The organism is Vibrio sp. 1180_3, from assembly GCF_029478545.1.
Taxonomy (GTDB): domain Bacteria; phylum Pseudomonadota; class Gammaproteobacteria; order Enterobacterales; family Vibrionaceae; genus Vibrio; species Vibrio aestuarianus.
Genome location: NZ_SJFM01000007.1, coordinates 57,672 through 115,342 on the forward strand (window position 1 = coordinate 57,672; position 57,671 = coordinate 115,342).

At 43.6% G+C, this 57,671-nt stretch carries 53 protein-coding genes, 1 other RNA gene and 1 pseudogene (2 of these 55 cut by a window edge); 28 read left to right on the forward strand and 27 right to left on the reverse strand.

The genetic code is table 11. From position 1 onward, the window contains the following. The 4 genes from EYW48_RS06240 to EYW48_RS06255 all read left to right on the forward strand — a co-directional run. Positions 1-507 carry the 3' portion of a LysR substrate-binding domain-containing protein gene (locus tag EYW48_RS06240; RefSeq protein ID WP_277432012.1) on the forward strand. It extends 402 nt beyond the left edge of the window, so the window shows 507 of its 909 coding nt (coding positions 403-909); its start codon lies off the left edge, out of view; the stop codon is at positions 505-507. A gap of 80 nt (positions 508-587) precedes the next feature. Continuing rightward, the gene (locus EYW48_RS06245) at positions 588-908 is read left to right on the forward strand and encodes a DOPA 4,5-dioxygenase family protein (protein WP_053310384.1); all 321 of its coding nucleotides are present in this window, start codon (positions 588-590) and stop codon (positions 906-908) included. A gap of 397 nt (positions 909-1,305) precedes the next feature. Beyond that, positions 1,306-3,480: a catalase/peroxidase HPI gene (gene katG, locus EYW48_RS06250; RefSeq protein WP_277432013.1), complete on the forward strand. Its 2,175-nt coding sequence runs from the start codon at positions 1,306-1,308 to the stop codon at positions 3,478-3,480. Between the two features lie 368 nt (positions 3,481-3,848). Beyond that, positions 3,849-4,868: an AbrB family transcriptional regulator gene (locus EYW48_RS06255; protein ID WP_277432014.1), complete on the forward strand. Its 1,020-nt coding sequence runs from the start codon at positions 3,849-3,851 to the stop codon at positions 4,866-4,868. 384 nt (positions 4,869-5,252) lie between these two features. Here EYW48_RS06255 and EYW48_RS06260 read toward each other — a convergent pair. The 3 genes and pseudogenes from EYW48_RS06260 to EYW48_RS06270 form a co-directional block, all read right to left on the reverse strand. Beyond that, positions 5,253-5,882, reverse strand: a pseudogene (locus tag EYW48_RS06260) (nuclease-related domain-containing protein); the annotation flags it as partial. Positions 5,883-5,980: 98 nt separating this feature from the next. Beyond that, entirely contained in the window at positions 5,981-8,905 is a 2,925-nt protein-coding gene (locus EYW48_RS06265) for a DEAD/DEAH box helicase family protein (RefSeq protein ID WP_277432015.1), read from the reverse strand. Between the two features lie 2 nt (positions 8,906-8,907). Continuing rightward, positions 8,908-9,489, reverse strand: a complete 582-nt coding sequence (locus EYW48_RS06270; protein WP_176313799.1) for a class I SAM-dependent methyltransferase — start codon at positions 9,487-9,489, stop codon at positions 8,908-8,910. A 459-nt stretch (positions 9,490-9,948) separates the two neighbouring features. Between EYW48_RS06270 and EYW48_RS06275 the strand changes: the two genes are divergently transcribed. The 5 genes from EYW48_RS06275 (at position 9,949) to EYW48_RS06295 (ending at position 15,043) form a co-directional block, all read left to right on the forward strand. Further along, a complete protein-coding gene (locus EYW48_RS06275) occupies positions 9,949-10,887 on the forward strand; it encodes a LysR family transcriptional regulator (protein WP_277432016.1) in 939 nt (312 codons plus the stop codon). Positions 10,888-11,032: 145 nt separating this feature from the next. Next, positions 11,033-12,952 (forward strand): TonB-dependent receptor, encoded by a 1,920-nt coding sequence (locus tag EYW48_RS06280; protein WP_277432017.1) that lies wholly within the window; start codon positions 11,033-11,035, stop codon positions 12,950-12,952. A 17-nt stretch (positions 12,953-12,969) separates the two neighbouring features. Then, positions 12,970-13,863, forward strand: a complete 894-nt coding sequence (locus tag EYW48_RS06285; RefSeq protein WP_277432018.1) for an alpha/beta hydrolase — start codon at positions 12,970-12,972, stop codon at positions 13,861-13,863. A 108-nt stretch (positions 13,864-13,971) separates the two neighbouring features. Then, complete coding sequence (locus tag EYW48_RS06290; protein WP_274676317.1) at positions 13,972-14,874, forward strand: alpha/beta hydrolase; 903 nt, start codon at positions 13,972-13,974, stop codon at positions 14,872-14,874. A gap of 43 nt (positions 14,875-14,917) precedes the next feature. Then, positions 14,918-15,043 (forward strand): hypothetical protein, encoded by a 126-nt coding sequence (locus EYW48_RS06295; RefSeq protein WP_274678482.1) that lies wholly within the window; start codon positions 14,918-14,920, stop codon positions 15,041-15,043. A 159-nt stretch (positions 15,044-15,202) separates the two neighbouring features. On the opposite strand, the gene EYW48_RS06300 is transcribed toward EYW48_RS06295, so the two are convergent. The 6 genes from EYW48_RS06300 to smpB form a co-directional block, all read right to left on the reverse strand. Further along, entirely contained in the window at positions 15,203-15,802 is a 600-nt protein-coding gene (locus EYW48_RS06300) for a cytochrome b/b6 domain-containing protein (RefSeq protein WP_217902099.1), read from the reverse strand. After that, positions 15,802-17,379 (reverse strand): tetrathionate reductase family octaheme c-type cytochrome, encoded by a 1,578-nt coding sequence (locus tag EYW48_RS06305; RefSeq protein ID WP_277432019.1) that lies wholly within the window; start codon positions 17,377-17,379, stop codon positions 15,802-15,804. Before EYW48_RS06305 ends, EYW48_RS06300 begins: the two co-directional genes overlap by 1 nt. A 440-nt stretch (positions 17,380-17,819) precedes the next feature. Beyond that, complete coding sequence (locus EYW48_RS06310; protein WP_171981437.1) at positions 17,820-18,287, reverse strand: helix-turn-helix transcriptional regulator; 468 nt, start codon at positions 18,285-18,287, stop codon at positions 17,820-17,822. Beyond that, positions 18,284-19,645 carry a type II toxin-antitoxin system HipA family toxin gene (locus tag EYW48_RS06315; protein WP_277432020.1) on the reverse strand — a complete coding sequence of 454 codons (1,362 nt, stop codon included), beginning with the start codon at positions 19,643-19,645 and terminating at the stop codon, positions 18,284-18,286. The genes EYW48_RS06310 and EYW48_RS06315 overlap by 4 nt, the downstream gene beginning before the upstream one ends. A gap of 695 nt (positions 19,646-20,340) precedes the next feature. Continuing rightward, positions 20,341-20,708: a transfer-messenger RNA gene (gene ssrA / locus EYW48_RS06320) on the reverse strand. 67 nt (positions 20,709-20,775) lie between these two features. Continuing rightward, on the reverse strand, positions 20,776-21,261 hold the full coding sequence (gene smpB / locus EYW48_RS06325; RefSeq protein WP_053310366.1) for an SsrA-binding protein SmpB: 486 nt from the start codon (positions 21,259-21,261) through the stop codon (positions 20,776-20,778). Between the two features lie 116 nt (positions 21,262-21,377). On the opposite strand from smpB, the gene EYW48_RS06330 reads away from it, so the two are divergent. Beyond that, complete coding sequence (locus EYW48_RS06330; RefSeq protein ID WP_053310365.1) at positions 21,378-21,812, forward strand: SRPBCC family protein; 435 nt, start codon at positions 21,378-21,380, stop codon at positions 21,810-21,812. Beyond that, positions 21,809-22,099 (forward strand): RnfH family protein, encoded by a 291-nt coding sequence (locus EYW48_RS06335; RefSeq protein WP_274699864.1) that lies wholly within the window; start codon positions 21,809-21,811, stop codon positions 22,097-22,099. Before EYW48_RS06330 ends, EYW48_RS06335 begins: the two co-directional genes overlap by 4 nt. A gap of 94 nt (positions 22,100-22,193) precedes the next feature. On the opposite strand, the gene bamE is transcribed toward EYW48_RS06335, so the two are convergent. From bamE to nadK, 3 genes are all read right to left on the reverse strand, one after another. Then, on the reverse strand, positions 22,194-22,553 hold the full coding sequence (bamE, locus tag EYW48_RS06340; RefSeq protein WP_053310363.1) for an outer membrane protein assembly factor BamE: 360 nt from the start codon (positions 22,551-22,553) through the stop codon (positions 22,194-22,196). Positions 22,554-22,694: 141 nt separating this feature from the next. After that, positions 22,695-24,359 carry a DNA repair protein RecN gene (gene recN, locus EYW48_RS06345; RefSeq protein ID WP_277432021.1) on the reverse strand — a complete coding sequence of 555 codons (1,665 nt, stop codon included), beginning with the start codon at positions 24,357-24,359 and terminating at the stop codon, positions 22,695-22,697. A 123-nt stretch (positions 24,360-24,482) separates the two neighbouring features. Further along, positions 24,483-25,367: an NAD(+) kinase gene (gene nadK / locus EYW48_RS06350; RefSeq protein ID WP_053310361.1), complete on the reverse strand. Its 885-nt coding sequence runs from the start codon at positions 25,365-25,367 to the stop codon at positions 24,483-24,485. Between the two features lie 143 nt (positions 25,368-25,510). Between nadK and grpE the strand changes: the two genes are divergently transcribed. The 3 genes from grpE (at position 25,511) to dnaJ (ending at position 29,855) form a co-directional block, all read left to right on the forward strand. Then, positions 25,511-26,110, forward strand: coding sequence for a nucleotide exchange factor GrpE (grpE, locus tag EYW48_RS06355; protein WP_053310360.1), 600 nt, complete (start codon positions 25,511-25,513; stop codon positions 26,108-26,110). Positions 26,111-26,505: 395 nt separating this feature from the next. Further along, on the forward strand, positions 26,506-28,413 hold the full coding sequence (dnaK, locus tag EYW48_RS06360) for a molecular chaperone DnaK (protein WP_176313178.1): 1,908 nt from the start codon (positions 26,506-26,508) through the stop codon (positions 28,411-28,413). A gap of 296 nt (positions 28,414-28,709) precedes the next feature. Next, positions 28,710-29,855: a molecular chaperone DnaJ gene (gene dnaJ, locus EYW48_RS06365; RefSeq protein WP_171980232.1), complete on the forward strand. Its 1,146-nt coding sequence runs from the start codon at positions 28,710-28,712 to the stop codon at positions 29,853-29,855. A 76-nt stretch (positions 29,856-29,931) separates the two neighbouring features. On the opposite strand, the gene EYW48_RS06370 is transcribed toward dnaJ, so the two are convergent. After that, a complete protein-coding gene (locus EYW48_RS06370; RefSeq protein ID WP_176313198.1) occupies positions 29,932-30,363 on the reverse strand; it encodes a type IV pilin protein in 432 nt (143 codons plus the stop codon). 102 nt (positions 30,364-30,465) lie between these two features. Between EYW48_RS06370 and EYW48_RS06375 the strand changes: the two genes are divergently transcribed. The 5 genes from EYW48_RS06375 to EYW48_RS06395 all read left to right on the forward strand — a co-directional run bounded on the left by EYW48_RS06375 (position 30,466) and on the right by EYW48_RS06395 (position 35,122). Further along, entirely contained in the window at positions 30,466-30,966 is a 501-nt protein-coding gene (locus EYW48_RS06375) for a GspH/FimT family pseudopilin (protein ID WP_171980233.1), read from the forward strand. Positions 30,967-31,003: 37 nt separating this feature from the next. Further along, a complete protein-coding gene (locus EYW48_RS06380; RefSeq protein ID WP_176313197.1) occupies positions 31,004-31,564 on the forward strand; it encodes a pilus assembly protein PilW in 561 nt (186 codons plus the stop codon). Further along, positions 31,561-32,814 (forward strand): hypothetical protein, encoded by a 1,254-nt coding sequence (locus tag EYW48_RS06385; RefSeq protein ID WP_277432022.1) that lies wholly within the window; start codon positions 31,561-31,563, stop codon positions 32,812-32,814. Before EYW48_RS06380 ends, EYW48_RS06385 begins: the two co-directional genes overlap by 4 nt. Then, positions 32,804-33,217 carry a prepilin-type N-terminal cleavage/methylation domain-containing protein gene (locus EYW48_RS06390; RefSeq protein WP_261926535.1) on the forward strand — a complete coding sequence of 138 codons (414 nt, stop codon included), beginning with the start codon at positions 32,804-32,806 and terminating at the stop codon, positions 33,215-33,217. Before EYW48_RS06385 ends, EYW48_RS06390 begins: the two co-directional genes overlap by 11 nt. A 345-nt stretch (positions 33,218-33,562) precedes the next feature. Further along, on the forward strand, positions 33,563-35,122 hold the full coding sequence (locus EYW48_RS06395) for an AbgT family transporter (protein WP_261926536.1): 1,560 nt from the start codon (positions 33,563-33,565) through the stop codon (positions 35,120-35,122). 70 nt (positions 35,123-35,192) lie between these two features. On the opposite strand, the gene fghA is transcribed toward EYW48_RS06395, so the two are convergent. Then, entirely contained in the window at positions 35,193-36,035 is an 843-nt protein-coding gene (gene fghA / locus EYW48_RS06400) for an S-formylglutathione hydrolase (RefSeq protein ID WP_176245669.1), read from the reverse strand. A 63-nt stretch (positions 36,036-36,098) separates the two neighbouring features. Next, positions 36,099-37,232: an S-(hydroxymethyl)glutathione dehydrogenase/class III alcohol dehydrogenase gene (locus EYW48_RS06405; protein WP_176245670.1), complete on the reverse strand. Its 1,134-nt coding sequence runs from the start codon at positions 37,230-37,232 to the stop codon at positions 36,099-36,101. Between the two features lie 200 nt (positions 37,233-37,432). On the opposite strand from EYW48_RS06405, the gene EYW48_RS06410 reads away from it, so the two are divergent. Together EYW48_RS06410 and tadA are read left to right on the forward strand one after the other, a co-directional pair. Continuing rightward, positions 37,433-38,299 carry a LysR family transcriptional regulator gene (locus EYW48_RS06410; RefSeq protein WP_176245671.1) on the forward strand — a complete coding sequence of 289 codons (867 nt, stop codon included), beginning with the start codon at positions 37,433-37,435 and terminating at the stop codon, positions 38,297-38,299. A 33-nt stretch (positions 38,300-38,332) separates the two neighbouring features. After that, positions 38,333-38,845 (forward strand): tRNA adenosine(34) deaminase TadA, encoded by a 513-nt coding sequence (tadA, locus tag EYW48_RS06415; protein WP_053310347.1) that lies wholly within the window; start codon positions 38,333-38,335, stop codon positions 38,843-38,845. 43 nt (positions 38,846-38,888) lie between these two features. On the opposite strand, the gene EYW48_RS06420 is transcribed toward tadA, so the two are convergent. Beyond that, positions 38,889-39,023, reverse strand: coding sequence for a hypothetical protein (locus EYW48_RS06420; protein WP_255091331.1), 135 nt, complete (start codon positions 39,021-39,023; stop codon positions 38,889-38,891). Positions 39,024-39,226: 203 nt separating this feature from the next. Next, positions 39,227-40,759 (reverse strand): membrane-bound lytic murein transglycosylase MltF, encoded by a 1,533-nt coding sequence (mltF, locus tag EYW48_RS06425; RefSeq protein WP_171980239.1) that lies wholly within the window; start codon positions 40,757-40,759, stop codon positions 39,227-39,229. Between the two features lie 313 nt (positions 40,760-41,072). Between mltF and purL the strand changes: the two genes are divergently transcribed. Both purL and EYW48_RS06435 read left to right on the forward strand, forming a co-directional pair. Beyond that, positions 41,073-44,969 (forward strand): phosphoribosylformylglycinamidine synthase, encoded by a 3,897-nt coding sequence (purL, locus tag EYW48_RS06430; protein WP_277432023.1) that lies wholly within the window; start codon positions 41,073-41,075, stop codon positions 44,967-44,969. Positions 44,970-45,235: 266 nt separating this feature from the next. Further along, positions 45,236-45,469: a DUF3622 domain-containing protein gene (locus EYW48_RS06435; protein WP_053310344.1), complete on the forward strand. Its 234-nt coding sequence runs from the start codon at positions 45,236-45,238 to the stop codon at positions 45,467-45,469. A 101-nt stretch (positions 45,470-45,570) separates the two neighbouring features. On the opposite strand, the gene EYW48_RS06440 is transcribed toward EYW48_RS06435, so the two are convergent. The 5 genes from EYW48_RS06440 to tsaA form a co-directional block, all read right to left on the reverse strand. Further along, positions 45,571-45,762: a DUF4250 domain-containing protein gene (locus EYW48_RS06440; RefSeq protein WP_171980241.1), complete on the reverse strand. Its 192-nt coding sequence runs from the start codon at positions 45,760-45,762 to the stop codon at positions 45,571-45,573. Further along, entirely contained in the window at positions 45,762-45,968 is a 207-nt protein-coding gene (locus EYW48_RS06445) for a YaeP family protein (RefSeq protein ID WP_053310342.1), read from the reverse strand. Before EYW48_RS06445 ends, EYW48_RS06440 begins: the two co-directional genes overlap by 1 nt. A 108-nt stretch (positions 45,969-46,076) precedes the next feature. Next, positions 46,077-46,718, reverse strand: coding sequence for a tellurite resistance TerB family protein (locus tag EYW48_RS06450; RefSeq protein ID WP_277432024.1), 642 nt, complete (start codon positions 46,716-46,718; stop codon positions 46,077-46,079). Between the two features lie 248 nt (positions 46,719-46,966). Next, entirely contained in the window at positions 46,967-48,682 is a 1,716-nt protein-coding gene (locus tag EYW48_RS06455) for a proline--tRNA ligase (RefSeq protein ID WP_277432025.1), read from the reverse strand. Positions 48,683-48,805: 123 nt separating this feature from the next. Further along, a complete protein-coding gene (tsaA, locus tag EYW48_RS06460) occupies positions 48,806-49,501 on the reverse strand; it encodes a tRNA (N6-threonylcarbamoyladenosine(37)-N6)-methyltransferase TrmO (RefSeq protein ID WP_176313171.1) in 696 nt (231 codons plus the stop codon). 208 nt (positions 49,502-49,709) lie between these two features. Between tsaA and ykgO the strand changes: the two genes are divergently transcribed. Together ykgO and EYW48_RS06470 are read left to right on the forward strand one after the other, a co-directional pair. Next, entirely contained in the window at positions 49,710-49,835 is a 126-nt protein-coding gene (ykgO, locus tag EYW48_RS06465; RefSeq protein ID WP_053310338.1) for a type B 50S ribosomal protein L36, read from the forward strand. 240 nt (positions 49,836-50,075) lie between these two features. Further along, positions 50,076-51,662 (forward strand): AbgT family transporter, encoded by a 1,587-nt coding sequence (locus EYW48_RS06470; RefSeq protein ID WP_176313170.1) that lies wholly within the window; start codon positions 50,076-50,078, stop codon positions 51,660-51,662. 59 nt (positions 51,663-51,721) lie between these two features. On the opposite strand, the gene EYW48_RS06475 is transcribed toward EYW48_RS06470, so the two are convergent. Next, the gene (locus tag EYW48_RS06475; RefSeq protein WP_053310461.1) at positions 51,722-52,165 is read right to left on the reverse strand and encodes a YaiI/YqxD family protein; all 444 of its coding nucleotides are present in this window, start codon (positions 52,163-52,165) and stop codon (positions 51,722-51,724) included. A 6-nt stretch (positions 52,166-52,171) separates the two neighbouring features. Then, entirely contained in the window at positions 52,172-52,462 is a 291-nt protein-coding gene (locus EYW48_RS06480; RefSeq protein ID WP_053310336.1) for a hypothetical protein, read from the reverse strand. An 814-nt stretch (positions 52,463-53,276) separates the two neighbouring features. Between EYW48_RS06480 and EYW48_RS06485 the strand changes: the two genes are divergently transcribed. After that, positions 53,277-53,789 carry a GNAT family N-acetyltransferase gene (locus EYW48_RS06485; protein ID WP_053310335.1) on the forward strand — a complete coding sequence of 171 codons (513 nt, stop codon included), beginning with the start codon at positions 53,277-53,279 and terminating at the stop codon, positions 53,787-53,789. On the opposite strand, the gene EYW48_RS06490 is transcribed toward EYW48_RS06485, so the two are convergent. Together EYW48_RS06490 and EYW48_RS06495 are read right to left on the reverse strand one after the other, a co-directional pair. Then, on the reverse strand, positions 53,749-54,048 hold the full coding sequence (locus tag EYW48_RS06490; protein ID WP_053310334.1) for a DUF3301 domain-containing protein: 300 nt from the start codon (positions 54,046-54,048) through the stop codon (positions 53,749-53,751). The two genes, EYW48_RS06485 and EYW48_RS06490, sit on opposite strands and share 41 nt — an antisense overlap. 11 nt (positions 54,049-54,059) lie before the next feature. Next, complete coding sequence (locus EYW48_RS06495; protein ID WP_277432026.1) at positions 54,060-55,100, reverse strand: DUF3549 family protein; 1,041 nt, start codon at positions 55,098-55,100, stop codon at positions 54,060-54,062. A 118-nt stretch (positions 55,101-55,218) separates the two neighbouring features. Between EYW48_RS06495 and EYW48_RS06500 the strand changes: the two genes are divergently transcribed. Continuing rightward, complete coding sequence (locus EYW48_RS06500) at positions 55,219-55,539, forward strand: YqcC family protein (protein WP_277432027.1); 321 nt, start codon at positions 55,219-55,221, stop codon at positions 55,537-55,539. Further along, positions 55,533-56,249, forward strand: coding sequence for a tRNA pseudouridine(65) synthase TruC (truC, locus tag EYW48_RS06505; protein WP_277432028.1), 717 nt, complete (start codon positions 55,533-55,535; stop codon positions 56,247-56,249). The genes EYW48_RS06500 and truC overlap by 7 nt, the downstream gene beginning before the upstream one ends. A gap of 115 nt (positions 56,250-56,364) precedes the next feature. On the opposite strand, the gene dxs is transcribed toward truC, so the two are convergent. Further along, on the reverse strand, positions 56,365-57,671 hold the 3' portion of the coding sequence (gene dxs, locus EYW48_RS06510) for a 1-deoxy-D-xylulose-5-phosphate synthase (protein ID WP_277432029.1). The gene runs 577 nt beyond the window's last position; the window shows 1,307 of its 1,884 coding nt (coding positions 578-1,884); the start codon falls outside the window, past its right edge — the gene reads right to left on this strand; it ends in the stop codon at positions 56,365-56,367.

Below are 57,671 nucleotides of genomic sequence, written 5' to 3' on the forward strand. Positions count from 1 at the left end.
GACCGACGAGACTACGACTTAGCGATTGATTACGGGCCATTGCCCTACAAAAAAATGAACGCGGAACTGCTATTTGAAGAGTACCTGCTACCAGTGATGAGCGCAGCCTACCTGCAAGCTCATCCACAATTACAGCATCGCCATTATCAGCAAGAAAGCTGGGATAGTGTCGTGCTACTGCATGATGCGATGCCGTGGGCAAATGCGTCGCGAGATTACGAATGGCTTTATTGGGCGTCAGAAATGGGGGTAGACATAGCAACTCAACAAGGTCATTTTTTCAATCGTACAGATATGGCGATGTCGGCCGCAGAAGCCGGAGTTGGAGTTGCGATGGCTAGAATGGCATTGATTGATCAAGAACTGACACAACGACGTCTTGTAACACCCTTTGAGCCTATTGCTGCGAATGCAGGGTACTTTTTGCTTTCTCACACTCAAAACCATAGTGTCCATATTTTTGTTGAGTGGCTTAAGGAGCGTATTTCACTTCGATGTTCAAATTAACTGAAAGTCTTCAGCAAATTTATTGAGATCTCTCATCGCTTATTTAGCGGTAAACTGCAAAAAAATGAGAGGAATTCAATATGTTTCATGCCCATGTTTATTTCGATTTAGCACAAAAAGATAAAGCTCAACAATTGCAGCGAAAAATTGCCCAACAACGTCAGGATATTCGCGCGATGTTTCCATTAGTGCCAATGTTGGTCGGCCCTCATCTAAAACCTATGTTTGAGCTGCATTTTTCAGACAATAGTGATGGCTTTATTGAATGGTTAGATGAACACCGAGAAGGGTTAAGTGTACTGATTCATCCGGTATCTGGAGATGATATTTATGACCATTCAGATCATCAAGTTCAATGGCTTGGTGACGTGCTTGGCGTTAATTCCAGCGTATTACGCTAGCTATTTTTGAGTAATATCTTTGATATGAAAATATTTTTGATTGTTAAAACACTTAAAAAGTGAGGCTTTCAGTGCAGATCTTCTCTTGTTTTAGAATAAAAAGGATTTGCCTATCAAATTAATAGCTACATTGAGTTAGTGCTTTATTCCTATCTTGTCTAGTCTATACCCAACGCAGTAAACAACTAAACATGCCTTTGGTGAAAGCAAGATGGTACCCCTGTCGATTCCAATTAATGAATGACAGTATTCGCCTCGCTGAGCGATCGCATTGATATAAGGTTGTTCCACGCTTATTACATTAAGCATAACGCAATGATAAATAATAATTTTTTCGCGTGTTTATTGTTTAATTCATACAGTGTCAACCGCAGTAATGCGAAGCAAGGAGAAAAGAATGGAGAATAAAGGTATGGGATCCGGTGGTAAATGCCCAGTCATGCACGGGGGCGTTACCTCTGCTGATTTATCTAATATGGACTGGTGGCCGAAAGCGCTTAATCTCGACATCCTGCATCAACACGACCATAAAACTAACCCTATGGGTGCAGATTTCAACTACCGTGAAGCGCTGAAAAAGCTTGATGTTGATGCATTGAAAAATGACCTAAAAGCACTGATGACCAACAGCCAAGAGTGGTGGCCCGCAGACTGGGGACACTATGGTGGCTTGATGATCCGCATGGCGTGGCACTCTGCGGGGACATATCGTATTGCCGATGGCCGCGGAGGCGGCGGTACTGGCAGCCAGCGTTTTGCTCCACTTAATTCGTGGCCTGATAATGCAAACCTAGACAAAGCTCGTCGTTTGCTATGGCCGATCAAACAAAAATACGGCAACAAAATTAGTTGGGCTGATTTAATTCTTTTGGCAGGAACGATAGCGTATGAGTCAATGGGGCTTAACACGTTTGGTTTTGCGTTTGGCCGCGAAGATATTTGGCACCCAGAAAAAGACACCTATTGGGGATCTGAAAAAGAGTGGCTTGCACCAAGTGGCTCAAAAGACAGCCGTTATTCGGGCCAACGTGATTTAGAAAACCCACTTGCCGCAGTGATGATGGGCCTTATCTACGTCAACCCTGAAGGGGTTGATGGTAATCCAGACCCACTCAAAACCGCTCAGGACATGCGTGTAACGTTTGCTCGGATGGCCATGAACGATGAAGAAACAGTGGCATTAACAGCCGGTGGGCACACAGTGGGTAAAGCGCATGGTAATGGCGATGCTGCAAACCTCGGCGCTGAACCAGAAGGGGCTGAGCTTGAAGAACAAGGTTTAGGTTGGAACAACCATGTGAAGCGTGGCATTGGCCGTAATACGGTAACCAGTGGCATCGAAGGCGCGTGGACAACCAATCCAACGCAATGGGATAACGGCTATTTCTACTTATTGTTTACTTACGATTGGCAACTGACAAAAAGCCCTGCAGGTGCGTGGCAATGGGAGCCTATCGACATTAAAGAAGAAGATAAACCAGTTGATGTTGAAGACCCAACTATTCGTTATAACCCGATCATGACCGATGCGGATATGGCGCTGAAGATGGACCCAGAATACCGCAAGATCGCTGAACGTTTTTACAAAGACCCAGCGTATTTTGATGATATGTTTGCTCGTGCTTGGTTCAAACTGACTCACCGTGATATGGGGCCAAAAACGCGTTACCTTGGCCCAGATGTGCCGCAAGAAGCTCTCATCTGGCAAGATCCAGTGCCAGTAGGCAACAGTCACTACGATATCGATGTAGTTAAAGCCAGCATTGCTGCTAGTGGTTTGAGCGTCAGTGAGTTAGTAAGCACCGCTTGGGACAGCGCCCGAACTTTCCGCGGCTCAGATAAACGTGGTGGAGCTAATGGTGCGCGTATCCGCTTGGCTCCACAAAAAGATTGGCAAGGGAACGAGCCAGAAAGGCTCAGCAAAGTGCTGACTGTGCTGCAAGGCATAGCTACAGAAGCCGGTATTAGTGTCGCTGATACTATTGTGCTGGCTGGTAATGTTGGCATTGAAATGGCAGCCAAGGCTGCGGGTGTCGATGTTAACGTACCTTTTGCACCGGGGCGTGGTGATGCCACACTTGAGCAAACCGATGTTGAATCATTTGATGTGCTTGAACCGCTTGCCGATGGTTTTCGAAATTGGTTGAAGCAAGATTACGCTGTAAACCCAGAAGAGATGTTACTCGACCGAGCTCAATTAATGCGCCTTACCGCGCCAGAAATGACGGTACTGCTTGGTGGTATGCGTATGCTCGGCACCAACTACGGTGGCAGCGCACATGGTGTATTTACTGATAAGCTTGGTGTTTTGAGCAATGACTTCTTCGTTAACCTCACCGACATGCGTTACACCTGGAAACCAAAGGGCCGTAACCTGTACGAGATTTGCGAGCGTAGTACTGGCGAGGTGAAATGGACCGCGACCCGTGTTGACTTAGTCTTTGGCTCTAATTCCATCTTGCGTTCATACGCTGAAATATACGCGCAAAATGATAACAAAGAGAAGTTGGTCAAAGACTTTGTCGCTGCGTGGAGCAAAGTGATGAACGCTGACCGCTTCGACTTATTATAAGCGGCTAGGTTAATATCTATATTAAGGCCCTCTTCGTGAGGGCCTACTTATACCCAATTCGCTCTAATAATTGCTCATCCAAGCTTGTAATACCCAAACAACTTGAAGCTGCAGGTAGACGGCAAGTGAGTGAATCCCCATGAGCATAGATAACCTATGTGATTGGGGTGAGCGAACGTAGCCAACACCGCTGCGACTTCAAGTAGGAAGGGTATAAAATACTCTTTATTTATGAGTACTTACTGGCGGTTGTTGGCACTATTTTACTGTCTACATATCACACATAATCAATACGATTCGCTATGCAAATTTCCCCAATCAGATACAGTGTTCTTCACCCATTCAGTTCCATTTAAAAAGGCAGTGAAATGATAAAAACCCTCGCACTATCGTTGTGTGCTTCGGTGTTATTTTCTTGGTTGAAAATTCCATTGGGGGCTATGTTTGGCCCAGTTATCATTTTGCTAATAGCTAACCAATGTAAGCTGCCACTCACTTTGCCACCTCACACGCTGACCTTTATACAGTTAGTATTAGGAATTAGTGTTGGGCTGCTTGTGCCCAGTGATATTACGGCTATCAACTTGCCGCCTTTGATGCTCGTTGGCTTGGTAACGTGTATGTTTGCTCAAGTCAGTGTCTCTTACTTATGGCTGCATAAAAAAGAGCAATGGTCGAAAATGGACAGCCTGCTAGGCTCAGTCCCCGGAGCTATGGCCGCGGTATTAGCGCTCAATGAAGCGCAGCAAATTCCATCAAGCAAAGTTATTTTTACCCATACTGTTCGTTTAGTCGCTTTAGTTATTCTAGCGGGCATTATCGCCTCTAACGCAGAGCCCAAAGCCCTGCAACTGACTTTTGAGGCCGTCTCTTATTGGTTACTAGCGGTAGCGCTGTTGGCGTGGGTATGTGGAGGCATGTTGGAGAAAATCGGCATTCCAGCCCCTTATATGGTGACTGGAATGGTTACGGTGATCATCGCCAATAGCGTGTTGAGCGAGGCACACTTAGCAATACCACAAGTGCTCGTTTTTGTCGCCACATCTGCTCTTGGGGCATTATTGGGTATTCGTCTAAAAGATATAACCGGTAGAGAATTTTTAATTCACACTCGTTCTGGGATCATCGTGACCGCATTAAGCTTAGGCGTAACCCTGTTATTTGCCTTCGGTTTTAGTTTGCTATTGGAACAAAGTTTTGTTGTGTTATTAATGTCTTGGGTGCCCGGCAGCATTGAAGCGATCACCATCGCCGCTATTTACTTAGGGCTTGAGCCGATGCTGATTGTACTCAACCACGTTACACGCATGGTGATCCTACATTTGCTTCCTTTAGCGGCTAAGTGGCTTTACCCGACAAAATTTAAACCAAGTAGAAAAAGAGTGTAGCGCTCTCTGGTATTGATCATGTCAATCTATAGGTTGCAATTAGTTTATTGGTGTTATTCCTTTGAAGGTAAAAAGAGTTCGCATACCGCAATCACATGAAACTGTATAGAGCATTTTATTTTTTGACACTCTGGTCTTTTTATTTCCGCAGCTAGGACAAGCTTGGTTCATTGATGTGTTTTTTTTGCATGAATTACATTGCACATAATACCCAAATTTCCCATATTTTGGTTCTGTATCTAGACTTAAACACTCTTTGCACGGGAACCATTTTTCATTGTTTAAAGGGGCTGTTGTATTTTGTGTGTTTTGTGTATCAGGTCTGTAATAATGTTCAGGTTCCTCTTTAACGATTTTCTCGTTTTGGAGTTTGTCACAGGATTTGAGAGGTTTATGCGCCGCGAGCAAAAAGCATTTGATATTTTTTAGTTCGTTATCAGAGAAAGAAGGATTAGGTTTTAATATATTGTTTCTACTAGCTATTATCTCTTCAGCTCGTTTAGCAACGTGTTCAGCTTTTACTATTTGAGGGGACAATTTAGCGGGCATATGTTGGCGATCAATAATAGCATCATTCGATGCTGCACAAATTTTATCCCAGCATCGCCCGCCAAAATAACCTTGTAGCATCAGCATTTTAGTCAATAAATATGGCGCATTATCATTTAATAATTGTTTAAGAAGTTTTGCCTGTAATTCGGCTTGAGTTATTGGTGAAGGCATGCCAACCCATCGTTCTCTGACGGTTCGTTGCCACTCTAGAGCTTCATTAACTTGGACTTTTCCTTTTATAGATTTAGATTCGATAATGATGAATCCTTTTCTGTAAACAATTAAGTGATCGATTTGAGCTGCTTCACTTTTGAATTCAATCCTGAGATCGTGGTAAATGAAAACATTCTTGTCTTCAGCAAAATGTCTTCTTAGGTAAAAAGCGACATCATTCTCAACTTTATCACCCCACTGTTGCTTATAGTTTGATGCTTTTTTTGGGTCTTTTTCCTTAACAATCATACTGCACTAACCTTTTTCTTTATATGCTACCACGCACATTGAATAAAGAGCATGGTGAACAGTATGATGTTTGATAGTTTGTGATCAAACCCATACCATTAACTAGCATTTATAATGCTTTTTAAGCGAGCAAAAGTGCGCATTGTGTTAGTTGCTGGCATTGTCGCGTAGTCGGGATTTTGTGCTTCGAGTTCGTAATGATTCGGGCCCATTTTACGTACTACGCGTAGCAAGTAGTGGTTATCGCCAGTTTCATCTTGAGTTTCGATGGCCATCACGAGGTTGGAAATTGACCCCGCGCTCTTTGGAGTTACCCACTCGAGTAGTAACAAATCGCCATCTTCAATTGGATTTTTACCGCCATTCATTGAGTTACCTGAGGCTGGTGCAATGAAGTGCCTTTCTGGGTCTAGTTTGCCGTAGCCATGTGGTACTAAATACTGCTCTTGAATATCATGAGTGCCTTGTTTGAAATGACCACAAGCAATTTTTAGATTTGGATAGAAAGGTAATTGAGTACCGTTTTCGCTCGGTATAGGAATTATTTCAGCCGTAGTCTGAATGGACTTCGAGTGTGTGTGATCTTTCTGTTTAGCTACTCGTTGTATATATTCAGCAAAACGTAAATCGACTAGTTCTTGTATGAGGTCATGCAGCAGCGGTAAATCGGCGCTGTCTATTTCAAAAGTTGGAATAAAATGATCATCCTCAATCTTAAACCACGCATTGCCAGTTGAATCTGAGTTTGTAAACGCTTTAACTGGGTTCCGATTCCAATAACTAAGCCATCCTTGATCTGTCGCTTTAAATTTTTTTGCCTGATCTGTGAGATCTCGCTGCATAAGATCAGGTCTGCGTAACAGTACTTTATGACTTTGAATAGCTAATTCACCCAATGTAGGTGGAATACGTAAGCCGTCTAATTCTAATAGTGCTTCAAGCAGCACGGCTTTAAAGCATTTGGTCATTGAGGTGACTTCTATTGCTTTGAGTAAAAAATCACCGTACTTCATCAGGCGTTGGGCCAGCGATATATCTGCTTCTTGGTCGGCGACGAATGCAAACCAACTTTTCATCTGTCGGCGAATTTTACTAAGGTCATAGCCATGATGGAAAAACTCGGCAGCAGTGGGGCGATGCGCTAATTGATGTTTTAGATCTTGATAATCTTCAGCCGCAGTTGAACGGATTTTCTTCGCCAACGTTTGCCAAAAATCAATCAGGTGCGGATCAAAATTTACGTAACAACCAGCCGCTAGATTCAACTGATGATTGAGGGCTTCAGCGATTTCTTTTAGTGAACCGACATTTAGTAGGGTGGCTGGTCTATTTAAAAACGAAGTGTGGTTCCCAATGAAATCCAAGACCACTAATTGCTCTTTACCAGTGCTAGGAGATTGGCGTAAGCCGCGCCCTAATTGTTGTAAAAACAGGATTTTTGATTCAGTAGGGCGGATCATCAAGATGGTATCAATTGCAGGGAGATCGGTTCCTTCATTGAATAGATCGACAGAAAACAGAATATCGATGCTTCCTTCATCTAACTGCTTTAAGGCGTCATTTCGGCGTATTTTCGAGTCACTGTATACAGCTAAGGCGCGCACGCCTTGTTTGCAAAAATGTTCAGCCATGTAATCGGCATGACGTTTAGAAACGCAAAATGCTAAGGTTCTCTGCTGTTTTCTGTCTAGCCAATGCTGATATATATGTCCGGCACGCTGTTTGGTTGCAAATGCACTATCCAAAGTTGTGGGATCAAACTTACCATTTCTCCAAGGAATTTCTTGATAATCTACGAACTGGTCGTAAATCCCGAAGTAATTGAATGGCACTAGGATGTTCTCATCAATACCATGAACCAAGTTACGCTCAAACACTAAATTGTTATCGCAAAGCGACAAAATGTCGGCTTGATCAGAACGTTCTGGTGTTGCGGTTAATCCTAAAAGAAAGTTTGGTTGAAAATAAGCCAATAAATCTCGGTAGCTGCGAGCACTGGCGTGATGAAATTCATCAACAACAATGTAATCAAAATGGTTTACTTCAAAGCGTGTTAAATGTGTTTTTTTGCCAAGAGTGGCTACCGATGCAAAAAGATAATCAGCTTCTACGGTTTTTTGATCACCGTTATATAAACCTGTTTTTACATTTGGGAGCAATTTGCTAAACGTACTTTCAGCTTGAGTGAGGATCTCTTCTCTATGAGCAACAAATAGTACTCGTTTGGCTTGTACTTGCTTTGCATCAAAAGCGGCTAACCATGTTTTTCCCATCCCTGTCGCTAAGACAACGAGCCCTCGTTTGTACCCTTGCTGACGGCTTTTGCTCAGTGCTGATAAAGCCAAAACTTGAACCGAGTTAGGTGTGGGTGTCTCTACATAACTATCTGAGTCATCAAATAGTGACAATGAACGTTGTGCTTTAAGTTGCTGGTGGCGTAATACGTAATCATCGATCCAGTGATGAGAGAGAAGAATACTTTGCTTGTGCTTAAAAATAGCCGAAAATTGCTCGCGAATATGTGTAAATTCTTGTGCAGCAGGAGAGGTAATCGGCTTCTCAAAATCATGGCGTAATGCCCACTCATAGCTCTGCAATAGTGCGGTTTTACTGATGTTATTTGAGCCAATCCAAGCACACCCCTCACTAATGGTTCCCTGTTCTGTTTTGACAAATATATAGGATTTCATATGAAAACTATGCTGGTTTTCACAGGTAAAAATTCGGCATTGTGCACCACGCTCGGCCAGTATCATGAGCCTTCTTAGTGCCACTGGGTGGGTTATTGCTAAATAGTCTGAAGTGAGCAGTTTTAATGATGCCCCACTTTTGAGCGCATCAATAATAGGGTCAAACAGCAAATCTAACCCTGAAGGTTGTATAAAAGAGACCGAAATTTCTATTTCACTTGCGTGGTTAATCGCTTGGATTAGCTTAGGGAGTAAAGGATCTTGTTCTCCTCCTGCACTCAGTTTTGGGCCGCTACATAAGGTTGCCTGATCATTCGTTCTATGGGCGCTCATCACTATTCACTTTTAATCAGAATGGCATTCAACCACTGCTCATGTTGGCGCTCTGCCCTCAAGTCATGAGTTCGCCAGATTTTTTCAATTTTCAACGGTGTGTGAGTTATCCATTCAGATAACCGCTGCTCATTACCGTTGGTAAACCTACGACCATCACGTTCAACTTCGTCGGTTCCATATTTAAACGAGCAATACAGTGGTGCAGATGGTTTTAATTGAGAGGCTAAATGAGAGAATGTACTAGGAAGATCCAGTTCACGGACATGCAGTAACGATGCGCAAGCCCAAATACCATCAAAGGGCTTATCACTATAAAAATTAGTAAAGGTTGATACTGTGACAGGAATTTGAAGTAATTGAGAGGCTAGGCTTGCCAATGCTTCACTAGCATCAAATGCCGTAACTTGATAACCCAAGTCGATGAAGTTTTTTGCATCTCGTCCAGAACCACACCCAGCATCAAGGATAGAACCCCCTAGAGGTAAATAGGGAGTAAAGTGCTCAATCAGAGAACTGGTGTCTACTTCTTTGGTCGTTGTAAAAAACAGCTGTGCGTTTTGGTTGTAGAACTCGATAGACATAACCACTCCTTTAAGTGAGCGTCATTCTAACTATCTAATACCAAAGGCTCAATTGATTGCAGTACAAGTGTGATCAATTGAGTTATTTGAGTTTAACGATATGCTTACCACTTCAGTTGCTGCGTTGTTATCTACGCTCACAGTGCATTCAAGCTAAGAGTCGATCGGCTTATTCATAATAGTTCCTATTTAGCTTGTCATTTTCTCATGATTACCTTTCATTAGGGGTAGCGTTACTTTCCAAATAACTAAAGTCAGCAGGAAACAAGGTAACTTTCAGTTTAATCAAGGCAATTAGGATGGTTATTGTTGGAACACTCGATTTATGTGACACTCACATTAGCGACTCAAGATACAGAGTAGACAGAAACGATGGTAATATTTGTAAGGTTGATCAGCATCACTGACCTACTTACCTTCATATCCTCCTTAATTTCAGATTAAAGTGTAAAACGATTTATGAAAATTCCTCAGGTCGATGTAACGTCACTTTACATTCTTAAATGCCTTCTAGAAGAAAAGCATGTATCGAACACCGCTTTGTTGCTCAATACGAGTCAGTCTTCGGTGAGTCGAGCGTTGCAAAAAATGCGACTGTTTTTTGATGATGAGTTGCTGGTGCGCACGAGTTTTGGCTATGAACTTACCCCTAAGGCAGAAGCGATTAAGTCAGATATCTCAGCCTTGATTATCAGCCTTGAAAAGCTATCGCATAAGAACTCATTTGAACCAGAGAAGGTGGAAGGCACGGTTCGATTTTATGGTTTGCAGCCTCAGATCAATGCCATGATTCCAAAACTTGTTGCTGCAATTCGCGAGCGAGCGCCGAATCTTGTTGTCAGCATCGACACAACGCCGAAACGCCATTTTGAGGAGCTGGTGTCTGGTGACGTGCATTTCTTGCTTTCTTCCCATGAGCCACCGACATCAGAACAAAATATCTATCGTAAGGTTGTGGCTAAACGAGATTTTCGTTTGTTGATGGGTCGAAACCATCCTCTTGCCAATGAAGTGTTAACGGCAGAGAAGTTGCGTGATTACCATTTTGGCCAAATCTCTCTACAGGGAGAAAAAACACTGTCGTTCGAACACAAATTCATTGAGTTAGGTTTGGCGGATAAGAAGCAGCGTTTGTCTGCTCCGGTGCAACTCAGCAACTTCACATCAGCGCCGAGTATTGCCGCTGAAACAGACATTATCTTTCATTTACCGACGCCATTCGCCGAAGCGGCTTGTCTGGATGAACGCTTAATTACACGCGAAGTTCCAGAGCTACTGCGTTTGGATTTCTCACAAGTTTATCTGTATTGGCACAAGCGTTTTCATGATGACCCAATGTGTATTTGGATCCGTGAACTATTCAGCGAATTGTTTGAAGACAACGGAATGTACGCATAAGTGCATGATTGAGTACTCCAAATCAACATTGCAGATCCTGCATAATTGGATTCGATATTGTGCATACTGTATTGATTGAAAGTATGGGGTAATGAAGGTTTAATTGATAACAATTATCAGTTGCAAATGAAATTAGTTGTCAAAAATGCTTAAGAATATCCCATTTGTTTGTCGCACTGCGGTAAATGCTACCGCAGGTATTTCAGCGATACTCCCTTTTGCTTCTTTTGCTGAATCTCAAACGCAGGAAGACCACACTATTATGGAAACCATAGTGGTAACGGCTTCTGGTTATGAACAATCGACATTAGAAGCGCCAGCATCGATCAGTGTGATCGACCGTACGCAAATCGAAAACCGTTCTTATAAAGATCTAACCGATGCTTTGAAAGACATTCCAGGTGTTGTCATTACTGGAGGTGGTTCTCGTCAAGAGATCTCTTTGCGTGGTATGCCGTCAGATTACACGGCAATTCTCGTTGATGGACGTAAGCAATCTGGTCGCGAAACACAGGTCAGTGGCGGGGGAGGTTTTGAGCAGGATTGGTTACCTCCGCTTAATGCGATTGAGCGTATTGAAGTGGTGCGTGGCCCTATGTCGACCTTGTATGGTTCCGATGCCATCGGTGGTGTGATCAACATTATTACGCGCAAAGATTTCCCTGAGTGGACGGGTAGTGTACGCGCGGAAGCAACGCTGCAAGAAAACAGCAAGTCGGGCAATTTCTATCAAGGTGAAATCTACCTCGCAGGTCCATTGGTTGATGGCTTGGTGAGCACTGCGATCTCAGGTATGTATCAAGAGCGCATTGAAGATGAAATTCTTTATGCAAATGGCGGTAAAACACTTGAGAACTATCGTGCGTCTGTGTATTTCACACCAACAGAAGAAGACACATTCACCCTTGATTACACTCACCACGATCAAGAGCGAGTGAACACGGAAGGGAAGTCTAGGACTAAGAGCTCTGCGACCAACAATAACCGTCAATCGATTGGTATTGCACATGATGCTAACTATGAATCTGTAACTGGTTCTTCATACATCAGCACTGAAACGGTTGAAAATGTAGGGCGCGGTTTAGAAGTACAAAATATCAATGCCAATACTCAATGGTCCAAAGCATTTGGTATGCATTACATTTCAATCGGTGCTGCATTTGAAAGTGAAGAACTAGATAACGGTGATTTTGTTTTCAAGAACTCGCAATGGTCGGTATTTGCTGAAGATGAATGGTACCTGACGAATGACTTTGCTTTAACTCTGGGTTTGCGATACGACGATAACGAACAGTTTAACTCGCATCTTAGTCCGCGAGTGTACGGTGTTTGGACACTAAATCCAGAATGGACGATGAAGGGCGGAGTTTCAACGGGTTATCGTGCTCCAAGCTTGACTGAAATGGAAGATGATTGGACGCAAGAAAGCTGTAACGGTAGGTGTGAGGTTTACGGAAATGCAGATTTGAAACCAGAGTCCTCAGTTAACACTGAACTAGGTGTGTATTTCTCAGGTGTAAACGATCTGAATTCCAGTCTAACCGTGTTCTACAATGATTTTAAAGATAAGATCGATAATGTAAACCTAGACCCAAGTTGTACTGGGCGTGCATGTGATTCTACCTATGTGAACATCGAAGATGCGATCACTTATGGTGCGGAGGGCTCGATCAATAAAGGCATAACTGAAACGATCAACGTAGGCGCGACTTACACCTATACCTACAGTGAGAAGAAGTCGGGTGAAGATAAAGGTCAACCGTTGACGCAAGCGCCAGAGCACTTAATTGCGCTGAATGCAGACTGGGCTATTCGTGATAATGTTAACTCGTGGCTTCGTGTGTCTTATCGTAGTGAAGAGTCCGATCCAATCACGGTGGATTCGCTCAATGTCTCAGCGCCTTCAATTACTTATGTGGACTTTGGTGGTAATTGGCAAATCAATCGTCAACTCAAGCTGATGGCTGGCATCTACAACCTATTCGATGCGGAAACGACTTACGATGAATATGGTTACGTTGAAGATGGTCGCCGTTACTGGGTTGCTGCAGAAGCATCGTTCTAATGTTGGATTTAAAATCAATGAAGAAAATCATTACCTTGCTTAGTGTTATTTCGCTGAGCATGCTAACTGCAAATGTGCATGCGAACACCTTAAATAGTGCTGTGGTTACCAAAGATATCGTGTTCAAAACTGTTCAAGGCCGAGAGATTAAACTCGACCTCTACAAACCTAAATTGCAACCTGCTCAACCTTATCCGCTTTTGGTGTGGGTGCATGGTGGTGCTTGGAAACGAGGTAGTAAGGATGCGATTCCCACTAACAATCCATTGTTATTGCAATCTGTTATTGAAAAGGGCTATGCACTTGCGGCTTTGGATTACCGTTTAAGCGGAGAGGCTACCTTTCCTGCGCCTGTGCAAGACATTAACGATGCTCTTAACTTTCTTCATGACCATGCGCAGCAATACCATATCGCAGCAGATAATTTGGTGATGATGGGACGATCTGCTGGCGGACACCTAGCCGGTTTAATAGGAACGACGAATGTACATGGCAACATTGAGTTCTATGAGAAACCCAAATATCAGGTAAAAGCTGTCGTGAGCTTTTTTGGTCCGACAGACCTGTTAGCGCTTGGCAACAAGGGTGGCAAGATCGCGAGTAAGAAGTCATCAGTTTCTCGTTTCTTAGGTGATACGCCGAGCATTATTCCTGAAATCGCGAAACAGGCATCATCTACGACTTATGTTAACCAGAATACGCCGCCGTTTATTTTGCTGCATGGCGATAAGGATAAACAAGTACCGATAGCGCAAAGTATCGAGTTTAAAAAACAGCTAGATCAACACGGAGTTGAGAATCAACTTTTGATTGAACCAGACGTAGGCCATAGCGCGAAAGTCTTTGACACGAAGCAATACGTTCCGGCTGTCATACGTTTCATCCAACGCTATCTGCCAGCTAATGGCTGAAGTGGGTGTGTAAGTCACAAAGTTTAGTGTAAATAAATGCAAAAAGACTGGATAGACTAAGCAATCACTTTAATATTGGTGCGTATATTACTTGAAGAGGTCATTGCAATGAAAAGAGTAACAGTACTGCTAACCATGCTGATTAGTACCGTTAGTTTAGTTGGATGTAGTGTGAAAAGTGGATATGAGACCACACCAGCTCCAGTTCAAAAACAAACTATCGATTATAAGACAGTGAATGGGAAGACTCTTGAGTTGGACCTTTATCTACCTAGCCAGCAACAAGTGTTACCTTTACTGGTGTGGGTTCATGGTGGAGCATGGATGCGTGGATCGAAAGATGAATTTCTCACTAAAAATGGGCGATTAGCGAACACGTTATTAAACCATGGTTACGCTGTTGCGGTGATAAATTACCGCTTAAGTAGCGAAGCAACGTTTCCTGCACCGGTCGCAGATATTAACGATGCGATCAATTATCTGATTGATCGCCATCAGGAGTACTCTTTAAAGAACGATAGCGTTGTGATGATGGGCCGATCTGCGGGGGCGCATTTGGCGATGTTAGTGGCGACGTCTAATACTTATGATAATGGCTTTTACCTAGCAGGGAATGAGCCGCGCTATAAAGTGTCTGCGGTGGTGGATTTTTTTGGACCGAGCGATCTTGTTGAACTGAAAGGAAACAGCGGAGCAATCGACCATGACGCGCCAGACTCATCACAAGCCAAAATGCTGGGTAAATCACCAAGAGAAGATGCTGAACTTGCTGAATGGGCTTCTCCAACAACCTATATTAATAACACAACACCACCTTTTATTATCTTTCATGGCCTTAATGATACCACGGTACCGTATAGCCAAAGTGAGTACTTAAAAAGTGTACTTGACGGCTATGGTGTAGAAAATCATCTTTATTTAGTCGATGGGGCTCATCATGGTGATCCGATTTTTGATACCCAGCCCTATGTCACTAAAGTGCTAGATTTTATTCAGGCGAAGGTTGAATAGATCAATACTTTATTAATCATCCCTATGATTTAAAGCTGCGGTATTGTTGGTAGCATCCGTTCGCCACAATGACATTATTATTGATGTTGATGTTGATGTTGATGTTGATGTTGATGTTGATGTTGATGGCTTTCTGCTAATTGCTGCTTTTAGCTGTTTGAGTCGTTAAGCATATGTTTGGATATAGCTATCCCCGTTTTGCCTGATCGCTGACAAAGTAGAGCCGTTTAATCTGTAAGAGTGAAGTGTTACTTAGAACGATGGCTATCAAGTTAAACTAAGAAAACCCCAGAGCTTAAGCTTTGGGGTTTTATATTGGTGCGCTTGGTTAGTCTTGGGGCTCTTTTATTTCGTAGCCACGCAGCATCGTTTTAATATGAGCGGTCGGCGTTTCACCTGTGGTGGTCATATAAACATGACCAATGAGAAAAGCCAATATCATAAAGGCAGCCACCACATGCAAGGTGGCGACCCAAGTTAAGGAGAAAAATCCGAGCCCAAAGCTGTCCCACTCCGTATAGAACAGTAGCAATAGCCCAGTTACCCAGATAAGGGGCGCCATCATCAGCTTCCAGCCAAGGTAGGCAAGACGCTGAAGTGGGTTGAGTTTTAGCTCTGCCGTTGGGTGAAATGGGTGAGGTTCACCAGCGAAAATTCCGCGGCGGTAAAAATCGATGACAGCACCGAGTTTGTTTGTGGTTGGAATATATTGTCGCCATTCGCCAGTCGTAAAATGCCAAAAAATCGCAAAAGCCCATAAGGTCATCAGCACAAACGCACAATACTCATGCCACAAAACGGCGGTTCCGAACCCCAGTAAGTTGTAAGTGCCATGAATCTCAAAGCCGGTCACTAACATGGCCATCATCAACAAGGCTTGGCTCCAGTGCCAAAAGCGTTCGAATCGCTTATAAATCACCACTTTCATTATGAATCTCCTTGGTTAGATGATTTCTCTTTTGCTCTCATCAGTGCATGGCCAATCACCCCCAGTAGGGTCATTAGTACGATTAACCAGCCGATGGTATCGAGTCGCGACATTGAGGTTTGTGCCGGCATATAAAAGCCGGAGAGTTTGGCGAGGCGACCGTCTTCTGTATGGCACGCCCCACATTTGAGTGCTTGTTCTTTCGGCGCCACCATATGCACGATAGGGAAGTGGTACACACTATCAACAAATGTCATATCACCACTGTATTGGTTGCCCGTGGCGGCCATGCCGGCCGTCGCCGCTTTATCCCAATCCAAATGCTTCCAATAGGCGTTTTCGTCTTTCCCAAATAGATGCGGCGTCACCATGATTTGATTGACGGTGTCATAAGGCTGTTTGCTGCGCATAATTTTAAATGGCCACACGCGGCTGTCGTCGTCTCCACAGCGTCCTTGCGGTTGCGTCAGTTCAACCACGCCTTGTGCATTGGGGGTGATTTTCTCGCCAATCGTGGTGTAACTCATCTCGCCATTAAAGCAGGCATAATCGGGAACCACATTACGTTCCCATACAAAGTCACCTTTTTCCGGGGTATAGGTGGTGTAGCCTTCATCATCTTTGCTGGTTGGGCGTGATTTATCGCCGGCGGTTGACCAATCCCACTGTGTTTTGGTTTTGTTTTCACGTGCATACTCGGGTACGTGGCAGGTAGAGCATGCAATGTTGGCCACGTGTTCGTTGAGCCGGTTAGCTAAACGGTTCCCTTGGTGTGGCTCAAGGCCATGACAGGATTCGCAGGAGGCGCGGGTTTGATCCCCATGACCGGGAAAGTCGACCCCTTCGATATCTTTAGCATTCATCAGGTAGCGAGAGCCGGCGGTTTGGTGGCCTGTGGTGGTATGGCAATCTTGACAAGCAAAGTTGGCTCCGTCAGGCGACATATGAACGTCCAATGCGCGGTTGGGGGTCACTAAGCTAGAATCCATATCACCATGTTTTACGCCATCACCACCGCCACCATAAAAGTGGCAGGCGCCACACGTTTCCCGTGACGGGTCACCAACGCTTTGCGCGGCAGCTTTCAGATCAACAGGTTGGCGAATTTTACCTGAACCTTTTGGCCACTCTTTGCTGGTATAGTTTGGGTGGCCCGCATCGGTTGGGAACTTTTTGTACTCCCCCGTATTGTCGTGGCAAGCCAGGCAATCGACATTTTCTTGCTTGCTATGATCAAAAGTATTGTCTTTCCAACCATAGCCAACGTGACAGCTAGTGCAGCGTGGCTCATTGGATGCCGTTGAAATACAGAAGTTGTTTATCACGTTTTTCTTACCAAGGATCTTATCTTCAAACCCGACATCAAACGCCCATGTCCAGTGAGACGTCTGTTGAATTTGTTCGGCTGCTTGGGTATGGCATTCGAGACACGCTTTGGTCACTTCTGGGCCAGAACTAAATGGCCCCTCAAGTTGCTTAAACGTAGAGTGGTCGGCGGTTGACTGCGCCAGAACTAGGAAAGGAGCAGACACCATCGCCAGTGCAAGACTGAAGGTGATCTTCAAATTCCTTTTCATATCGACACCTTTTATTAGCAATTATTTTATTAGTGTTTGTTAATGTAGTGGGTGCGTATGAAATTTCCATATAAAGTTAATGGTTAATTGAGCTTGGTCAAATACCTACCAAGTTGATCGTAAAAGTGAGATCTCGCGCAAAGAATCCTATCTTACTGTTGCAGTGTAAACCTGCCTCAATCAAATCGGCTTCATTACTTCTAATAGCGCCAGAATCTGCTTTGTGAGCGGGATGCGGTATCGGGAGTTGAAATGGTTTCTCACTTTTCATAAATTCAGTAACTTATAACGATGTTACCAATTTGGTGTTGCATCAAATGTTACATCAATTTCCTGCTTCAAAAGGAACTGAACCCGCGTCCATGTATTCCTAAATTATTTAAAAATGCTAGCTTGTTATAGCAATTTAATCTAAAGCAATAGCGCTGATACTGAGTATTTTACCCAGCCTCACTATCTATTAGTAGCGATTTTAACACATCGGGAGAAGACGGTAGCATTCCGACTTTTAAGCCAAATGGTTTGAATACCTTGTTGAGAATCTCTGTATTGTAGCTGCCCCGATCATTCTCTATATCTGAGAGTGTTTTTCTTGAGACATCGACAAGTCTTGCGAACACATCCTGTTTGAGTCCCAGTATATTAATACGTAAATTTTTCAACGCTTGACCTTGTGTAAGCTCACTAAGTAATAGTTGCTTGATAATTTTGTTCGCTTCGGTTTTGCGTTCCGCTGCACTTACTGCTTTGGCGTTTTTTGAGGCTTTCGATCTCGTTGGAGTATCGAGTTGTGTTTGCTCTTTGATCGAATGAGTTGCATTCTTCCCAACCTTGGGCTGCTGTTGATTTCGGTTTGCTCTTAGACGAGCTACCGTATCTTGTACGGACTCTTTATTGCTTGGCTTCATAGTAGCCCCCATTTAGTGAGCTTTTCTGATATATAATTAAGTCCAACGGCTGGCATCTCCAAGATTTGTTCTGGTACTCCTCGTAAAGCGAGTCTCTGCTTTAGGTCTACGCATTTACTTGCAGTAATCGCTAGCTCTTTTAATAACACTTCCTTTGGCACCAGATCAGATAAGGTGTCTGCAATGCCGACGAAGTCGTAAGTTCCGCCAACCTCTAGTGGGGCTTTCCATTTTGTTGTTCTTGGAATTCCTTCAGGATCAGCTTTCATTGGTGCGAAATCGTAAATGGGAGCAAGCTTTATGACTCCATCACCTTTTAAGAATGAAGTATTTCTGCCATGGTTATCACTATTACCAAACAAGATGTTGAGTAGATCTCTCTTCACCCATTCAATAACGAAAGCTTGGGTATCAAACCTATACCCTTGGTGTTTAATCATATTACTTTCAGTAATTTTTTCTATGAGAGTTCGGATTGTTGTTTCGTGATCAAGAGTGACCCCAGCACCTTTGTTCAAAATGGAATACACAGATTCCATGCCAAATCTCTCTATTTGTTGATCAATAATTTGAACATCAAATCGAGGAAGCCATAAGGAAGGGTAGTTTAATCCTTCCTCCAAGCGCATACCGTCGGTGGCGATCGTTTCAACTCCCATTTCAGTTAGCTCGTGGTAGAAGTAGAACTCAGCTCTTAGAATATTACAGTCGATGGTGCTTCTTGAGCCTCTAGGGTACTTTACTAAGTAATGTAAGTCGTGGTTGCTATTGTCATCTTGGTATGGGTCAATCCATATTTTTTCGCTGCCAGATCCATGATCGAAACCACATCGGAGGATCAGTTTTGGCGCTTCACCTCCAGCCCCTGTTGCACCACCTGCGGCTGCCCCTCTTTGCTGTGCATAGTCGAGGAAATCACCTGCTCGATTTTTAACATCATCAACAGAGAAGTAGAGGTTGTCTGCTACTTCGTAGCGCTCAGGAAGAGAGTCTTTTACTCTTAAGTTACCAATAGGCGACATTGTGCCAAACTTGAGCAAAACATAGTCTTGTTCATCAGAACTAAGGTCTTCAATATCTAGGTGTTTGACCCAGTATCGTCTACTAGCGCCACTAGGCATAATATCGTCTAGAAACGTTAACCATCCAGGTTTACCCATGTCATCAAAAAAGAATGAGACAGGGTGGTTTAGTGAAACCGCGTGAAAGTCATCTTTATCGTGATGTTCTAGCGCATAGTCGCTGAGGTAGTTGAGTTCAGTCACTCGGAAATTATGTTGGCTACTTTTAGGGAATGAGATGATACCAATATCTATCCATTCACCTCTGATAAAAGCTTGTACGGTTAGTTCTTCCATCGACAACACCTCTACTTATCAATGAGTAAAACTTTACTCGTAAAGTCGTTTATTTTCAAGTTATGAGTAAATGATTACTCATTAATGTGTATCGAGACTCTTTGTGAGTAAATTATTACTCATAGATTGTAAGTCAAAATTGTTGATGAGCAGAATGGATTGTTTTAGCTATGAAAGCTGCGATAGGGAGCAGGGCGTTAATTGTTTGTTCAGTTATGCAGGTTGTTCATAATAAATGAACAGTTGCCTTAAATGAACAAAGTGAATGAGGAGATTAAGAATGGCTGCTACATACAAAAATACAGTTTATACACTTTAATGCGCGTAAAAGTGTTTGAACGTTACTTTTTTATGCGCATAAAAGTATTGTTAATCGTGCAGGCTAATGATGAACCTGTACAAAACGAGCTTTTAGGGACATCAATTTTATCCCAATAAGTAAGGTGTTTTCGTAACTCAAAATCATCAACGGCGGACTGAAATTGAACATCGCTCGTTGGTAGGAGAGAGAATTGTGGGGATAGGATAACCCCTTTTTTATTGGTAACTGCTTTATATTCAGATGGTTAGGATAATGTGTGGTGCGAGGTGTTGAATAAGGTAAAGAATAGACTTTATGAGGTGTGGCACCCATACAAAAACAGCGCTATCCCAAAAGGCGCTAACCTATTGAAATAACGCTGTTTCCAAACGTTTGGTGGAGCTGGCGGGATTTGAACCCGCGTCCGAAAATCATTCATCATTGGTACTACATGCTTAGTCGATCTTTAATTTCACCATCAAACTGCGAACCGACACGCTATCTAATGGCTATCCTGAATTAATTTTAATGCTTTGTCTCTCAGGCGGGAGACGCGGCACGAGCTTGTTTGGGTTTGACTCTCTGTTATTCCCCGTCTTACGAGCGGAAGCTAGGGCAGAAAGGCTCTTGGCAGGTTATTAAGCTGCTAGTGCGTAGTTTTCGTCGTTTGCGACTATTTTTTTGCGGTTTGTTAACGAGGCCTACCGCACCTCGGCATGCACCTCAGACTGCAAAATTCCCGTCGAATCCTGAATCAGCCCCAAGGGTGTTGAAGCATAGTACCAGAAAAGCAGTGCCTGTCTAGTTCCATGCGTCTAAGTGGTCAAGATTAACGCAATGAACTCTTCATTACGCGTGCTTTCTCTCTTGCCCAATCTTTTTCTTTTAAATCATCACGTTTATCGTGAAGTTTTTTACCTTTCGATACGCCAATTTTAAGCTTGACCCATGAACGAGACCAATAAAGAGACAACGCCGTTAACGTCATACCTTCGCGGTTAATTCGCCCTGTGATATTGTCCAATTCGCGTCGGCTCAGTAATAATTTTCGAACACGAGTCGGGTTAGCGACAACGTGCGTAGATGCCTGTTGAAGAGGTACGATTGTCATTCCTGAGACAAAAGCTTCTCCGTCTCGCATGAAAACATAGCTTTCTGCAATATTAGCTTTGCCTTGACGAAGAGATTTTACTTCCCAGCCTTGGAGCTCTAGCCCTGCTTCTATTTCATCTTCGATAAAATATTCGTGGCGAGCTTTCTTGTTTAAAGCAATGGTACTGCTACCAGCTTTTGAGTTTGATTTTTTCTTTACCATAATGTCGTCATTATACGGCTTGGTGTGAGCTTATGAAATCCTTTTATTTGCGTAGGATAAGAATAAAAGTAAAATTGTTACACACCTGACTCTTTAGGTGATGATGAGGAGTGAATATGAAGCAAGTCAGTCGTTCTGCTTTAGTGTCTTTTAGCGCAGAACAAATGTTTAATTTAGTGAATGACGTTGCTCGTTATCCTGAATTTTTACCTGGGTGTTCAGGTTCTCGTGTGATTGAGTCTTCTGAGCAGTCAATGGTCGCTTCTGTTGATGTGTCGAAAGCAGGGATTAGCAAAACATTCACAACATCAAATGTTTTGGTCACAGGTGAAGCGATAGTGATGCATTTGGTTGATGGTCCTTTTAAGACATTAAGAGGCGGTTGGTACTTTACGTCACTTGATGAGCAAGCGTGTAAAGTCGAGCTGAAACTAGAGTTTGAGTTTTCGAGCAAAATGATTGAGTTGGCTTTCGGAAAAATCTTTCATGAATTAACGAGCAATATGGTCAATGCGTTTACAAAACGAGCCAAGCAGGTGTATCAAGCATGAGTATTGAGTCTGACATGATCCATGTTGAAGTTGTTTACGCACTACCTCATGAGCAGCGAGTGCTGAATTTAGTGGTGGATAAAAATTTAAATGTTCAGGAAATCATTGAAAAATCTGGAGTACTTGAATTATATCCAGAAATTGATTTAGCGAAAAATAAAGTTGGTGTATTTAGTCGCAATGTAAAGTTAGATGCACTGGTTAGAGATCGCGATCGTATTGAAATTTATCGGCCACTGCTTGCTGACCCTAAAGAGATTCGCCGTAAGAGAGCCGAACAGGGTTGAGCGTCATAGCTACCCTAAATTTAGGTGAGTAAGATAGATATAAAAATAGGGTTCACTGTGAACCCTATTTTTATATCTATCTTATCAATCCGAGTTAGTTTATCCCTTCGAAAAACTGTTCGCTTGGGGAGAAGTCTCCAGCGACGTTAACCAAGGAACCAGAAGGATTAAAGTTCACAATCAGGTTTTTCTGTATAGAAGCTTTGTGGCCTTCGGTATGGTGATAAATGTAATACCACGTATCAGGGTAACCATTTTCAACCAACATTGGAGAGCCCATGACATATCGAACTTGTTCCTTGGTCATTCCGAACTTAAGCTTATCTACCGCTTGTTGCTCTACATAATTACCTTGGTTAATGTCGATACGATATACCAGTTTTTCTGCCAACGAACACCCAGTTAGCATTGTGATAGCGAGTGGTACTGCTATTAACCATTTCTTTAACTGCATACTTAAATTCTTTGCTAATAAGTTTTAAAACTTGGCTGATAATAAACAAGCTCACGGCAGAAGTAAAAAGCTGACTGAACTACGAGCTAATTGAGACCGTGAATTTTGAGTTTAGTTGCAAACCTAGAAGAAAAAACGAACTTAAGCTGCGATCAATAGCTCTTTAGCATTGGCTAGGGTTGACTCCGTAATTTTGCTTCCTCCCAATAATCGTGCGAGTTCTGTAATGCGTTGTTCATTATCTAAACGTTTCATTTGGGTTTCGGTTTTTCCTGCCTTGGCTTGTTTACTCACAAACAATTGTTGATGACCACAACCAGCGACTTGTGGCAGGTGAGTAACGCACAGTACTTGTGTCGATTCACCTAGTGTTCTTAACATTCTTCCGACAACGGCTGCTGTTGGGCCGCTGATACCCACATCGACTTCATCAAAAATGAGACTTGGGGTGTCCACTTTTTGAGCCGTTATCACTTGAATCGCTAATGAGATACGAGAAAGTTCACCACCTGATGCCACTTTGGCAATGGGTTGCAACGGTTGCCCTGGATTGGTTGAAACTAAGAAGGTCACCGTATCAAAACCGAGTGGTGATGGATGTGCTGTTTCATGTTTAACTTCGATACAAAATTTAGCTTTTTCCATGCTTAATTCATGCATGCTTTGGCTGATGAGCTTATCTAACTCTTTAGCGTAACGGCTACGAGATTTATGCAGTTTGTCAGCAACGACAACAAAGCTTTGGTAGTGTTTTTCGACGTCCATTTCTATTGCTTGCAATTTTTCTTCAGAGCAATCGAGTTGTTCGATCTGCTTTAAAAGATCTTGGTGATGCTGATAAAGATTTTCTGCCGCAATATGATGTTTACGAGAGATAGACATGACTTTTGAGTATCGTTCTTCGACATAGGCCATACGTTCAGGGTCGACGTCGATGCTGTCTAAATAATGTCTGAGTTCGCTATTGGCTTCTTCTAATTGGATCATCGCTTCGGCTACCATGTTCGGCAGCTGAGCGAGCTTTGTATCTAAACCTGCAAGTTCATTTAATGAGCTGATTGCTGATTGTAGTATGCCAAGCGCATTCACTTCTTCACCTTCGTAAATGAGTTCGATCGCTTGTTGACACAGGGTGGCTAGATCACCGCTGTTAGATAAGCGTTTATGCTCTTGCTCTAATTCATTGAACTCTTCTTCGCCGATAGCCAATTCGTTTAGCTCTTTAATTTGGTATTCCAAAAGTTGTATTTGAGCTTGATTTTGCTGACTATTTTCTTTGAGTTGGTTAAGTTGATTATCGGCTTGACGCCAAGCTTGATAGGCTAACCTTGTTTCTTTCAACAAGCTAATATGGCCAGCATACTGATCAAGCATGACCATTTGATGTTCACTTTTCATTAATTGGTGATGAGCATGCTGGCCATGGATATTGATCAACAGTTGTCCGAGTGCTTTTAGTTGCGAAAGCGGAACTGGGCTACCGTTAATGAAAGCGCGTGAACGCCCTTCTTTGGTGATAATTCGACGTAAAATACACTCTTTATTATCGAGCAGATCATTGTCTTCTAACCAACGCGTAGCATGTAGATTATTATCCAAAATAAAGGCAGCACTGACTTCGGTTTTTTCTTCATCTTGTCTGACCATGCCGGCTTCTGCGCGGCCACCAAGACAGAGGCTAAGCGCATCAATGGCAATCGACTTCCCTGCGCCGGTTTCGCCAGTAATGGTTGTCATTCCTTTGGAAAGCTCTAACTGCAATGATTTAACGATAGCAAAATTATTCACACTTAAATGAGCCAGCATTTTATTACCTGTATAATTGAACAGTACTGTATAAGAAAACAGTATAACCTGTTTTTTTATACAGTAAAGTTGCTCAGATCATTTTATTTTTGCTAGCAAGAGAATTGTGAAGTACTTCTTAATTTAAAATAGCTTACTCGACCAGCCCAATTTTTCCCGTAATACATGGTAGTAACTGTAATCTTTAGGGTGGATCAGCCTTAAGATATTAGGGCTTTGATAGATATGAATTTCGTCACCTGGCGAGACAGGTAAAGAGACTTGCCCATCACAGCTTACTTCTTGTGTGCCCCTGTTATCTGGTGACACGATAAGCTTAATTTTACGGTTACCATCCACAACCAGTGGGCGGCTAGAAAGTGTATGTGGGAACATTGGCACTAAAGTGATGGCATTAAGGCTTGGCGATAAAATTGGCCCGCCTCCGGAAAGTGAATAAGCCGTTGAGCCTGTTGGGGTTGAGATAATGAGACCATCGGAACGTTGTGAGAAAGCAAAGCTATCATCAATATAGACCTCAAATTCAATCATTCGCGCAACTTGCCCAGGGTGAAGTACCGCTTCATTAAGTGCGGTGTTATGGCTTTTCACTTGCCCGTGGCGATGAATTTCCGCTTCGAGTAAAAAGCGCTGCTCTTCTAGATATTCGCCATTAAGCACCGCTTGCAGCCGTTGCTGAAAATCTTCTGGGTTTAGGTCTGTTAGAAAGCCTAAATTTCCGCGGTTGACACCAATAACCGAAATATCAAACCGTGACAGTACTCGAGCAGCACCAAGCATGTTGCCGTCACCACCAACGACAATGGCTAAATCTGCTTTTTTACCAATATCCAATAAGCTTGCGAAATGCTCGGCAGGGACACCATCTAAAATGTCACTCAGTCTGTCATCGACAAAGACTGGATATCCGATTGAAGTTAACCACTGGTAAAGCTCTTTATGCGTATGTATGGCTTGTTGATCGCGCGGTTTTCCAATGATAGCTATCACTTCAAATGGTTTTTTCATAGGTTTTCCCAACTAATTAGGCTTGAATCAGGATTCATCATCCCCATAATAAAGGCAAGTTATGCCTTTGTGCGAATTTTTGTGTGTTTAACGTGCGGATACTTGTCGTGTTAAGCGCAAAATAGTTGGATTCTGGAGATATCATGAGCAACGAAAAAAACACCATGAAAGAAGAAGAGCTACAGCAAGATGTAGTAGAGCAAGAAGCTGAAGCTGTGGGTACTGAAGCTGATATCGATTGGAACGAAAGCGTTGAATTGGATGAGCAAGAAGCCAAAATTGCTCAATTAGAAGCCGCGTTACTATCGAGCGAAGCAAAAATTCAAGAGCAGCAAGATACGGTTCTAAGAGCAAAAGCTGAAGTTGAAAATATGCGTCGTCGCTCTGAAGCCGAAGTTGATAAAGCGCGTAAGTACGCCTTGAGCCGCTTCGCAGAAGAGTTATTACCAGTACTGGATAACCTAGAGCGCGCTATTCAAGCGGCTGATGCTGACAATGAAGTGATCAAGCCATTGGTTGAAGGTGTCGAGCTTACGCATAAAACGTTTGTTGGCGTAATTGAAAAATTTGGTCTGAAAGAAATTAATCCAGAAGGCGAAGTATTTAATCCTGAATTCCATCAAGCGATGTCGATCCAAGAGAGTCCTGATCACGAGCCGAATACGGTGATGTTTGTGATGCAAAAAGGCTATGAGCTTAATGGGCGCGTTGTTCGTCCGGCAATGGTGATGGTTTCTAAATAATCATTTTTAATTCATTGGTGCGCAATTTAGTTATTGTTTCTCCATGATGTTATTTAAGAGTGATGATTTGCAATCAAGTTTTGGCTTGTTTGCTGTACAAGGGAGGCTAAGGCCTCTCTTTTTAATGAGTAGATGTTTGATAGAAGAAAACTCATGGTTTATGTCGTTATGCCTAGCGCGTATTCCTGTATTCATCGGCACGAAGAAGAGTTTAGATATAAAAATCGTAATTTTTTTCAAATTTGCCCTTGAAATGGTTTTTAGCGCCCCTATTTATTGGGCATACGAGAAACAAACATCCTTGTTTAGTTTGTGAGCCAGGGTTGAAACCCTGTTCTCCAGCCCCATATTGGGGATAGTGAAAAACAAAATAGAATTTATTTGGAGATAGCCAGATGGGTAAGATCATTGGTATTGACTTAGGTACTACTAACTCTTGTGTTGCTGTTTTAGATGGCGACAAACCTCGCGTAATCGAAAACGCAGAAGGTGAGCGTACAACGGCATCGGTAGTTGCATATACAGATGGTGAGACGCTAGTAGGTCAACCTGCAAAACGTCAAGCGGTAACAAACCCAACCAACACGCTATTTGCAATTAAGCGTTTGATCGGCCGTCGTTTTGAAGACGAAGAAGTACAACGTGACATCGAAATCATGCCTTACAAAATTGTAAAAGCTGATAACGGTGATGCTTGGGTTGAAGCAAAAGGCCAGAAAATGGCGGCTCCTCAAGTTTCAGCTGAAATTCTTAAGAAAATGAAGAAAACAGCTGAAGACTTCCTAGGTGAAGAAGTTACTGGCGCAGTAATTACTGTTCCTGCTTACTTTAACGATGCTCAACGTCAAGCAACAAAAGATGCTGGTCGTATTGCTGGCCTAGAAGTGAAACGTATCATCAACGAACCAACGGCTGCTGCTCTAGCATACGGTCTAGACAAGTCAGGCGGCGATCGCGTTATCGCAGTTTACGACCTTGGTGGTGGTACATTTGATATTTCAATCATCGAGATCGATGAAGTTGAAGGCGAGAAAACATTTGAAGTTCTAGCAACTAACGGTGACACACACCTTGGTGGTGAAGACTTCGATAACCGCCTGATCAACTATCTCGTTGATGAGTTCAAAAAAGAACAAGGTATCAACCTGAAAAATGATCCGTTAGCAATGCAACGTGTTAAAGAAGCAGCAGAAAAAGCGAAAATTGAGCTTTCTTCAGCTTCTCAAACTGACGTGAACCTACCTTACGTAACGGCAGATGCAACGGGTCCTAAGCACATGAACGTTAAAGTAACGCGTGCGAAACTAGAATCTCTAGTTGAAGACCTAGTACAACGTTCACTTGAGCCTCTAAAAGTTGCTCTAGCGGATGCTGACCTATCTGTAGGTGACATTACTGATGTTATCCTCGTTGGTGGTCAGACTCGTATGCCAATGGTTCAAGCGAAAGTGGCTGAGTTCTTCGGTAAAGAAGCTCGTCGTGACGTGAACCCTGATGAAGCAGTAGCGGTTGGTGCGGCAATTCAAGGTGGTGTACTAGCGGGTGATGTTAAAGACGTACTATTGCTAGACGTTACTCCTCTATCTTTCGGTATCGAAACGATGGGTGGTGTAATGACTAAACTGATTGAGAAAAACACAACCATCCCAACCAAAGCGGATCAAGTGTTCTCAACAGCTGAAGATAACCAAAGCGCAGTAACGATTCACGTTCTTCAAGGTGAGCGTAAGCAAGCGACTTACAACAAGTCTCTTGGTCAGTTTAACCTAGAGGGTATTCAACCTGCGCCACGTGGTATGCCGCAAATTGAAGTAACTTTCGACCTTGATGCTGATGGTATCTTGAAGGTATCAGCGAAAGACAAACAAACTGGTAAAGAGCAGAAGATTACGATCCAAGCTTCAGGTGGTCTGTCTGATGAAGAAATCGAGAAAATGGTACAAGAAGCAGAAGCTAACAAAGAAGCGGACAAGAAGTTCGAAGAGTTAGTGGTTGCACGTAACCAAGCTGACCAAATGATTCACGGTACACGTAAGCAAATTGAAGAAGCGGGTGATGCGCTTCCTGCTGACGATAAAGTGAAAATTGAAGCGGCGATTACAGAGCTAGAAGAAGCGAAGAAAGGCGAAGATAAAGAAGCTATCGACGCTAAAGTTCAAGCTTTAATGGCTGCTGCTCAGAAGTTGATGGAAATCGCTCAACAGAAAGCTCAATCACAGCAAGCCGGTGAAGGCCAACAACAATCTGCAGAAGATGATGTTGTAGATGCTGAGTTTGAAGAAGTTAAAGAAGACAAGAAGTAATTCTCTTTACTAGAGTTGCCTAATTTAGGTGTTAGAAGTGCGATAGAGATAACGCACTTCCTCCTAAATCAAGCTATCTAGTTTTGAATCAAGATCCTTGTCTGGACTATTCTTGCGGGCGTTTGAGGTAACTCTTACGCCCGTACGTTTGTAAGTCATAATCGAAAACATTGGTGTCTATCTAACTAAAAGTGTCTTTTTAATTTTAGTTCATTAGAATCTAGAGCCATTAGTTAGATTGATATAAACACCGAACGATATTTGTCGTTTGCAGTAATAAATTGGTGACGAAGAACATGTCAAAACGTGATTTTTACGAAGTATTAGGCGTTGGCCGAGATGCCTCTGAGCGCGATATTAAAAAGGCGTATAAACGCTTAGCAATGAAGTTTCACCCTGATAGAAATCAAGGGGATGCAAGCGCTTCGGATAAGTTTAAAGAAGTAAAAGAAGCGTATGAAATTTTAACTGACCCACAAAAGAAAGCCGCTTATGATCAATATGGTCATGCAGCCTTTCAACAAGGCGGCATGGGCGGTGGTGGCTTCGGTGGCGGTGGTAGCGCAGACTTCGGCGACATTTTCGGTGATGTCTTTGGTGATATCTTTGGCGGTGGTCGCCGTGGTGGTGGCCAAGCTCGTGCACAACGCGGTGCAGATTTACGCTACAACATGGAATTATCGCTAGAAGAAGCGGTTCGTGGTTGTTCGAAAGAAATTGAAATACCAACACTAGTGCATTGTGACAGTTGTGAAGGGACGGGTGCTAAGAAGGGCACGTCGGCTCAGACTTGTGGCACTTGTCATGGGCATGGTCAAGTTCAGATGCGTCAGGGTTTCTTTGCTGTTCAGCAAACCTGTCCAACCTGTAATGGTAAAGGTAAGATCATCAAAGACCCATGTAATGTGTGTCATGGCCAAGGTCGCAAGCAAAAATCGAAAACGCTGAGTGTGAAAATTCCAGCGGGCGTAGATACGGGCGATCGCATTCGTCTATCCGGTGAAGGTGAAGCTGGGGAAATGGGCGCACCAGCTGGCGATTTGTACGTACAAGTGCATGTCAAAGAGCACAACATTTTTGAGCGTGATGGCAATAACTTGTACTGCGAAGTTCCTGTTAGCTTTACGATGGCAGCGCTTGGTGGGGAAGTTGAAGTCCCAACATTAGATGGCCGTGTTAGCTTAAAAGTACCTGAAGAAACGCAAACTGGACGTATGTTCCGTATGCGCGGTAAGGGTGTGAAAGGCGTTCGTGGTGGAGCGATTGGCGATTTGATCGTTAAGTTGGTCGTTGAAACACCGGTCAAACTTAGCGCACGCCAAAAAGAGCTATTACGTGAATTTGAAGATACTTGCGGTGGGGATGCAGCGAATAAGCATAAACCTAAATCGGAAGGTTTTTTCAATGGCGTTAAAAAGTTCTTTGATGACTTAACTAGCTAATAGCGCGTTAACAATATGATGTTTCAAGGCTCGCAATTGCGGGCCTTGTTTGTTTTTAGCATTCACAAACCATAAGCTATTTCCAACACGTTTTCGGCTCGGCTTCATTATTGGCTGTGAGTGTCATTTTCTTATCACTGAGCAAACATGGGTCTTTATCTTGCCCCTTAGTCACTTGGGCCGTTGCGGTAATGATATAAGCATGGGTTGCAGAGCTCGCAACAGCAAATAGATAGCGCTCGCTATCACTATCACAAATTAGACACGTTCCTCCTGACATGAGCTGACTCCAGTTATAACCATTGTCGTAGTGATGCTCTAGCGTGAGCTGAATTTTCGCCATATCTGCCAATGCGGTTGTCCTATGTCCTTTCAATACATGTTTGCTGTAACTGGGGTAGGCGATAGCCGCTAACAGGCTAATGATTGATACGACGATCAATAATTCGATCAATGTCATTCCTAATCGTCTTATTTTGTTGCCGTTGCAGAGTGAATTTCGAATCATCACGTGGAGTTCCTTATCGATTTCCCGCTCATTTTTATTAGCTGTTAGCATTCGCGCAAGATGAATTTTGTTTCATATTTTATTTACATGGGAGTTTGGGAAATGGCTCGCGGATTTACTCTGTTAGAACTGCTGATCACTGTAATGGTACTTGCCGTTTTACTGTCGGTTGCCGCTCCGAGTTTTACGCATGTCAGTGAGAGTCAAAAAATGAAGCGCCTAGCTAATGAATTGAATGGATTTGTGATGAATGCTCGCTCAGAAGCGGTGAGAAGAAAAACAGAGTTATGGGCTCATATCGCTATTTCTGGCGCAAGTAATAACAGTGGTGATTGGTCTATCGTGTTAACGGATTCTGCCACCAATCCTGGAGGAACCGTTCTTTCATCCCTTTCTGGAGAGGCTTATAACAATATCGAGGTATCGACAACGTATGTTTCAGAACAGATTAATTTCGATGCAATTAATGGCCGAGCGACTAGCGGCAGTTTTATTTTTACCAGCAGTGGTGGTGCTTTAAAATTAGGATCATTTCGCCTTTCGGGAAAAATGAGAATATGCGCTGTTGGAGGAGACCACTTTGGTTTCAAGGCGTGTTCTTAATTCATTGCAACAAGGCGGGGCTACGTTGATCGAATTTATGGTCGCGTCAGTTATTGGTTTAATGGCTATTGGCATCATTGGTTCGGTATTTGTCACTAGTCAGAGCAGCGCAGCAGAAAGAGGTAAAGAACTACTGCTGCTGCAACAAGTCTATGGCACTTTACAATACTTAAAACAAGACATTCAGCGAGCGGGCTACGCTGGTGATAGTCGCTCCCCTTTACGGCTGCAAGATAGTGATGATCTGGTTTATATTTCGGCGGATGCCAAAACGCTCGCTTACGCTTACTTAGATGACCGCCAACCGCCTGAACAAATTCGTAATGTATCACTGAGCTGGGTTTCTGGTGAGTTGAAAGTGTGTGATAGACCGTCGTCAATGGTGACAAAAACAGTGTCAGCAGCGACATCGGGTTGCTCGGCTATTTTTGAACCGCAGCAAATCATGGTGACTAAGTTTCACGTGCAGCAAGTAAGCTTGGCATCATCGGGGGTCAGCTCTGCTTATCTCACTATTTCGATGGCCGCAGCATTAGTTGGTGATCCTAGTGTTTCCCATGCACTTGCAATCAATATTAAGCAGAGGAATTGGCAATGAGGCGAGCGAAGTGGCGAGGGGCAATTACGCTATTAGTCACAGCATTGCTATTGGCTATTACCTTGACGCTGGTTTTGGGCAGTTATCGCGCGACCCTTTATCAAATAAAAAGAGCGCAAAATGAAATTGAAGCAAGGCAAGATCACTGGCGAGCAGAGGGGGGACTTGAGTGCGTTTATACGCAATTTAAACTTGCTGATGGGCTGCCTGTTACACTTCAACCTTGCTTATTCACCACACCTGTCGCACTGACCTTAGAACCATTGGCGAACGGCTATTTAGTTTCAGCTCGTTCTCATTACCTTTCTCTTTCCAAAACAATTTTAACGTCTGGTGCCTTACAACCGGGCGCGATGCAATCCAGCGCCGATCTCTATTTTCATTCAAGTGCCACATTTTCAACCCCAGATCCCGGAGCATTAACCGCAGATGGATGGCAATGTATTGCACTTAGGTATCGCAGTCGATTTTATGCGGCCGTGGTCGACAACAAGGGTATTGTTCATGGAGTTCCTCCCTACGCCGATTTTAACAATCCGGATGGTAAGGAGTGTATTAACCTTGAAGGTAATGACCATTTATCTTCATTAATTGGTGGTATTGGTGTTGGGAGAGATTTTGTGTTGGATCCTGATGTATCGCCATTTGAAGCATATTTTGGTGTCCCTGTTACTGAGCACAATACAGTAAGAGATAGTGGTGAATTTACAGTGATTAGCGGTAGCGGTTCGCCAAAAACTGTTAGCCATTGCGGGACTAAATTGGTAAGTGAAATTGACGCTGGTAATACTCGGGTTTGGTTAGAAGGGGGTTGTGAAATAGAGAGTTCAGAATATAACGCTCTTGTCGATGCTACTCAAACAACGCAGGGAGTGACTATTCTGGTGCATGATGGGTTAATGTCGATAATGGGTAAGCCAGAGTTAGGTGCTTCTGCCCATCCATTCAAAGGTGTGCTATTTCATTTTAATGTAGATTACCAACCGACGGTGGCAGACTGGGCGGCTTTTGCCGCCAATGCTTATTTAAACCATGCATCTAGTCCAATTGAGAACAGTTATCGCACGGCTGCTTCTTATTATCAGCATGGTGCATTTGCAGTGTCGGGTGGGCAGTTTTTTGATGCTGAAGGGCAAGCGGCTATTTTCTTTAATTCGCTAGATTTTCGTTTTAATAAAGATGTGATTGATGAATCAAGGAAACCTTTTAATACCGTCAAATGGCGCAAGGGGTCGTGGAATGATCTCTAAACAAAAAGGTTTTAGCCTTATCGAAGTGATGATTGCTTTTCTATTGATTGGTATTAGTAGCCTAGGGTTAGTGAAACTGCACATTTATGTTGAGCAAAGAGCAGACTTTGCTTTGCATAGTATTGAAGCGCTTCATTTGGCTGAAAATAAACTGGAGTGGTTTCGTACTCGTGGTGCGTCCTCAGCGTTATCTTCAATGACATTAGCAGATTTCTCTGCCGATATTATTGATGGGCAAGATACCTCGCACTCTTTTTATACTTTACGTTGGTCTGTTCCCTCTGTGAGCTTATCGGGCGCATTAAAGAGTATTGATATCGAAGCATCATGGTTTGATCGTCAAGGGGAAAAGCAGTCTGTGAAGTTGCAAACTATGCTCTCAGCATTCAGCGAATTTGATTAATCATTTCCTACTTGGCTGTTATTAAGGTCAACACGCTCTCATGCTTTTTTATGAGGTAACACCGATTGATACGAGTATTTAATTTTTTGCTAACTCAGTGTTTACTCATAAATGGAATCAATGTTTTTGCACTAAAGTTATCTATTTGTAGCGCTAATTGATATCTGCTTGTGTGTGGATTGTTGTAGTGTGGTGCTGTTTTTGCAAGTTATGTCTCCATTTTTGCAAAAACACATAGGGTGTTGTGTTTTAGCTTTCGCTTTTTTATAGAATTATCGCTAATTATTGGGTCGAAAAACTATTTTACGAAGACCTGCAAATGCAACATCACATATGGAGTTACCAATGAGTAACCAAGCGACACAACAAGCACCATCGCCGAAGCCGAGCGGTATGGATCGCTTTTTAAACTTTATTGAACGAGCAGGTAACAAAATCCCAGATCCTGCTATTTTGTTTTTCTGGGCACTGGTTATTGTTTGGGTTTCATCTGCACTTTTGTCGAATGTTACATTCGATCTTATCAATCCTCGCACGGGTGAAGCACTGCAAGTTAACAACTTACTGACTGGCCAAGCGCTTGCGAGTTTCTTGGCGAATATGGTCACCACATTCACCAGTTTTGCGCCGTTAGGCATCGTTTTGGTTGCCATGCTTGGTGTTGGTGTTGCTGACTCTTCAGGCTTTATCACCACGGGTTTGAAGAAAATGCTGAACTTCACACCCGCTAAGCTTCTTACCCCAATGCTGATTTTAGTGGCTATTGTTTCCCATACTGCCGCTGATGCTGGTTATGTACTGGTCATTCCATTGGGCGGTATTATCTTCCATGCTGCGGGGCGTCATCCATTAGCTGGTATTGCCGCGGCTTTTGCTGGTGTATCGGGTGGTTTTTCAGCGAACTTTATTCCTTCAGGTATTGACCCGCTACTGGCTGGCTTTACTCAAACGGCTGCTCAAGTACTGGATCCTGACTATGTGGTTAACCCGTTAGCGAATATTTTCTTCACCGGCCTTTCATCAATCATCATTGTGGCGATTGGTTGGTACGTGACAGAGAAAATCATTGAGCCACGTTTGGCTAAAATGCCTGTTGATGAAGATGCAGAAACCGCACCCGATTTAGGTACTTTTACTGCGATTGAATCAAAAGCATTTAAGTATGCGGGGTGGGCAATGATTGTTGGTATTGGTTTGCTTGTGGCAGCACTGATCCCTGAACATTCAGCGCTCCGTTCACCTGATGGTGAGCTCACCGCATTCTCTGCACCAGTGATGAAATCTATTGTGCCACTGATTTTTATCCTATTTATTATTCCGGGCATTGTTTATGGCCGTGTCGCTGGTACTTTTAAAAACAGCAATGATGTCATTAAAGCAATGTCTGCAACGATGGCAACGATGGGCGCGTACATTGTTATGTCGTTCTTCTGTGCTCAGTTCTTATCAGCATTTGGTCAATCGAATATCGGTACTATGTTGGCGTTGTATGGCGCTGAAGGTCTCAAAGCGATGGATCTACCTGGTCAGGCTACGATTGTTGGTATGATTCTACTGACAGCGTGCGTTAACTTGTTGGTAGGCTCTGCGTCAGCTAAGTGGGCATTAATTGGTCCAATTCTAGTACCAATGTTAATGGCGGTGGGGATCTCTCCTGAACTCTCGCAAGCGGCTTACCGTGTAGGTGATTCAGTTTCTAACATTATCTCTCCGCTAATGGTGTTCTTCCCACTGGTTGTGGTTTATTGCCAACGTTATGTGAAATCAACAGGTATTGGTACATTAGCGTCATTGATGATGCCGTTCTCAATTGCAATGCTTATCGGTTGGACGGTTTTCTTGCTGGCTTATTGGGCTTTCGGTATCCCTCTAGGCGTGCAAGCACCATATACTTACAGCATGTAAGTGATGCTTCAAATCAAGTAAAGAAGGCCCGTGATACTGTTCACGGGCTTTTTTGTGGACGATTCGAAGCTTATGGATTGAGATGTTGTGCATGGAAGGCTAAATGCTCATCAATGAAACTTTGAATAAAAAAGTAACTATGATCGTAGCCTTTATGCATTCTTAAAGTGAGTGGGCTATTTGAAGCTTGCGCTGCCGCTGCGAGTCGTTCTGGTTTTAACTGCGCGTGTAAAAAAGTATCTTCTTCCCCCTGATCAACCAAAATTGGCAGCTTGGGCGTATGTGAACTTAAGAGCTCAACCGCGTCATAAGCTTTCCAAGCTTGTTGATCATTACCAAGGTAATGTCGAAATGCTTTTTGTCCCCAGGGACATTGCATAGGGTTACAGATAGGACTGAAAGCGGATATTGATTGATAGCGTGTAGCATTTTTTAATCCAATGGTCAGCGCTCCATGGCCTCCCATGCTGTGTCCTGATATGGCGCGTTTATCATTGACTGGAAAATGTTGCTCAATCAAATCTGGCAGTTCTTGTACGATGTACGAGTACATCTGGTAGTGCTGAGACCAAGGCGCTTGGGTTGCATTGAGATAAAACCCCGCGCCTAAGCCTAAGTCGTAGCAACCTTGTGGATCATCAGGCACTTCTTCTCCTCGTGGGCTAGTATCAGCCGCGACAATCGCGATACCTAACTTGGCCGCCTCTTTGAAAGCTCCTGCTTTTTGCATGAAATTTTCATCGTTACAGGTTAAGCCGGATAACCAATACAAAACCGGAACGGGGTGATGGTCAGCTTGCGGGGGAAGGAAAATGGCGAAACGCATGGTACATCCCAACGCTTGTGATCGATGTGTGTACTGTTTATGCCAGCCACCGAAGACTTTGGCTTGGCTAATATTTTCAATATTCATAGTATGACCTATCAAGCACCTCATTGAGAGGTGCTTGCTGACTGAAGGTGTGAACTGAAGTCGCTATTTATCAAAATGAACCACAGAGCGGATACTTTCCCCTTTATGCATGAGTTCAAAAGCATGGTTGATATCTTCTAAGCCCATCGTGTGAGTAATGAATTCCTGCAAACCAAACTCGCCAGCCATGTAACGTTCAACGATTTCTGGCAGTTCTGAGCGACCTTTAACGCCCCCAAATGCACTGCCTCGCCATACTCGACCGGTCACTAATTGGAAAGGACGGGTTGAAATTTCTTGCCCAGCACCTGCAACCCCAATAATGACAGATTCCCCCCAGCCTTTGTGACAACATTCGAGTGCTTGACGCATCACGTTGACGTTACCAATACACTCAAAAGAAAAATCAACACCGCCATCAGTCATCTCAATGATCACATCTTGGATTGGTTTATCGACCTTTCGCGGATTAATGCAATCGGTCGCGCCTAGCTGAGTCGCCAATTCAAACTTACTTTCGTTGATATCAATCCCAATAATGCGGCTCGCACCAGCCATTCTCGCCCCAATTATTGCCGAAAGACCAATGCCGCCTAAGCCAAAGATCGCCACGGTATCACCTTGCTTAACTTTGGCGGTATTAAGTACTGCGCCCATACCAGTAGTTACGCCACATCCAAGTAAACAGACTTCTTCTAATGGCGCATCTTTATTGACTTTGGCTAATGAAATTTCCGGCAATACGGTGTACTCAGAAAAGGTAGAGCAGCCCATGTAATGGAAGATGGGTTGGCCGTCTTTATAAAAGCGGGTGGTGCCATCGGGCATCAATCCTTTTCCTTGAGTTTCACGCACCGCTTGGCAAAGGTTAGTTTTACCTGATTGACAAAACTTGCACTCACCACATTCTGCGGTGTAGAGAGGAATGACATGATCACCGACATCGACGCTTGTTACACCCTCGCCAACCATTTCGACAATACCACCGCCCTCATGTCCTAAAATGGCAGGAAATATGCCCTCTGGGTCTTCACCTGAAAGGGTAAAAGCGTCGGTGTGGCATACTCCGGTCGCCACAATACGTACCAACACTTCGTCTTTTTTAGGCAACATGACGTCAACTTCTTCGACTTTCAGAGGTTGATTTGGTCCCCATGCAATAGCAGCACGAGATTTAATGAATTGAGGTTGTGACATAATGTTTTCCTTTTCGCCTGAATGGTTGTATCCACTGAGTCATTCGTGTGGCTTTATTAAGCATCACTGATTCAGTCGATGGGCTTTGATATAGGTATAACAGCGAATGTCGCTGAGTGTTAATGACAGTATATTTATTTCTAAAATTTTTATAATCAGTCTAAAATAAGAATTACTTTTACGTATCAGTAATAATCAAAATGGCGAATTGGGAAGGCATCAATGAATTTGTAGCGGTCGCTGAGACTGGTAGTTTTACATCTGCGGCGCACAAACTGGCGACTTCAGTGGCTAATGTAAGTCGTCGTATTGCGACATTAGAAGCGCGTTTGGCGGTTAAATTATTGCAACGAACAACGCGAAAGGTCTCGCTGACTGAAGCGGGGCAACTTTATTATCATCAATGTCGTCAGTTGGTGGAAGGGTTAGAGTTAGCAGAGCTTACAGTAACCCAAATGCAGCAAACGCCCTCTGGCTTATTAAAGGTCACCGCGCCCGTGACGTATGGTGAACAAAAAGTGGCGCCATTACTGAATCAATTTTTACAACAGCACCCTCGACTGGAATTAGACTTGATTCTGACTAACCAAAAGCTCGATCTTATTGAACAAGGGGTTGATGTTGCGGTGCGTCTTGGGCAATTAGAGGATTCGAGCTTTATTGCTAAAAAATTGAGTAATCGGCAGTTGTTTGTTTGCGCAAGTCCTGGCTATTTGGCTCAGTATGGTACGCCACACACTTTGTCTGAACTGGCTCATCATCAATGTTTACAAGGAACGATGGGACATTGGCGCTTTAAAGATAATCAGCGTTCTCGTCAGATAAGTGTTAAAGGTAAAATTAAGTGCAATAGCGGTGTAGCGTTACTTAATGCCGCGTTGCAAGGTATTGGAATGGTACAATTACCAGATTATTACGTAGAGGCATATTTAGCATCAGGTGAGCTGGTGGAAGTGCTATTGCCGTATCGTGATGATCGCGAGGGCGTGTGGGCTCTCTATCCTCACAATCGTCATTTATCATCTAAGGTGAGGTTGCTGGTCGACTTTCTTGCTGATGCGCTATAACCCTAACAACGATAACAGAGAAATACGCGAACTATGAATACGAGTTTTACTCCTCAAGATCATCAATTTATGCGCCGTGCTATCGAGTTGGCCGATATAGCGGAACAAGCCGGTGAGGTGCCGGTAGGGGCCGTACTTGTCAAAAATGGTGAGATCATTGCTGAAGGATGGAATTGTTCGATTGGCAGCCACGATGCAACCGCTCATGCTGAAATTCAAGCATTGCGTCAAGCTGGCCATGTGCTCAGTAATTATCGTCTGTTAGACACAACGTTATATGTCACTTTAGAGCCGTGCCCTATGTGTGCAGGAGCTCTGCTGCATAGCCGAGTAAAGCGCATTGTTTATGGTGCGCCAGATCTTAAAGCTGGGGCTGCAGGTACAGTGCTGAATTTATTTGAAAGCCAAGCATCGTATCACTATGCAACCATTGAAAAAGGGTTGTTAGAAGATGAGTGTCGAACTCAGTTACAGAGTTTTTTTAAGAGAAGAAGAGCAGAGATCCAAACAGCGAAGAAGTTAAAAAGAGAACAAGAGAAAGAGTGAGTTTTTAGCAAACATCTAGCGATGTAGATGTTTGCCGGTTGATCTAAGAAGCGAGCAATTGCATAAATGCACGATTACGCCAAATAATTTTCTTTTTATTATTGGCCAACATGCGCTTACGGCGGTTCGCTGATACGGTTTTACTAAGGTGTTTTGACTGCGTTCTACGTTTAAGCATAAAACAACCTCCTACTGCTAAGTTTTGACAATAATCCCTAACCGTTTAGGGTGCCTTTTGACAATGTAAGTCTGTCTTTATAGAGCCTGATTGTTACCGTAATATGAAACTTGTGAAACGATCTGGCTCACAATTTGATGTATGGGTTGCACACCTGAAAATCAAGTGCGCATTTTTCGTCCATACGAAGTAATCAGAATACATTATTGCGGGGCGCTATTCGCCTCTTTTGCATCTTGAGCTGCTTCTCTTTCGGCATCATCAAGCAGTGTTTCATCTTCAATAGTGATTACGACTAAATCAGCGGTGTCAGATTCTGACTGTGACGCATTTTGTTGAGCAACGTGGCCGATAATACTTTGATAATAACGACGAATGTTTTCCACATATGCTTTTGCTTCATCGCCCCTTGCGTACCCATAACGCGTTTGGCTGAAGTATTTTTTCTGTCTCAGCAGTGGCAGGCGTTCTTTAACCTCGGTCCACGAATCAGGGTTAGCGCCTTGCAACTTGGTTAAGCGTCTGGCATCCATCATATGTCCATAACCGACATTATAAGAGGCAAGAGCAAACCAAATCTTTTCATGCTCTGAAATTGAATCAGGAATTCGTTTGACCATTCTACGTAAATATTCGACGCCACCTCGCACCGATTGTTCAGGATCGAGTCGATTGGCAACATCAACACTTCTTGCGGTAGGCAGAGTCAACATCATCATGCCTCGCACCCCTGTTGGCGATTTGGCACGTGGATTCCAATGTGACTCTTGGTAAGCCAGTGCGGCTACTAAGCGCCAGTCAAATTCATCTGAATATTTCTGGAAAAGAGGAGACCACTTAGGTAATCGGCTATCTAAAGCGCGTATGAAAGCGCGAGTATCGACATAGTCGAACGTGCCAACGTGTCCAATGTATTTCTCTTCCAAGGCGGCTAAATGGCCTGATTGTTTTAGGTTGCCAAAAAATTCAATCATTAAAGCGTAAAGGCTTTCATCTTCGGAACGTTTAACGTACCAAGCAATCGGCTGATCTTCGGTTAATTCGAAAGCAACCGCTAAATCGGGGTTCACTCGTTGCGAAAGCGAGACTTCAACCGAGTCGGCCATGGTGAAGCGCAATTTGCCTTCAGAGACCTGTTTGAGTAGATCTGTGACATCTGCGTTGCGATCAACGCGGTATTGAAAGTCTGGATGAGCTTGCTTTATGGCATTTAAGGTATTTTCAAAATGAGACTCTTCGACGATAGAAAAAATATCGTTGCCCTGATTCTCTGCTATTAGCTCAGCCTGCTTTGCCAGTAACTGGTTTAGGTTTCTTGGTCGCCACAAGCCTTTTTTATACACCACTTGCTGGCTGACATAGTAGTAGGCTGGCCCTGCTCTAAACCCTTTTAAGTGCTGAGTTGATTGACTTAAACCCGCGGCGATCATGTCTATCTCGCCATTTTTGAGTGCAGGGAACAGGCTCGATAAGCGATAAGCCGGTTTCATCTCTAATTTAACGCCGAGCTCGTTAGCAAAATCACGAGCCAATTCGTAATCTAACCCTGCTGGGCCATCAGGACCAATATAGTAAGAAAGCTGATTGTTAATCGTACCAACACGTAATACACCACGTTCGCGAATATGATCGAGTTCGCTTTTTGGATCGGAATCAATTTGGCAGCCAACGATCAACAAAGGGAGTAGTAACAGAAGTAGTGAGCGATGAAGCTGATTTAAATAATAGTTGGGCATTTAAGGGAGATCTCTTACATCAATTGATACCTTTATATCAAAGGCCGCCATATTGGCAAAGTTCCAGATTAAAAATGGCTGCAAAAGTGTCGGTTGCCGCCTGAATATGGGTGTATTTCAAATTTGACAAAAAAAATGACGCAAACGGTTGCTTTTGGTGTTACGTCACAAAAAGAATTCCTTTATAATGCGCTCGAAAGTTGGAGGTTAAATTGGTATGAATTCAAGTTTATTGTTTTAACTTATTGTATTTTAAGTTTTTGTGAGTTCATTCCAATTACACCTCAACCCACTGTATAAGAGACCTAAGCACATGAGAATTTTGCGTGGCTCCCCAGCTCTTTCTGAGTTTCGTGTTAACAAACTCGTTGAACTTTGTCGTGAACAGCAATTACCTGTTTCTGGTATTTACGCGGAGTTCATGCATTTTGCCGATCTCTCAGCAGATTTAGACGCTCAAGCACTTGAAAAGTTAGAGAAGCTTCTTACTTACGGCCCAACCATTCAAGAGCATGAACCACAAGGTCTTCTCCTGCTTGTTACTCCTCGCCCGGGCACAATTTCTCCTTGGTCTTCGAAAGCAACAGATATTGCTCATAACTGTGGTTTAGCTAATGTAAAGCGTTTGGAACGCGGTACCGCTTATTACATTGAGTCTGAAGGTGAGCTTTCTGCTGAACAGATCAACGCCATTCAATCGTTGATTCATGACCGCATGATGGAAGTAGTATTTACAGAATTTGAAGCGGCCAATGCACTATTTAAAGTGGCACAACCTGCTCCGGTTGCGGATGTTGATCTATTAAACGGTGGTCGCGCTGCGCTTGAACAAGCAAACGTTACCCTTGGCCTTGCATTGGCAGAGGATGAGATCGATTACTTACTCGAAAGCTTTGTTTCTAAACTAAAGCGTAATCCAACCGACATCGAATTGATGATGTTTGCGCAAGCGAACTCTGAACATTGCCGCCACAAAATCTTTAACGCTGATTGGACCATTGATGGTGTAAAGCAAGATAAATCACTGTTCAAGATGATCAAAAACACCTTTGAAGTGACGCCAGATCACGTTCTATCGGCTTACAAAGACAACGCTGCGGTGATGGTCGGGTCAGAGGTAGGACGCTTTTTCCCAAATCCAGAAACTCGTCAATATGGTTACAGCCATGAGAAAGCACATATTTTGATGAAGGTGGAAACACACAACCACCCAACAGCTATCTCTCCTTGGCCTGGTGCTTCTACTGGTTCTGGCGGTGAAATTCGCGATGAAGGCGCAACCGGTATTGGCGGTAAACCTAAAGCGGGTCTGGTTGGTTTTACCACCTCTAACCTACGTATTCCAGGTTTTGAACAGCCATGGGAAACAGACTTTGGTAAGCCAGGTCGAATCGTTAACGCATTAGATATCATGCTAGAAGGCCCACTAGGTGGCGCGGCATTCAACAACGAATTTGGTCGTCCAAACCTACTTGGTTACTTCCGTACTTACGAAGAGAAAGTCAACTCTCACGCGGGCGAAGAGGTACGTGGTTACCACAAGCCAATCATGATCGCTGGTGGTATGGGTAACATCCGTGACGAGCACGTACAGAAGAAAGAAATTCCAGTCGGTGCAAGCCTAATCGTGCTTGGTGGTCCGGCTATGAATATCGGCCTTGGTGGTGGAGCGGCTTCGTCAATGGCGTCTGGTCAATCAGCAGAAGATCTTGATTTCGCTTCAGTACAACGTGAGAACCCAGAGATGGAACGTCGTTGTCAGGAAGTGATTGACCGCTGTTGGCAGTTAGGTGATGCAAACCCAATCGCGTTTATCCACGATGTGGGCGCGGGCGGTATTTCTAATGCACTTCCAGAGCTTGTGGATGATGGCGAACGTGGCGGTATTTTCCAACTGCGTGATGTGCCAAACGATGAGCCGGGTATGAGTCCGTTAGAAATCTGGTGTAATGAGTCACAAGAACGTTACGTAATGGCTGTTGCTCCTGAAAATATGGCTGTCTTTGATGCAATTTGTAAACGCGAACGTGCACCATATGCAGTGGTTGGGGTAGCGACAGAAGAACGCGAGCTCAAGCTTGAAGATTCACACTTTAACAACACGCCAATCGATATGCCAATGGACATCCTATTAGGTAAAACGCCTAAGATGCACCGTGATGCGAAAACGTTAAAAGCAAACAACCCTGCCATCGATCGCAGTGGTATTGAACTTAACGAAGCGATTGATCGTGTTTTACGCCTACCAACGGTTGCCGAGAAAACTTTCCTTATCACCATTGGTGATCGCACGGTAACGGGGTTAGTTGCACGTGACCAAATGGTTGGGCCATGGCAGGTGCCAGTGGCAAACTGTGCAGTCACCGCAGCCAGCTACGATACTTACCATGGTGAAGCGATGTCGATGGGTGAGCGTACGCCAGTAGCTTTGCTTGACTTTGGTGCATCAGCTCGTTTAGCCGTTGGTGAAGCGATTACTAATATTGCTGCAACCAACATCGGTGATATCAAACACATTAAGCTATCAGCAAACTGGATGTCTCCCGCCGGTCACCCTGGTGAAGATGCTGGTCTTTACGAAGCGGTGAAAGCGGTCGGTGAAGAGCTGTGTCCTGCACTTGGTCTGACGATTCCTGTTGGTAAAGACTCGATGTCAATGAAAACCAAGTGGGATGAAAACGGTGAGCAGAAAGAAGTGACTTCGCCACTTTCTCTTGTTATCACGGCGTTTGCTCGTGTTGAAGATGTACGTAAGACCATTACGCCACAACTTCGTACTGATAAAGGTGATACATCGCTGGTTCTTATCGACCTAGGTAATGGTAAAAACCGCTTAGGTGCCACGGCACTGGCGCAAGTTTACAAGCAGCTTGGTGATAAACCCGCAGACGTTGACAACGCAGCCCAGCTAAAAGGCTTCTATGAAGGCATTCAAGCACTGGTCGCTAATGATCAAATCGTCGCTTATCACGATAAAGGCGATGGTGGTTTGTTTGTTACTCTGGCTGAGATGGCGTTTGCCGGTCACTGTGGTGTGAAAGCCGACATTGCTGCACTAGGCGATGATGCATTGGCGGTGTTATTTAATGAAGAGCTAGGTGCAGTCCTTCAAGTTAAGAACGACGACTTAGATGCTGTTCTTTCTACTCTGGCAGTAAACGGCTTAGAAGCATGCTCACATGTTATCGGCAGCGTTGGAGCGTCTGATGAGCTAGTGATTACCTCTGGCGACACAGTAGTTTTAGAGCGTAATCGTACTGAGCTACGTACTATCTGGGCAGAAACTACGCACAAGATGCAAGCTCTACGTGATAACCCAGCATGTGCAAACCAAGAGCATGAAGCGAAGAAAGACAACTCTGACCCAGGTCTAAACGTTAAATTGAGTTTTGATGTAAACCAAGATATTGCCGCGCCATACATTGCTAAAGGTGCTAAACCGAAAATGGCGATTCTACGTGAGCAGGGTGTGAACTCTCATGTCGAAATGGCGGCGGCGTTCGACCGTGCTGGTTTTGAAGCGACCGACATCCATATGAGCGATATCTTAACTGGTCAAGCGGCGTTAGAAGAGTATCAAGGCCTTGTGGCATGTGGTGGTTTTTCTTACGGTGATGTATTGGGTGCGGGTGAAGGTTGGGCTAAATCAGTGCTGTTTAATGCACAAGCACGTGATCAGTTCGAAAACTTCTTCAAGCGTGAAGATACGTTCTCATTAGGTGTGTGTAATGGCTGTCAAATGCTATCTAACCTCAAAGAGTTGATACCAGGTGCAGATTTGTGGCCGCGTTTTGTACGCAATGAATCAGAGCGTTTCGAAGCTCGTTTTAGCTTAGTCGAAGTACAAAAATCAGACTCATTGTTCTTCAATGAAATGGCTGGTTCACGTATGCCAATTGCGGTTTCTCATGGCGAAGGTCGTGTCGAAGTGCGTGATACGGCGCATCTTGCAGCTATTGAACAATCAGCTACTGTTGCACTACGTTTTGTCGACAATAATGGTCAAGTTACTCAGCAATACCCGAATAACCCGAATGGTTCACCAAACGCGATTACGGGCTTAACCACAACCGATGGGCGCGTTACTATTATGATGCCACACCCAGAGCGCGTGTTCCGTACCGTCGCGAACTCTTGGCATCCGGATTCATGGGGTGAAAACAGCCCTTGGATGCGTATGTTCCAAAATGCACGTAAAAATCTGGGTTAATGATGTCATTCATTTCGTGATTTGACTGATAAGATTAAAGCCGCTGCATTTCAGCGGCTTTTCTTATTTATGCTGTGAGCGAAAATTTTGTAAAATATGCGGAAAAGATCTGTGATTTATGCTCTAATGCCGCGCTTACCAAGGGATGGTGTTCAACATACTCTACTGAGTGGAGTGATACCAATCGTAATCAATATCTGGCTTACAGTGATGATTATGGTTAACGTTGATGAGTAATCCCTTATTCTTCCCTTAGGAAAACGAAAATGTCTGAAAGTAAAAAATTCACTATCCGTGTGACTGAAAAACGTAATGGTTGGGCGGCTGAAATTGTTCGTCAAGTAACCGCTCATAGAAGCACAGTATCAAAGCGTGAAACTGGTTTTGAAAGCGAAGAGCTTGCGAAAACTTGGGCTGAGAAAGAGCTAGCAGGTTTTATTGAAAACCAAGTGAAGCGTAACGAACGCAAAGCAGAATCAAGAAAAGAGAAAAAAGCGTAATTCTTTATTAAAAAGATAATGCTGTACTAACAATGAAGAACCCCGCTCGATGAGCGGGGTTCTTTTTTTCGTTCAGTTATAAGCGCCGATTTAGTCAGTAGCTATCTGAATTGACCAACCTCGGTTAGAAATTCAAAGCCAGCACTGGCAAGACGAGCCTCTAATGCGGCGCGATCAATATCAAAGTAGCTGGCCAGTTTGTCAAGATCACCACTAAAGTCATCACGCAGTTTCATGTTTACGATACTCATCAACATGATGGGATCCATCGAAGCAAAATTTGCTAAGTTCATTACTTATCCTCAAAGTCTGAAATTAACAGATTCGCAGCAGCAAAGGCTGCTTGCTCTCGCACTTCCTTCGGTAACGATTGGTTGGCTGCTACATCATTAAGTGCTTTAACAGCGCAAGAAATAGCTTGAGGAATATAGGCTTGATCACCACTGCCAATTTGAGCGTAAAGCTCACGTACTAAATCACAACAACCGTAAACTTGCATGGTCTGAATCCTAATAAATGATAACTGCTCTCAATATACACATTGATTTTAGGAAAGACAAAACCAGAACTTGCTCTTGCGCAAGCTCTGGTTTTAAATGGCGAAAGTTTAAGCGTTGACTTGCTGCTCAAGAGCTAAGACAAGATCATCAGCCAAGCGAAGCTGTTTAGCTAACTCATTTAAGTATGCTTTTTCCATGAAGTTTTGTTCATCAGCAATCAGTAGTGAAGCGAGATAAAGTTCACTGGCTTGCTCTGGTGTTGTGGCTAGCTGAGCAATAGCCGCAGGGTCTAATGGCTTGTGTAATTCATTTTTAACGAGTTGTTGAAGCTGAGCATCAGCTCCCATTTCAACTATCGCTTGCTCAATTTTACTCATCTCTTGTTCGTCAACGTGACCATCGGCTTTTGCAGCGGCAATCATCGCTTTTAAAATGAGTACGCTGTGGTTTGAATCATCGGGATCAAATGTGGCTTGAGGTTGAGTTGTCGCCTGCTTTGCTTGCCAGTCGTTGTAGGCTTTATAAGCCAGCGCCCCAAGTGCTGCTGCGCCACCAATACCAAGTACTTTTTTGCCTATTTTTTTTGTTTTCTTTGAACCCATTAATAAACCTATCAAGCCCCCACCAACGGCTCCTGCGCCTAAGGTTTTCAATTTACTGCTGTCTTGGGTGATAGAACTGAGCTGAGTTGACCCTTGCTTAACAATATCTGAATTGAGTGCTTGGTTGAGAAGACTTTTTAGATCCATATGACACCTCCTTTATGAGTATATCCTTCCGACTTGAAGTGGTAGCGGTGTTGGCTACGTTCACTCCCCCCCCAATCACATAGTTTATCTATGCTCATGGGGATGAACTCACTTGCCGCCTACCTGCAACTTCAAGTGGTTTGGGTATAGAGAATAGAATAAAGTAGCAATGATGAATCTAAGATTAATAAATGGCACAAATAAAAAAGGTTGCCATAAAGGCAACCTTTCAAGCAATAGCTATGATGTTAGGCAAGTTGAGATTGGATGAACTCAACCGCACCATCCATCGCAATAGTTGATTTCTCACCCGTACGGCGATGCTTGTATTCGAAGTTGCCTTCGTCCATGCTGCGATCACCGATAATGATGGTATGAGGAACACCGATCAATTCCATGTCCGAGAACATCACGCCAGGGCGTTCTTTACGATCATCAAACAATACTTCAATCCCTGCCGCTGACAGTTCTGCGTATAGTTTTTCAGCCGCTTGCTGAACTCGCTCAGACTTGTGCATGTTCATTGGTACGATCGCGACTTGGAAAGGTGCGATCGCATCAGGCCAGATAATGCCGAATTTGTCGTTGTTCTGTTCAATAGCAGCAGCAACAACACGTGAAACACCGATACCGTAACAGCCCATTTCTAGGATGACATTCTTACCGTTTGAATCTAGTACGCCACAGTTCATCTTCTCAGAGTAGTTAGTACCTAACTGGAAGATATGACCGACTTCGATACCACGTTTTAGCAAGATGGTGCCTTGGCCACATGGGCTTGGGTCGCCTTCAACAACGTTACGTAAGTCTTCGACTTGACCTAGTTCGGCGTCACGACCCCAGTTAATCCCGAAATAGTGTTTACCGTCTACGTTAGCACCTGCGCCAAAGTCGCTCATTACCGCTACAGTACGGTCAACAATAAATGGCAGCTCTAAACCTACAGGGCCTAAAGAGCCAGGGCCTGCGCCGATCAGTGCGCGGATCTCTTCTTCTGTTGCCATTTCCAAAGGAGAGGCGACTTCGGCTAAGTTTTCCGCTTTCACTTCATTAAGCTCGTGATCGCCACGGATGATTAATGCGATGATGTCGGCATCGATTTCATCTGACGCTTTAACGAATAACGTTTTTACTGTTTTTTCGATAGCAAGGCCGTGCTGTTCAACAAGCTCTGCAATTGTCTTAGCATTTGGTGTGTCGACTAATTGCATCTCTTGCGTTGGAGCGGCACGTTCAATGGCTGGTGCAATTGCTTCTGCTTTTTCGATGTTCGCTGCGTAGTCAGACTCGGTTGAGAAGGCGATGAGGTCTTCGCCGCTTTCTGCCAGTACGTGGAACTCTTGAGAGCCGCTACCGCCAATAGCACCGCTATCAGCCAACACTGCACGGTAATCAAGCCCCATGCGGTCGAATGCTTTGCAGTAAGCATCAAGCATGATGTCATACGATTTTTGCAGCCCGTCTTTGTCGATGTCGAAGCTGTATGCATCCATCATCGAGAATTCACGTGCGCGCATCACACCAAAACGTGGGCGTCTTTCATCACGGAATTTTGTTTGGATCTGGTACAGGTTCAGTGGCAGCTGTTTGTATGAATTAACTTCATTACGCACAAGGCTGGTGATCACTTCTTCAGCTGTCGGACTAAGTACAAACGGGCGAGTATGGCGGTCAGTAAAACGAAGTAGCTCAGCGCCCATTTTTTCAGAGCGGCCTGTCTCTTCCCATAGTTCAAACGGCTGAACAACGGGCATCAAGGTTTCAATCGCACCTGCATTGTCGATCTCTTGACGAACGATGTTTTCGACTTTACGCAGCACACGTAGACCAGTAGGTAGCCAAGTATATAAACCTGAAGCTAGCTTACGGATCATACCTGCACGTAGCATTAGCTGGTGGCTAATGACTTCTGCGTCGTTTGGGGTCTCCTTCAAGGTTGAAAGAAGATATTTACTGGTACGCATTAATTATATCCGTCCATCATAAATTAACTGCTTTGTTTGGTTGGAAAAACCAAGCTCTGCATAGGGATACCCCAGAAAAGGGGATTCGGTTTAGCCGTGTATAATATCAGCCAATCGCCTTTGTCAAAAGTGTTCTATTACGGTTACTGACACTAAGTTGTTTGTGATGGTGAATTTTACGTTCAGATCGAACAGATTTACCGCATATTCTTTGTCATCTTGCTTGTTTTTTTTATAAGCGGGGCGAGGATCTTGCGAGAGCACTTGCTCAATGACCGCCTTGACCATGTGATAGTTTGAGTGTTTTTCAAGTACTACCGATGCGGGTGTGCTAAAAATGACGTTGATTTTATCGGGCGCTTTTTCTGCATAACCACCCACCGCGTTCTCAATCGAGTCAGAATAGGGAATATACGGTTTGATATCGATAATTGGCGTGCCATCGACTAAATCAACACTGCCTAATTCAAGGTAAACATGTTCACCTTGTTTAATCACACCTTTTAGCTCAACCGCGGACATACCAATGCCATTGGGGCGAAAGGTCGCTCGCGAAGCAAAAACGCCCATCCGTTCATTGCCCCCTAATCGTGGCGGGCGTACGGTTGGTTTCCATCCTGCGTCTAAATTCCGATCAAACAAGAACAGGAGCCAAATATGGCTGAATTGCTCAATTCCTCTTACGGCCTCTAAGCAGTTAGCATCGCCCGTTAGCTTAACTCTGGCGGTGGCACTAGGCACCAAGCGCGGCTGACGAGGAACTGCAAATTTTTCTTTATACGGGCTTTCGATTATGCCAATTGGGTCGATGGTATACATGCAAGTCATTCACGTTTGTTTGAATAGAAGAAGAAAATATCACATTTGTACTTGCATTTCTTGTTGATAATCATTATTAATTAAAATGTTATAACATAACAATTGATACTCAGTGCCAGTTATCCATATCGTTCAGCCATAAAGCGTTTTAGGTTAAGAAAATAAATGGTTGATAAAACGAGTTCGTTCACAAAGTAAGGAATCCATAATGAAAGTTTTAAGTTCACTCAAAAGTGCAAAATCGCGTCATCCTGATTGTCAAATTGTACGCCGTCGTGGTCGTATGTACGTCATTTGTAAATCGAACCCACGATTTAAAGCAGTGCAACGTTAGAGTGTACTGACCGGTCGTATTTTTTCAGCAAGTGATTGGTGCTGGTTATCCATTTGTTTGTATTTATATATATTGGTTGTTGAATTATCTGAAAATTGACGTGAAAATAGTTAATGTAGGTGGTTTTGTAAACTTTTGTAACACCTTCAATTTCAATTGCGCGCTTCTCTCGAGTAATCTTCTGCGGCTTTTTGATGTTTTTATCATGAAAGCACAGGGATAACTACAAGGAGGGAACTGATGAGCTCATCAGCTTCAATTAAGCAAAATGCGCCTAAGAAACCGTTATTTACTCGTTTCTTGGATAGCGTCGAATATTTGGGGAATTTATTACCTCATCCAATCACTTTATTTGCCATTTTTTGTGTGGCAATACTTATCTCGTCAGGTGTCGCAGGATACTTTGGTGTTTCGGTTGTTGACCCTCGCCCAGAAGGTGCAGCGGGTCGAGCGGCTGATGGTATGATTCATGTGGTGAGTCTTTTTAATGCTGAAGGCTTACAACTGATCGTGACTAACCTAGTTAAAAACTTTGTTGGCTTTGCTCCTTTAGGCACGGTATTGGTGGCTATGCTAGGTGTTGCGATTGCGGAGTATTCAGGTCTATTGTCTGCTGCAATGCGTGGTTTGGTGATGGGTGCTTCGAAGCGTATGGTAACCGTCACAGTTGTCTTCGCTGGTATTATTTCAAACACTGCATCTGAGTTAGGTTATGTTGTGTTAATTCCACTTGCAGCGATGCTTTTCCATTCTTTAGGTCGTCACCCATTAGCGGGCCTTGCGGCTGCTTTTGCGGGTGTTTCCGGTGGATATTCAGCTAACTTGCTGATTGGTACTGTGGATCCGCTGCTGTCAGGTATTACTGAAACCGCTGCACAAATGATAGATCCAAATTATTCAGTTGGCCCTGAAGTAAACTGGTATTTCATGTTTGTTTCTACCTTCTTTATTGCAGGTATGGGTGCTTTTGTTACTGAAAAAATCGTTGAACCCAAGCTTGGAAAATACAGTGATGAAGAAGCCTCTGAAGATCTTACACAAGATAAAATGGGCGCTTTGACTGCTGTAGAGAAGAGAGGACTCAAGCTGGCGGGTATCGCGGTATTGGTTGTCAGCGCTATTTTGGCTTGGACAATTGTCCCTGCTGATGGCGTGCTGCGTTCTGCTGCGGGGACGGTTTCTGGCTCTCCATTTTTGAAGAGTATCGTGGCGTTTATCTTTGTTTTCTTCGCGATTCCAGGCTTTGTATATGGCAAGGTCGTTGGCACCATGAAGAATGATCGTGATGTCATTGATGCAATGTCTAAATCGATGTCTTCAATGGGCATGTACATCGTGTTGGTATTCTTTGCCGCGCAGTTTGTTGCTTTCTTTAAATGGACCAACTTTGGCCAAGTCGTTGCGGTTGCTGGTGCTGACTTCTTGCAAAATATTGGCCTGACTGGACCCATGCTGTTTTTTGCCTTTATTTTGATGTGTGGCTTTATCAATTTAATGATTGGTTCGGCTTCTGCTCAGTGGGCGGTAACTGCGCCAATTTTTGTGCCTATGTTGATGTTAGTGGGTTACGCGCCAGAAACTATCCAAGCGGCGTATCGTATTGGTGATTCAACTACCAATATTATTACCCCAATGATGAGCTACTTTGGTCTTATTTTGGCTGTCGCGACGCGTTACATGAAAAACTTGGGCATTGGTACTTTGATTGCCACCATGCTGCCATATTCAATCTGCTTTATGGTGGGTTGGAGCTTGCTGTTCTACATTTGGGTGTTCCTATTGGGCCTTCCTGTTGGACCTGGCGCTGCAACGTTTTATACCCCTTAACTCAATGTACTTAAAAAAACCTGCGATTATCGCAGGTTTTTTTTCTTTGAATGTATGATTCATCGCTTGGCTAAAATACGGTCAAGGTGGTTCGCAAATTCACGTCTATCGGTTTGAGAGAGCGCATTCGGTCCACCAGTTTGAATACCACTTGAGCGCATGGTTTCCATAAAATCACGAATGTTCAAGCGTGCTTTGATGGTATCTTTGGTGTAGAGCTCACCCCGAGAACTTAACGCTAAACCACCTTTGGTGATGACTTCATCGGCGAGAGGGATGTCGGAAGTGATGACTAAGTCTCCCACTTCAACTCGTCTTACGATTTCATTATCGGCAATATCAAAACCGCTTGGAACTTGCAATGAATGAATGTTGGCACGCTTAGGGACTGGTACAACGTGGTTAGCGACAAATGTACATTCAACCCCAGTTCTTTCAGCAGCTCGCACGATGGTTTCTCGAATCACTTTCGGACACGCATCGGCATCCACCCAAATTTTCATCATTATTTACTTCTCTTTATCGGCTAATTGAGCTTCAAGTGTGGCGACTCTAGCTAAAAGATCAGCCACTTGCGACTCTAATTTTGCCACTCTATCGCTATCACTCTGCTTGGTTGCCACTTCAATCTTAGGAATGCGTTGTGCGTTCTTCCAACTTTTGATTGCAGCAATAATCGCAGGCATCGGAATGGATGTGGTTAAACGAGCTTTAACCAGCGCAACTGTCGGCTCTTTTCCTTGTTGATGTAAGCTTGCGAATACGGTTTCTAGTTCTTGCGAAACATCTTTTGTGAGCATATTTTGTCCTTATCGTGGGTTGTGGCAATGTTACCTTTTATTTGAGCATCGCAAAAGTAGCTAAGTGCTGTAAGAGATCGCTTACATTCAGTGTGAGAAATTACGTTTTCAAATGGATATTTAGCTATTTTTGTTTTGTTAACTTATTGAATTTAAATGGATTGGTGTTTTTTTGTTTAGGTTGTTTAAAAATATATAGTTAGGCGAGCATTGTTTCTCTTTGGTAAACGGGTAAATTTAACTTCGTCGAAGGGAGTTTGACGCAGAATAGGAAAAGCATCAAGGAACGATGCACTTCAGGATGAAGATCAGTTACTAAGGATAAGTAACCGAGCAGGATGCTGGACGAATATGGATATGACAATCTACAGGGTGTAGATTGCAATGGATTGATTAGGAACGCCTCTAGCTTGAGGTAGGACGAACATCAGGATGATGTCAGGGACACCGCTCAAGGAACAAGTGATGTGTGCTTGCTAGGACAGTAAGTGCTCAGGAAGAATAGGACACCGCTAGGACGGCGAAGCAGGATACGCTGAGGAATTCAGCCACTATTATGGATGATGCATGGAGCAGATATTAGTAGCCGGACTGCTGCGAGTAAGATCATAAGCCTCGACACCTATGTGTTGAGGCTTTTCTTATACATGTGATACTGCATCAAAAACGATTACTCTTATAGATACATCATAATAATAACGATTAAAAAATAATCTAGATCAATTACTTCATCGTCCGCTTGGTTTAATTTTCGGCTTCTTTTGCAAAGTATCAATATCGATAACTTCCGATACTATTTTGCTGCTAACAAGGATTGTACGTGACGACCGCAACCCGAAGGACACTACTTCTTCCCTATACAGATTCCTTAGAATCTGATTTTTTGATGCTTAATTGTTGTGCTAAAAACCGAGCTCAGATGAATGGTCCTAAAACTGTCGCTTCCGCTAAGCAACTTTTCCAACGTGTTTTACATGATCCCAATTTATATGCGATGGCGGTGCTTGATGGTTACAACCGTGAATATATGGGTCACATATTTGTTGAGTTAGAAGAGGGTGGCGCGGAGCTTGGGTTTCTTTTTGACAAAATGTACTGGGGCAAAGGTATTGCCACTGAGGCATTGAAAGCGTTTGTTCCTAGCGCATGTCATCAGTTACAGCTCAGTCGGCTAAAAGCGATGGTCAATATTGACCATCGCGCATCGATTGAGGTATTGAAAAAAATCGGCTTTACATTGAAGGGTGAAAAAGAAGATATTTTTGGCCCTTATTTTGTTTTTGAATTTACATCCGATGTGGCGGTAAATGAAAGGCTGATGGTGTAAAACCAAACATCTTCAGTTCACCTTGATAACAGTCATCGCCTAATGCTGAAAACTCAAATAAATATACCGTATGCCAACGCCAGACTCCTTCTGGCGTTTTTAGTTTGTGGCGGCCAAAAGCGACACTCACAAGTTGTAAGTCGAGCTGTTTACATTTTCGGCTGATCGCTTCTTTGGCTAGCTCCGCTTGGCGGCGCTGTTGCCAAAATAAAAAACAACCAAAACTGAGTAATACGATCGCCAATAAATCGCTTAGCATGAACACACCATCTACTGAGCCTTTGTTGTTTGTTGCAGAATAATCAAGGCGTTTGCTAGTTCTTCTGACGGGTTAGAATGAAGCAAAGGTAACAGCACCATTCTCAACTCAGGCAGCATCACTAAGTCGGCAAACAGTTGGTTGAAAAGTGCTTGATTTCCCGTTTGAGCCAAACGCAGTAAAAATTGCTGCGCAATGTTAGGGTCTTGAAGTACTTGCCATGCGCGCCCAGCAATACCAATTAGAACCTCCTGATGACTCAAGCGGGGACTGCGCAAGATAGCATTCACCGTTGTTTGTAAGGCTTTATTATCCGCACCAGATAAAGCCCGCACTAACGCAGAGAGTAAGAAAAGATCGGGTTCGGCATGGTTAATTTGTTGCTCTGCCATTTCAGCAACACGTTGTGCAAGTTTTTCTGGCAGTTCGGTGTGCTCTAATGCCCCCAATAAGGCATACAGCGGTTGTGATGGTAATGCCGTTATCGCTTTACGCACTAATACGCCATTTTGCTCTTTGTTTAAGCGTGCGCAAATATCGGTAATGCCTTGTAAGCCAACCGTCTGCCAATTATCCCAGCCAAGGTCTCCGCTAAAGTAATGTTGAGCGTGTTCATAATATTGGCTAGCTGCTAAAGCTAATTGAGAACGAATCTGGCTATGAAAGACAGCCATTTTGTCTTCTGAGGGTTTGAATGTGTAAGGGTTGTTGGCTAATTTTTGTTGTTGATCTTCGCTGAGATCGCCTTGTAGCCGAGAGCCCATCGCTTCAAGCACGTACTTAATGAAATTGCCAATGTCAGTTTGTTTCAGTAACCCACGCTCGTCTAAAGCAAATTTTAAAAACCAGATCCAGGGCTGTTTTTCTTCATTCCAATAAGCAATGGCCAAATGTGCATGGCGCTGAAGTGGATAGGGGTATGGTTGTTGGCCTTTTTCTACCAACTCAAATTGCGTATTATCGATGTTTTTGATGCGGCGACCCAAATCAAACACTCGGTATTGATTGCCACTATTTTTGAGCAGTTGAGTTAGGGTATGAATGGTGTCCATGACTATTGGGTCCTCATCATCGGCTTTGAACTTGCCTTTTGTAATCACTTTGTTGTGACAATAAATGGTACTCTATGGCCAATTTTCAAGGTCACAGAGTGAATTAACGCGGTAAATAATGACAATAAATACAGAACTTGCCAGAGCATTAACACAATTAGAAACAGAATTGTGTCAGTGTGGTGTGTGGCAACCACAATCACCTTCACGAGAGGCGTTAATGAGTAACGAGCCTTTTGCGATTGATACTTTAGCACCAGAACAGTGGTTGCAATGGGTGTTTATTCCGAAAATGTTGGCATTACTTGAGCAGCAAGCAACGCTGCCAAGTGGTTTTTCTATTGCGCCTTATTTTGAAGAAACTTGGAAGCACCAGTCTGAATTCTCTAAGGTGATTGCTTTGGTCACGTATATCGATGAGGTGTGTAAAGCGTGTTAGAGATTATCTATCAAGACGAGTATTTGGTTGCCGTGAATAAACCTGCGGGGATGTTAGTTCACCGCTCGTGGCTCGATAAGCATGAAACACAATTTGTCATGCAGACGCTACGCGATCAAATTGGTCAACATGTTTTTCCTTTGCATCGTTTAGATCGCCCAACCTCTGGTGTATTGGTCTTTGCGCTCTCAAGTGAGGTTGCCTCACAAGTGATGCCAATGTTTGCCAATCATGAGATGGAAAAAACCTATCACGCTATCGTACGGGGTTGGATTGAAGAGGGCGATGTATTGGATTACCCGCTCAAAGTTGAGTTGGACAAAATCGCTGATAAATTTGCCAAGCAAGATAAAGAAGCCCAAGAAGCAATTACTGCTTATCAACCTATAGCTAGTATTGAAGTGCCTTATTCTACTGGGCGTTTTCCAACCAGTCGTTATTGTTTGCTAGAAATGAAGCCGAAAACAGGACGTAAGCATCAACTGCGTCGTCATATGCACCATTTGAGTCACCCTATCATTGGCGACACTACTCATGGTGATGGTAAGCATAATCGTTTATTTCGAGAGCATTATGATGCGCAGCGACTTATGCTTCATGCCTCTGAACTGTGTTTTACTCACCCCTTTACGGGGGAAGCATTAGTACTTAAAGCGAACTTTGATGAAGTTTGGCAGCGGTTATTTACCGAATTTAAGTGGTCATTGTAAGTATTAAAAGAAAACCCTCGCGATGACGAGGGTTTCTACTATTGAATTTTTAGTTGGCTTAGTACGATTTAAGCTGATGTGACTAATTTAGCTATTCAAGCTTCTTCAATGACAGTTACTTCGCTATATAGCCTTGAATTGAGGCGATAATACCTTCTGCGTCCAAGCCTAATTCTTGATGCAATTCTTCTTGCGAGCCTTGAGCAATAAATTTATCTGGCAAACCGAGGTTGAGGACAGGCTTTAAGATCTTCTCTTTCATCATAAATTCAACCACACCTGCGCCAGCGCCGCCAGCGATTGCGTTTTCTTCGATAGTGACCAATACATCATGCTCAGCGGCAAGTTGACGAATTAACTCTTCATCAAGTGGCTTAACAAAGCGCATATCTGCAACGGTTGCATTGAGCTGTTCGGCCGCTTGTAATGCGTTTGGTAGGAAAGTACCAAAGTTTAGAATAGCGATTTTTGTACCGGCAGTGTTCTCATCGCGTTGGCGTAATACACGGCCTTTACCTATTTCTAGCGCACTAAACTCGGTTTGAATTTCAACACCCATACCGTTGCCGCGTGGGTAGCGAACCGCACTTGGGCCTGAGTGTTGATGACCAGTATAGAGCATTTGACGGCATTCATTTTCATCGGCAGGAGCCATGATCACCATATTGGGAATGCAGCGCATAAAGCTAAGGTCAAACGCGCCTTGGTGTGTTTGACCATCAGCTCCGACAAGGCCTGCGCGGTCTATTGCAAACATGACTGGCAAATCCATGATCGCTACATCGTGGATTAATTGGTCATAGCCACGTTGTAAAAAGGTAGAGTAAATCGCGACGATAGGATGGTTACCAGCAATTGCCATACCGGTTGCCAGTGTCACCGCGTGCTGTTCAGCTATCGCAACATCAAAATATTGCTTAGGAAATTCTTTCGAGAAACGAACCATCCCAGAGCCTTCACGCATGGCAGGTGTGATCGCCATTAATTTTGGATCTTGAGCGGCCATATCACATAAGAAATCGCCAAAGATTTTAGAAAAGGTCGGTTTATCGTTACTGCTTTTTGGCAAGCTTGAATGGCTTGGGTCAAACTTTGGTACGCCATGATAGCCGATTGGGTCTTTTTCTGCGGGTTCATAACCTTTACCTTTTTTGGTCATGATATGCAGAAATTGTGGACCTTTGAGCTCACGCATATTCTTTAAGGTTTTGACCAGTTCATTGACATCATGCCCATCAACCGGGCCTATGTAGTTAAACCCTAGCTCTTCAAATAAAGTGCCTGGCACAACCATGCCTTTTAAATGCTCTTCTGTACGGCGTACCAACTCTTTAATTGGTGGGATGCCCGAAAGCACTTTTTTGCCACCTTCACGAATCGAGGTGTAAAGGCTGCCCGAAAGAACTTGCGCTAAATGGTTGT

Coding starts and splice junctions, on each gene's coding strand:
- EYW48_RS06410 (WP_176245671.1), top strand. CDS start 37,433: ATGGCGAATTGGGAAGGCATCAATGAATTTGTAGCGGTCGCTGAGACT.
- EYW48_RS06420 (WP_255091331.1), bottom strand. CDS start 39,023: ATGCTTAAACGTAGAACGCAGTCAAAACACCTTAGTAAAACCGTATCA.
- EYW48_RS06370 (WP_176313198.1), bottom strand. CDS start 30,363: ATGATTCGAAATTCACTCTGCAACGGCAACAAAATAAGACGATTAGGA.
- nadK (WP_053310361.1), bottom strand. CDS start 25,367: ATGAAAAAACCATTTGAAGTGATAGCTATCATTGGAAAACCGCGCGAT.
- smpB (WP_053310366.1), bottom strand. CDS start 21,261: ATGGTAAAGAAAAAATCAAACTCAAAAGCTGGTAGCAGTACCATTGCT.
- EYW48_RS06375 (WP_171980233.1), top strand. CDS start 30,466: ATGGCTCGCGGATTTACTCTGTTAGAACTGCTGATCACTGTAATGGTA.
- dnaK (WP_176313178.1), top strand. CDS start 26,506: ATGGGTAAGATCATTGGTATTGACTTAGGTACTACTAACTCTTGTGTT.
- dnaJ (WP_171980232.1), top strand. CDS start 28,710: ATGTCAAAACGTGATTTTTACGAAGTATTAGGCGTTGGCCGAGATGCC.
- purL (WP_277432023.1), top strand. CDS start 41,073: ATGAGAATTTTGCGTGGCTCCCCAGCTCTTTCTGAGTTTCGTGTTAAC.
- EYW48_RS06245 (WP_053310384.1), top strand. CDS start 588: ATGTTTCATGCCCATGTTTATTTCGATTTAGCACAAAAAGATAAAGCT.
- EYW48_RS06265 (WP_277432015.1), bottom strand. CDS start 8,905: ATGAGCGCCCATAGAACGAATGATCAGGCAACCTTATGTAGCGGCCCA.
- EYW48_RS06405 (WP_176245670.1), bottom strand. CDS start 37,232: ATGTCACAACCTCAATTCATTAAATCTCGTGCTGCTATTGCATGGGGA.
- EYW48_RS06440 (WP_171980241.1), bottom strand. CDS start 45,762: ATGAACTTAGCAAATTTTGCTTCGATGGATCCCATCATGTTGATGAGT.
- katG (WP_277432013.1), top strand. CDS start 1,306: ATGGAGAATAAAGGTATGGGATCCGGTGGTAAATGCCCAGTCATGCAC.
- EYW48_RS06285 (WP_277432018.1), top strand. CDS start 12,970: ATGAAGAAAATCATTACCTTGCTTAGTGTTATTTCGCTGAGCATGCTA.
- EYW48_RS06480 (WP_053310336.1), bottom strand. CDS start 52,462: ATGCTCACAAAAGATGTTTCGCAAGAACTAGAAACCGTATTCGCAAGC.
- EYW48_RS06300 (WP_217902099.1), bottom strand. CDS start 15,802: ATGAAAGTGGTGATTTATAAGCGATTCGAACGCTTTTGGCACTGGAGC.
- EYW48_RS06455 (WP_277432025.1), bottom strand. CDS start 48,682: ATGCGTACCAGTAAATATCTTCTTTCAACCTTGAAGGAGACCCCAAAC.
- EYW48_RS06255 (WP_277432014.1), top strand. CDS start 3,849: ATGATAAAAACCCTCGCACTATCGTTGTGTGCTTCGGTGTTATTTTCT.
- tadA (WP_053310347.1), top strand. CDS start 38,333: ATGAATACGAGTTTTACTCCTCAAGATCATCAATTTATGCGCCGTGCT.
- EYW48_RS06395 (WP_261926536.1), top strand. CDS start 33,563: ATGAGTAACCAAGCGACACAACAAGCACCATCGCCGAAGCCGAGCGGT.
- EYW48_RS06315 (WP_277432020.1), bottom strand. CDS start 19,645: ATGGAAGAACTAACCGTACAAGCTTTTATCAGAGGTGAATGGATAGAT.
- EYW48_RS06335 (WP_274699864.1), top strand. CDS start 21,809: ATGAGTATTGAGTCTGACATGATCCATGTTGAAGTTGTTTACGCACTA.
- EYW48_RS06495 (WP_277432026.1), bottom strand. CDS start 55,100: ATGGACACCATTCATACCCTAACTCAACTGCTCAAAAATAGTGGCAAT.
- tsaA (WP_176313171.1), bottom strand. CDS start 49,501: ATGTATACCATCGACCCAATTGGCATAATCGAAAGCCCGTATAAAGAA.
- EYW48_RS06445 (WP_053310342.1), bottom strand. CDS start 45,968: ATGCAAGTTTACGGTTGTTGTGATTTAGTACGTGAGCTTTACGCTCAA.
- EYW48_RS06380 (WP_176313197.1), top strand. CDS start 31,004: ATGGTCGCGTCAGTTATTGGTTTAATGGCTATTGGCATCATTGGTTCG.
- grpE (WP_053310360.1), top strand. CDS start 25,511: ATGAGCAACGAAAAAAACACCATGAAAGAAGAAGAGCTACAGCAAGAT.
- EYW48_RS06310 (WP_171981437.1), bottom strand. CDS start 18,287: ATGAAGCCAAGCAATAAAGAGTCCGTACAAGATACGGTAGCTCGTCTA.
- EYW48_RS06290 (WP_274676317.1), top strand. CDS start 13,972: ATGAAAAGAGTAACAGTACTGCTAACCATGCTGATTAGTACCGTTAGT.
- EYW48_RS06470 (WP_176313170.1), top strand. CDS start 50,076: ATGAGCTCATCAGCTTCAATTAAGCAAAATGCGCCTAAGAAACCGTTA.
- EYW48_RS06390 (WP_261926535.1), top strand. CDS start 32,804: ATGATCTCTAAACAAAAAGGTTTTAGCCTTATCGAAGTGATGATTGCT.
- EYW48_RS06275 (WP_277432016.1), top strand. CDS start 9,949: ATGAAAATTCCTCAGGTCGATGTAACGTCACTTTACATTCTTAAATGC.
- EYW48_RS06490 (WP_053310334.1), bottom strand. CDS start 54,048: ATGCTAAGCGATTTATTGGCGATCGTATTACTCAGTTTTGGTTGTTTT.
- EYW48_RS06280 (WP_277432017.1), top strand. CDS start 11,033: ATGCTTAAGAATATCCCATTTGTTTGTCGCACTGCGGTAAATGCTACC.
- fghA (WP_176245669.1), bottom strand. CDS start 36,035: ATGAATATTGAAAATATTAGCCAAGCCAAAGTCTTCGGTGGCTGGCAT.
- mltF (WP_171980239.1), bottom strand. CDS start 40,759: ATGCCCAACTATTATTTAAATCAGCTTCATCGCTCACTACTTCTGTTA.
- EYW48_RS06330 (WP_053310365.1), top strand. CDS start 21,378: ATGAAGCAAGTCAGTCGTTCTGCTTTAGTGTCTTTTAGCGCAGAACAA.
- EYW48_RS06385 (WP_277432022.1), top strand. CDS start 31,561: ATGAGGCGAGCGAAGTGGCGAGGGGCAATTACGCTATTAGTCACAGCA.
- ykgO (WP_053310338.1), top strand. CDS start 49,710: ATGAAAGTTTTAAGTTCACTCAAAAGTGCAAAATCGCGTCATCCTGAT.
- EYW48_RS06500 (WP_277432027.1), top strand. CDS start 55,219: ATGACAATAAATACAGAACTTGCCAGAGCATTAACACAATTAGAAACA.
- EYW48_RS06435 (WP_053310344.1), top strand. CDS start 45,236: ATGTCTGAAAGTAAAAAATTCACTATCCGTGTGACTGAAAAACGTAAT.
- bamE (WP_053310363.1), bottom strand. CDS start 22,553: ATGCAGTTAAAGAAATGGTTAATAGCAGTACCACTCGCTATCACAATG.
- EYW48_RS06475 (WP_053310461.1), bottom strand. CDS start 52,165: ATGAAAATTTGGGTGGATGCCGATGCGTGTCCGAAAGTGATTCGAGAA.
- EYW48_RS06450 (WP_277432024.1), bottom strand. CDS start 46,718: ATGGATCTAAAAAGTCTTCTCAACCAAGCACTCAATTCAGATATTGTT.
- EYW48_RS06270 (WP_176313799.1), bottom strand. CDS start 9,489: ATGTCTATCGAGTTCTACAACCAAAACGCACAGCTGTTTTTTACAACG.
- EYW48_RS06305 (WP_277432019.1), bottom strand. CDS start 17,379: ATGAAAAGGAATTTGAAGATCACCTTCAGTCTTGCACTGGCGATGGTG.
- recN (WP_277432021.1), bottom strand. CDS start 24,359: ATGCTGGCTCATTTAAGTGTGAATAATTTTGCTATCGTTAAATCATTG.